Raw genomic sequence first — 57,671 nt, 5'->3', positions numbered from 1 at the left:
TATTGAGATAGAGGTGTTTTGGAAGTGCGTGATACACCTACAAGGACGATATCTGCTCGTAAAATACCACGGGGATCCCGCCCATCATCATATTTTACCGCAAATTCAATGGCTTCGACTCGCTTGAAATAATCATCATCAAGCTTTCTAACGAGACCAGGTTCATTAAGCGGCCCTTTTGGCGCTCTTTTCTGAAGGATGTCCATGAGCGGCCCTAAAATGTCATAAGCAGACAGATTTTCTTTTTCGACCTGTGCTTTCATGTAAGCTCTAATAGTTGGCTTAACAAGGGTATAGGCAATGATTGCTCCATCTAATTTTGCCAGTGAAATTACTTCATCCACGTTTTGTTCATCTTCAATATACGGAATCCGTTTTATGGAAAAAGCAGATCCCGAGAACTGGCTTGCAGCTGCTTTAGTAACCAATTCCGCTGTTTCCCCCACTGAATCCGATACAACATATATAATAGAACCGTTCATATTCTCCGTCATTCCTTTTGCAAGCCCCCTAATAGCCTTCATCAGCTAAAGCTACGAATGCTTTTGTTATATTGGTTTTTGTAATTCTTCCGATTACTTCATAGCCTTTTTCTGTTTCTTTGACGACCGGTAATGAGTCGATTTGTTTATCAATCAATTTTTTGGCAACATCAATCAATAAGTCTTCTTTTGAACACATTGTAATATTGGGCATCCTAGTCATAATAATATTGACTGGAATGGAGTTAAGTTCTTGCTTACCTATACTTGCACGCAACAAGTCTTTCCTTGATAAGACACCAACTAGCAGAGCATGCTTATCGACAACAAACATGGTACCGACATCTTCTAAAAACATCATGACGATTGCATCATATACGGAAATGCCTTCATCAACAACCACAGGGATCGATTGATAGTCTCGTACATAAAGATGGTTCAAACTATCTGTCAAAAGCTGTGTTCCTGACCTGCCTGTATAAAAATACCCGACACGCGGCCTCGCATCAAGAAAGCCTGCCATCGTTAAGATAGCAAGATCCGGACGAAGTGTCGCTCTTGTAAGGCTCAGTCTATCGGCAATATGTTCACCTGTAATCGGTCCATTCTCTTTAACAATTTGTAAAATATGCTCCTGACGCTTATTCAATTGGATTATAATCACCACCCCACTGCTTTCGCAGAGAAAAGTAACAAAAGTTATTCATCTAACAATTATATACTATATTATTTAATAAAAGCAGGTTTGTCCTATTTATTGACCATTTAATATTTTAAGAAATCGGAAACCTTTATATAAAGTGTCTCCGATTTCGATGAATCCTTTCAATTATGAAAGGATAATTTTATTCATTGCCGCAAAGCCTGAAACTAAATCGCTAATTTCTTTCATTAGGGATAAGCGGTTATTACGGATTGCTTCATCATCTGCCATGACCATTGTATTCTCGAAATATGATTCTATTTCCGATTGAAGCGAGATAAGATGTTCAAAACGCTCTTTCTCTTTTTTAGTTTCAGCATATCGCAATGCTACTGTTTGATATTTTTCATAAAGCGCTTTTTCCTGCTCATTTTCAAAAGCATTCGGGTCAACTGTCACTTTATGGTCACACTTTACAGCAATATTCATAACACGACTTAATGCTTCGAGGCTTTCTTTAAAGCCTGCTTCATCTTTTTTCGCGTCCAATACATGAGCACGTTCTACTAAAGAGTGTATAAACCCAATCTCGTCGATCAGAACGGCATCAATTAAATCATAACGAATCTGCTGTTCTTGAAGTAAATGTTTTACCCGCGCTTTAAAGAAGGTAAACATGTCTGCTTTTACTTCCTCTAAATCGCGTTTTAGAAGACCTTTTGATTCAAGTCCTTTAAGTCCTAGAGTAATAAGCTCTTCTAAAGAGATATTCCATTTTTTCTCCGCTAAAATTTGAACAACACCGCTTGCCTGTCTTCTCAATGCGTATGGATCCTGGGAGCCAGTTGGAATGACGCCAATAGCAAAGAATGATGCGAGAGTATCAATTTTTTCGGCTATACTTACAACTGCTCCAATAACAGAAGGCGGCACATTGTCATCCGCATGTCTTGGCATGTAGTGTTCATTGATTGCAGCCGCTACTTCTTTTGCTTCTCCTTTTAGGAGCGCATACTTCTCACCCATATACCCTTGCAATTCGGGGAATTCATAAACCATATGACTTACTAAATCAAATTTAGCAATTTCAGCAGCACGAAGCGCCAGATCCTTTTCTGCCTTTAAATTCAAAGCATCTGCCAGAACGCCTGTCACCGCTGTTACACGGGCTGTTTTCTCAGCTAAGGTACCTATTTCTTCATGATAAACGATGCTGTCGAGTTTTTTCAAAGCATCTGCTATCTCTTTTTTCTGATCTTCTTTAAAGAAGAATGCCGCATCCGATAAACGCGCACGCAACACTTTTTCATTTCCTTTAGATACCTTTTCTAGATGACGGTCATCTCCATTACGAACGGTTACAAAGAATGCAAGTAACTTGCCGCCTTGATCTTTAACTGGGAAATAACGTTGGTGCTCCTTCATTGAAGTGATCAAAACTTCAGCTGGAAGTTCAAGGAATTCTTCTTCAAAATGGCCAAATAACACCGTTGGGTACTCTACCAAATTATTGACTTCTTCAAGCAGATCTTCATCAACTGGGATGATCCAGCCTTTTTCCTGCTCAAGACTTTTAATCTGTTCTAAAATAACACTACGACGTTTTTCTGGATTAGCCATGACAAACTGGTCTCTTAACGTTGCTTCGTACTGTTCAGGATCCTCTATCCTTGCAGCTTCTCCTAAGAAGCGATGTCCCTTTGTTTCACGGCCAGTTTCAACATCAGCTATGGAAAATGGCACTACTTCGTTGCCGAATAATGCAATCAGCCATTTAATCGGACGGACAAAACGAAGGTCTTGGTTGGCCCAACGCATATTTTTCGGGAACGTCATCCCGCTGATAATTTCCTGCAACTCAGATAAAAGCTGGGAAGTCGGTTGTCCTTTAATGAATTTATTTACATGGGCATATTCAATACCCTTAAGTTCTTTAAAATAAATATCCTCAGCGGTCATCCCTTGGCCTCTAACAAACCCTAATGCTGCTTTAGACCAGTTTCCTTCACTGTCCAAAGCAATTTTTTTAGCTGGTCCTTTTGCTTCTTCTTCGATATCTTTTTGTGATTCTGAAACGTCTTTTACCAATATGGCCAAACGTCTTGGTGTGGAAAAAGCTTCAACCGCTCCGAATTCAATTGCTTTTTCCTTAAGCCATTTCTGTACTTTATCTGACAACTGTTTCATAGACGCTGTCACAAAACGAGCCGGCATCTCTTCCAATCCAATTTCCAATAACAAATCACGCTTGCTCATTTGTATTCTCTCCTTTCACTTTTAGAATCGGGAAGCCTAATTTTTCCCGCTCTTCATAGAAGGTTTTGGCAACCTTACGTGCTAAGTTACGGCAGCGGGCTATATATCCCGTTCTTTCCGTTACTGAAATCGCACCTTTTGCATCCAAAAGATTAAATGTATGTGAACATTTTAAAACATAATCATAGGCAGGATGTACAAGCCCTTCTTCCATTTGGCGATGTGCTTCCTTTTCATACATTGTGAAAAGTTGAAATAACATATCAAGGTCGGATGTTTCAAACGTATATTTTGAATGCTCGTATTCCGGCTGTCCAAAAATATCTCGTACTGTAAATCCTTCTGTCCATTCTAGATCAAACACATTTTCTTTTTCCTGAATGTAGGAAGCAAGACGCTCGATTCCATATGTAATTTCCACGGAAACCGGCTTACACTCAAGACCGCCTACCTGTTGGAAATACGTAAATTGTGTAATTTCCATTCCATCAAGCCAAACTTCCCAGCCAAGACCAGCACAACCTAATGATGGGTTTTCCCAGTTATCTTCTACAAAGCGAATATCATGCTCAAGCGGGTTAATACCTAATGCGCGCAATGAATCCAAATACAGCTCTTGGATATTGTCTGGTGATGGCTTCATGATTACTTGGAATTGATGATGTTGATAGAGACGGTTAGGATTCTCTCCATAACGACCGTCTGCTGGACGGCGGGATGGCTCCACATAAGCAACACTCCACGGTTCAGGTCCAATTGCTCTAAGGAAAGTATAAGGGCTCATCGTTCCTGCCCCCTTCTCGACATCATAAGCATTCATTAATATGCAGCCTTGTTCAGACCAATGCTTTTGTAAAGTTAAAATCATATTTTGAATATTCATCGTACACCTCCAGATTATTTAAAACGCCTCTTTATGAAATTAGGGACGGGAACTCCTATACCAGTAATTTTGAATCGTTTATCGGCCACGCATGCATTTCACCAATTAATTCAAGTGTTTTACCGGTCCATTCATTGTTATTCTTTCGCATTTTTGCAAACAAAAAACTCCCGTCTCTATGCGAAATGCATAGGGACGAGAGTTTACCCGCGGTTCCACCCTAATTGCCGTTAATAAACCGGCCTCTTTTCAAAGCTACATGCTCCGGAACGCCTTCCCTGTAAATCCATACCCCGGCTTTCACCATCCCGGGTTCGCTTTTTATGGAGAATGACAGATACTCTTTTCCATCAACGCAATCTTCTTATTTTAATGATTAGAATTTTATACAATCAAGCCTGGAATGTCAATAGGTCAAATCTTAAAACATATCTTTCATCGTATCAATCTGTTTTAAGAACTTTTTTGATTTTAAATGGAGGCCTGAATACTCTTCATAATAAGCATCAATGATTTTCTGCAGTTCTTTTTTCGTTTCAGGCTTAACCGAAATGTTTCCGAGCCTTGATAAATCCAAATAATAAAATATTCGCAGCAATTTAACGGCTGCGGGTGAAATTTTATAGTGATATGGGTCTTTTCCCAGACAGCGGTGACAAATAAAACCACCTTCCCGTAGCGAGAAGGAGAATTCTCCTTCTGTTTCACCACAAACAGCACATTGATTTAGTACTGGGTTAATCCCGTTGACGGGCAGCATCTTCATTTCGAAAATAAATTTCAAAACCTCCGCGTCATATTCTTCGTTTATGTAATGCAAGGTTTGCGAGAGTAATTCAAACAGATATGGATTTGGTTTCTTATCATCTACGCTTTTATCAACCAATTCAACAATGTATGAAGCATATGCAGTGGCAAAAAGGTCCTCCCTTATAAAACGAAGGGAGTCGACCATTTCTCCTTGTTGAAGACTTCCGAGTCCGCTTGATGTAGAAACAAGGAAATACCCGGAGCAAAAAAGTTGGGTGACGGCAGCAAGCCTGCTATTAGGTTTACTGGCTCCTCTAGCCATAACTCCAATTTTCCCTAGCTCACGGGTATAAATAGTAATAATTTTGTTGTTTTCTCCATATGCAGTCCGTCTTATGACAATGCCTTCACATTTTTGGAGCATACCAAGACACCACCCATGCTTGCCAAGACTATCTTATGAAACAGGAAAATCAATATCTGCTAGCTCATCACTCAATACTAAGGGTCTTTCCTGTCTTTCGACTTCTATCTCCTTAAACAGCAAATAGGTGTCCACATTACCTGTTTCACTAAATAACTCCCAGGTAAAATCCAACATATAAAGCCCACCTTTCATTTTTAACTAGCAATATAAATATCCGACCATATGATTAGCTTGACCTTTTTCCACACTTTCATGAAGCGTAAATTTTGCTAATTAATACTCACTTTCATTGAAACCATAATCGCGAAGTTGGCTCGCTTTGTTACGCCAATCCTTCTGTACCTTCACCCATAGTTCCAGGAATACTTTCGAGCCTAATAAATTCTCGATATCAACCCTCGCACGGCTACCGACTTCTTTCAACATTTTCCCTTGCTTACCAATAACAATACCTTTTTGTGAATCACGTTCTACCACAATCGTAGCCATAACATTAATTGTATCACTGTTATCCATTTTTTTTATTGAATCGATAACAACAGCCACTGAATGGGGAATCTCCTCCCTAGTCAGGTGCAGAACTTTTTCGCGGACCAATTCAGAAATAATAAAACGCTCCGGATGATCAGTTACTTGGTCAGCTGGATAAAACTGTGGACCTTCAGGAAGATGCTCCTTGATTTGCTCAAGCAGTGTATCGACATTATTGCCTTCAAGCGCTGAGATTGGAACCACGGCCGCGAACGGATAAAGCTTTTGATATTTCTCAATAATTGGGAGTAAATCATCAGGGTGCATAGCATCAATTTTGTTGACTACAAGGAAAACAGGTGTTTTTACGGTTTGTAGTTTTTCAATGATAAACTCATCACCACGTCCGTATCCTTCTGTCGCATTAATCATGAAGAGAATCAAATCGACCTCTTTCAATGTATTTGTTGCTACCTTCATCATAAAGTCCCCAAGCTTATGCTTCGGTTTATGAATCCCCGGTGTATCAATGAATATCATTTGTGAATCGTTTTGTGTAAGTACACCTTGAACCTTGTTTCTCGTTGTTTGCGGTTTATCACTCATAATGGCAATTTTTTGACCAATAACCCGGTTCAAAAATGTACTCTTGCCAACATTAGGTCGTCCTATAATCGAAATAAAACCTGATTTGTAACCTTTTACTTGTGTTTCGTCAAATAGTTTATTCATTTAAATCCTCCGGTGAAAAAGCTCCTGGAAGCAATTCCTGTACTGTTAGTTCTTTAATATCCCCGTTTAAGTTGGTTAAAACAACCAACATATCTTGTTCACATAGTTCTGAAATAACCTGCCTGCACGCTCCGCATGGGGAAACAGGACGATCAGTATCTGCCACGACTGCTAGTTTTGTGAACTTCTTATCATTATGAGCATAGGCACTGAATAAAGCGGTTCTTTCTGCGCAATTGCACATACTATATGCAGCATTTTCTATATTGCACCCATGATAAACCTTACCATCGGCAGTTAATAAAGCAGCCCCTACTTTGAACTTTGAATAAGGTACATAAGCCTTTTCCCTTGCTTTTTTAGCTTCCTCAATCAATTCATTCGTATTCAATTCACATCTTCCTTTCAAATTGGATACCATTTCAACCACCTATAGTCCAAACTTCGGCAAAAAGATAATCAATCCAACTATTATAGAAAATATAGCATATATGAATACAGCTCCGGCTGCAATATCTTTTGCCTGCTTAGCAAGGGGATGGATTTGGTCTGTTACCAGGTCTACAACTCTTTCAATCGCTGAATTAACGAGCTCTAATGTAATCGTACCAGCAATGGCAGCCAAAATGAACAGCCATTCCATCCCATTCAATGAAAAATACCAACCAAAGAATACGACGATTACTGTTAATACGAAATGAATCTTTATATTACGTTCTGTTCGAACTGCTTCCAAAATCCCCTGACAGGCAAAAGAGAAGCTTTTTATTAAAGGATACTTTTTTTTACCCTTCTCTTGAAAGTCCATATTCTTCCAAGATCTCCTTTTGTTTAGTAAACATCACTTTTTCATCTTCTTCAGTCATGTGATCAAAGCCTAGTAAATGAAGAAAACCATGAAGAGCTAAAAACCCAAGTTCACGGTCAAAAGAATGTCCGTATTCTTCTGCCTGCTCCTTAGTACGCTCAATGGAAATAATAATATCACCCAGCATACGAGGCATTTCGGCCCCGATAATTTCTACTTCATCTTCACCCATCTCTTCCAGTGCAAAAGAAATGACATCGGTAGCTGCATCTTTATGGCGATATTCTTTATTGATTTCCTGAATTCTTCTATTATCTACAAAAGTGACAGACAGTTCCGTATCTTCTTCAATATTTTCTTTTTTAGCCGCAAATTGCAGAATACTTTCAACAAGGTTCTGAGCTTTTTCCGTAACTTCGTTCGTTTCATCCATTAAATCGATTGCTAAAATCATTCTTTCACCTTCTGTCCTAATTTATCCGGCTCCGGATATTCAATCCTGGAGTGGAAGATACCATTAAGCGATTCACATAAGGAATGCTTCACGATACTTAATTCTCTCATAGTAATGTCACATTCATCAAATTGACCGTCTTGAATTCTGTCCTGAATAATAAAACTTACCAGCTCTTCAATCTTCTCAGGTGTAGGGTGCTGCATCGATCTCACCGCGGCCTCTACACTATCAGCAATACCTATGACAGCGACTTCCTTCATTTTCGCTCTCGGGCCTGGGTAACGGTAACAGGCTTCAACTGTCGTATCATCCTGCTTCTTCGCCTTATGATAGAAAAATTTCAATAAAGTAGTCCCGTGATGCTGCTCCGCAATATCAACAATCTCTTTCGGGAATTTATGACTGCGCAACATCTCACCACCATCAACAGCATGGGCAATGATGATATCCCTACTCGTTTCCGGCTGCAGTCGATCATGCGGGTTTTCCTCATTCATCTGATTCTCGATGAAAAAATGCGGACGTTTCGTCTTGCCTATATCATGATAATAACTGCCGACCCTTGCAAGCAATCCATTTGATCCAATAGCTTCACAAGCTGATTCCGCTAAATTGGCCACCATTACACTGTGATGGTAGGTTCCTGGTGCTTCAATTAAAATTTTTCGTAGTAAAGGGTGGTTTGGATTTGAAAGTTCGATTAGCTTCATCGATGATAAGATCCCGAAACCTGCCTCAAAAAACGGTAACAGGCCCATTGTCAAAACAGCTGAACCCACTCCCGATCCTATTGCTGCAGCAGCATAGTACAAATACTCCATTTTAGTATAATGCCCGTCCATTATAAAGATAAGCGAAAATACAAATGCCATATTGATTAAAGACATCAGAAGTCCTGCAATCAGAACTTTTGATTTGAAATTGGGGCGCGATAATATAATGATTGCCGCCAAACCCCCGAAAATAATATAAAGTCCCATAGAGAAATCTAGATTTCCAGGTGTATCACCATTAAATATAATCGTACCATACGAACCTAATAAAATAATCATTGCTACAGCTAGCTTATCATTCAATAAAATCTTAATAAGCATAGCCGCCATGGCACCTGGGAAAATGTATTCTAAATTCGAATTTTTAAGATCTGCGAAAACACTGACAGTTTTCATAGTTGCCATCGAAAGGATAAAGACAAGACTGAAGATCAATAACTGATTGTACTTGTTATCCCTTTTGGAAATTGAAATGTAAAAAAAGTAATAAAAAGCTCCAAAAGTTAAAAGGATAAATAGCAGTAGCCCAATATAAGGATAAATGGTAGACTCTGTACTTAAAAAACCTGCCAGTTCAAGTTGCCTGTACACATCCCGGTCTACTAACTGATTTTCTTCAACAATAATCTGCCCCTGAAGAATTCTAATAGGCTCTACGCTTTCGACTGCTTTCCTACGTTGCTCCTCGGTTTTATCCTTATCGAAAAACACATTTTGGATGATTGCCGTGCGTGCAAGGGAATTAGAGGCTTTTTTCATATCGCTATTAATGCTCATATACCCTAATTCTTCTACAACCTTTTTCTTGGCATTTTCGACATCACTGGCCGCAATTCGTGAGCTCATCACATTATTAACAGCCGTGATTGTTGAGTCTTTTGCAATTTCCAGCTCATCTTCATTCGCCTGCACTAAAGCAAGGAAAACAGAATCCTCAATATTTCTATTGACTTCATCTGTCAATTTTTCTTTTAAAATGGAAACCTTCTGAGCATCAGTTTTTATTGGTTCCTTTTTATCTTCCTTTCCTTCCTCTTTTTTATCTCTTTCAGGATCTGTTTCTTTATTCACCTCAATCGCCGAATCAAAAATGGATGAAATCAGATCGACTTTATTTTTGGCGTATTCTTTTTTTAATGTATAGACATCCGCCACTTGTTTTGAAATCTCTTCTTTTTCTTGTTCGGTCTTATATGTATCTTCTACAGTCTTTGTTGAACGAATAGTTTGTTCTGCCGGCTTAAAAAGCTCTACCTGGACTTTTTCCGGTTTGACATTGGAAAACATTAATCCATACGTAAACAAACCAAGTATCAGAAACAACAGTACTTGAAAAAAACGATGGACCAATAGCCCCTTTATTTTAGTAAAAAATTTCTGGATACGATTCAAGGAAGGTCCTCCTATAAAAAAGTGATGTAATATTCTAGATATGTAAAATCATAACAGTTTTCTTGTTAATTTTCACCCTGGTTATGATAAATGTAAAGCTTCTTCCGTTCTATTTCTACTTTTTGCTAATAAAGACACACAATCTACACACAGCACGAAAAATCCGCCGAGTGGAATTGGCGGATTTTTTTCTTATTCCTTTGCCTGCTCGTAAGCAGTAATGATTTTGGCTACAAGTGGATGTCTTACAACATCACTTTGTTCAAAATAAACAAATGAAAGACCTTTAACATTTTTCAAGATTTCTTCAACCCGAACCAAACCAGACTTCATTCCTTTGGGAAGGTCAATCTGTGTACGGTCTCCCGTAATGACCATCTTTGAACCGAATCCAAGCCGAGTTAAGAACATCTTCATTTGGGCTTCAGTCGTATTTTGTGCCTCATCCAAGATGACAAATGCATCTTCAAGCGTACGTCCCCTCATGTAGGCAAGAGGAGCAATTTCAATCGTTCCACGTTCTATCATCCTTTGGGTCTGTTCCATCCCCAGAAGGTCATGTAGGGCGTCATATAACGGCCGTAGGTACGGATCTACTTTTTCCTTCAGATCTCCTGGCAGGAAACCTAGGCTTTCACCCGCTTCAACAGCCGGTCGAGTCAGGATAATTCTTTTAACATGGCCATTTTTTAATGCATTAATCGCCATCACTACAGCAAGGTAGGTCTTCCCGGTTCCAGCAGGCCCAATTCCAAATACTAAGTCTTGCTTCTTTATAGCTTGAATATAGTATCTCTGACCGATTGTTTTGACTTTAATGGATTTCCCTTTAGCTGTTTTAGCGATTTCCTCTTCATATAATTCACCGAAATATTCCAAGGTCCCTTTTCTAGCCAATTCAATTGCATATAGAACATCCCTGGAACTGATTGTAATTCCTTTTCTAATTACTGTTAATAGTGCTTTCAATATTTCCTGACCCATTGTTACCCGCTCGATTTCTCCAGCAACACTGATTGCCTCACCTCGGGTAATAACTGAAATTCCAAGCTCTTCTTCAAGCACTTTTACATTTGAATCCCCATTGCCCAATAAAGCAATTGCTTCATTAGGTGATTCTATTTCTAACTTAATTACTTTCACATCATCTGCCATTCGTTAGTCTCCTTGAATGATTGGCTGTCCAATCGCTATATCTTCAATAACTTGGTAATGTATAGATAATTTAACTTTACCATTCTCTATGCTTTCGTGCAAAATTTTTTCTCCCACGATTTCATCTTCCTCATCGAGCAGCTTTTGCAAATCGGCTCGGGCCATTTTTTTACCTTCCTTTATCGCTTCTTCCTTCGTATAACTTCGGACAATATCATCCTTGCTCCTTAAGGTCACAACTTTATAGGAAATAGGCAGTTCCCATTGAAGAAAGTGAAACGGCCTCACAGTCGTTTCTTTTTCCTGTTTTTCATATCCCTGATCTTTGAAACCCCAGATTGGCAAAGAAAAGCCACTCATTTTTATATAGTGCTTACTCGTTTCATTTCCGTTTAAAACAGAAAATTTAGTTTTCAATGGAACCTTCACTTCCGCTTTATACCAGGTTTTCCCTTTTATTACTCCCTGAGCTGATACAATTTCCGGCTTGTCTTCTTTCCCAATCACACCTGAAACAAGAAGCTGCCCTTTGCCGACATAATCATTTACGTTTACTATAGATTGTCCTTTTTTTACGAACAAATCAGTGATTATTGCTTTTTTCGAAGCTACCAAATTCTGTGGAGACGTTTTCTCGATTTCTTTCGGTTGCCGTTTTTCAACAACTCTAAAATGGTAAGTTGTTCCCTTCAGCTCAACTCCCACCCACGTTAATGCACCAATCCGATCAGATAATTTACGCTGGATTGTATCCACATCATCAACAAAAAATTGCACCTTACCAATTTTCAAGCCCATCTTGTCCAACTCTTTTCGGATGGCATGCTCGGTTGCCGGCTTTGCACCTTGCACATCAATGCCCCAAACCATATTGGAAAGTACAAAAATACAAAGCAGGAAGGCAATTAGACCAGCCAAAAACCCGCTATTTTTCATAACTCTCTTCAATAGGAACGGAACGCCTTTTCCCTGCATGAACTTTACTTTGCAGTCACTTTTACGCATAACCTGACGGAGCTTTGGAATATCTCTAAAATCCATATGAAAAATTAGAGATTCACTTCCAACACGCTTCACATCCCAGATATGAAGCCCTCTCCTTGTCAGCATGTTAATCAACCGTTCCGCACCTCTGCCATAAGCCTTCACTTTAACATAGCCTGTATAGTAGTTTGTCCATCGGTTTTTCATGGAGACCTCCCGGGATCATTCATTGATAAAATATACCTTGTCAATCTTGCCTTCGAGCATGATTTCTTCCGGCAAAATCGTCTTAATGACAAAGGCTGTTCCCTTTATTAGCAGCTGACCATTTTTCAGCATCAATCGTACTTCACTGTCAGTAAAAGCTAATAAGCCACGATGATTTTCAATATAAATATGTAATTGTCCGATCATAGTAATTCGCGGCAGGTCCATCATGACATCTTGCGGAAGGTCCATTGTTTTGGTCATAAGCTGTTTCATTTTTTTTCCCCAATTACGAGCCATAAAAAAGAACCCCCTTTCATCTCAATGTATGAAATGAAAGAGAGTTCTAGCACAAAATTATAAAGGAACAAAAGTCTATTTTTTTATTGCATCAAATACATAATGCACACAGGTCCCCTATCGAGTTATCTCCTTGACCTCTGAAGACTTCGCTTCGCCCTTGGCGGTCCCAGCACTTCTGACATGATGATGCCATCAATCAGCTGTTTTTTGCCAAAAGACGGTCCTTTGCGATAGACCGGACTGTTATTATCAGATATCGCTGATGTAATTTGATCCGCCTTCGCTTTTTGATATAAACGCTCTTGATCGTACTTCTGCTGCAGACGCCTAAGCTCCGCAATCCTTTTGTTAGCTTCAGTTTTCGTCTCATCGATTACTTCAGCAGCCTGTGCTGCCTGCTGTTCGACTTTCCTTACGGGAGCAGGTGCAGGCCTTTGCTGTTGATTACCTTGTGCCATTTCACCTTGAAGCTCCCGGATGACCTCCTGCCATTTCTTTTTCGGAGGCGTGTTTGGATCACCACTTTGCTGAGGCTGCTTTTTCTTTCCTAACATGGACGTTAAAATACCGATCAAGACAATGATAAGGAATGGGTTCTTGAGAAAGAAATCAATAAAATCTCCCATTTAAAGACCTCCCTTTCCTGATCTAATTATTATTATTGTTATTGTTATTGTTATTATTATTATTGTTAATGTTGTTATCTTTTGGATTGTCAGATATTTTACTGATGGAATCACGCATATCCGTATCAGCCGTGATATTTTGGATATTCATATAATCCATCACTCCAAGGTTTCCACTTTTTAGTGCATCTGCCATAGCCAACGGAACTTCTGCTTCGGATTGGACAACCTTCGCTCGCATTTCCTGAACGCGGGCAACCATTTCCTGTTCAAGCGCAACAGCCATGGCACGTCGTTCTTCTGCTTTTGCCTGGGCAATTTTCTTATCCGCTTCGGCTTGGTCTGTTTGCAAGATCGCCCCGATGTTTTTCCCGATATCCACTTCAGCGATATCAATGGAGAGAATTTCAAATGCTGTTCCTGAATCCAACCCTTTTGATAAAACTGTTCTTGAAATCAAATCTGGATGTTCCAGTACATCCGTGTGCATTTTCGAAGCACCAATTGTCGATACGATCCCTTCCCCTACACGGGCAATGATCGTCTCTTCACCGGCACCACCGACTAGACGTTCAATATTGGCACGAACCGTGATCCTTGCCTTCGCTTTTACTTCAATCCCATTCATTGCTACACCAGAGATGAACGGAGTTTCGATCACTTTCGGGTTAACGCTCATTTGAACAGCTTGCAGTACATCACGACCAGCAAGATCAATAGCCGCACCTCTTTCGAAAGGTAACACGATATTCGCACGTTCCGCAGCAATTAATGCATTCACGACGCGATCGACATTACCGCCTGCAAGGTAATGGCTCTCCAATTGATTCGTTGAAACATTGATTCCAGCCTTATGGGCCTTAATAAGTGGATTGACAACTCTGCTTGGTATAACGCGGCGAAGCCTCATCCCAACTAATGTAAAAATACTGATTTTGACTCCTGCCGCTAAGGCGGAAATCCATAACATTACTGGTACGAATGTGAAAAATACTGCCAATACGATGATAGCAGCAATCACTGCCAGTACAATAAAAATCGTTCCTGAACTTATCACTTAATGATTCATCCTTCCTGTATCTTTAATTTGATTCCGGAATTTCCCGGACGACAACCCTAGATCCTTCAACTTTAACAATTATGATTGCCGAACCTTTGGAAACAAAACTTCCTTCAGTCACGACATCAACTCTTTCATCATTAATCAAAGCTGTTCCTGAAGGCCTTAAATCTGTAAGAGCCTTCCCTTCAACACCTAATAAATCAACTCGATTCGGATTGCTCACATACCCTTGTTCCGTTTTTGTTGCATCGGTTAATATCATTTTCCTGAAAAATTTCATCTGTTTTCCAAACACCTTTACAAGTAGGATGAATACCAAAATGGATACGGTAATCGCAATTAGCAAGGAAATCGTCATATGAACAGGATCACCTGAAGCGAGGAATAAACTTCCCACAATCGAGGTAAACCCAAGCAGCCCGATAATCCCCCCTGGGACAAAAAATTCTACTAGTACAAGAATGATTCCAATAATGAACAATGCTAACGATTCGTACCCGGTGATACCTGCGACAAGATGGCCATAAAAGAACAACACAAGACTGGAAATCCCTATAACACCCGGAATTCCAAAACCAGGTGAAAACAATTCAATCACAATCCCGATTCCTGCTATTGTTAATAAAATAGGAATGACAATTGGATTGGTCAAAAAGCGGGCAAGTTTCTCAGGAAAGCTTTCTTCGATAGATCGAATATCGGCATCCTCAACCCCAAGTATACTATACAGCTCTTCTATCCCAGAAACGGTACCTTCACTATAGCCAGACTTTTTAGCCTGTTCCGCTGTAAATGTCAGCAGCTTTCCGGTTTCTGCACCATATTCAGGAAGGTTGATGTCTTCATCCGCCATCGCCTGGGCAAAAATCGGGTCGCGTCCATTTTGTTCAGCAGCAGTCGTCATGGCAGCAAGCCAATAAGATTGCGCTTTCTTTCCTGCAGCGTTTCCTGATGAATCAATAACGGCTGCTGATCCCATTGTCGCACTCGGAACCATATAGATTTCATCGGCACTCAGAGAAATATAAGCGCCTGCAGAAAGAGCTCTGTTATTGACGTAGGCAACTGTCTTTATTGGTGAATCGGACACTAACTTAGCAATTTTCCCTGCCGCATCAACAGCACCACCAGGGGTATTCACCTCGAAAACGACAAGATCTGCATTAGCGGCTTCTGCAGTGGTCAACGCACGTTCTAAAAAAGCAGAGAGTCCCTTTTCCACCGTTTCTTCAATTGGAACATGGTAAACGATCTTCTCCTTTGCAGAAACAGCCGGCACCATCAGTGAAGACATGGTAAACAGCAATCCAAATAAGAGCAAAGAAATATAACGCCAAATTTTCAACGGAACGCCTCCTTTCCCGTACTTAACGCTGTAAGCGGCCTCCGATTTCCGAAGAATACTTACCAGATAAATTCAGCCCGTAACTAAAAATTGAATAAGAGGCCCCTGCAAATGAAGCTACCCTTTACTCTGTTCCTTAGTTATTACGTATGTATATGAAAAAGGTTTCAAAAAAAGCAAATAAATTTAAAAGTATCCATAATATCTCGCCATTTGTCCCAATAATATACGCATAAATATTGTAATCTAATCCTTTAATACACAAAAACCACAGGCAATTTGCCTGCGGTTAGGTTTCGAGTTTAAGATAGATGTTGTTGTACTAAGTTGTTTACTAGAGAACCATCTGCTTTACCTTTAACTTTAGGCATTAAAGCTCCCATAACTCTCCCCATATCTGCTTTGGACGTTGCATTGACTTCTTCAATTGTTTGTTTAACAATTTTAGAAATCTCTTCTTCTGAAAGTTGCTCAGGCATATATGCCTCTACGTATACTAGTTCGGTGCGGACTTTATCCACGAGATCGGAACGACCTGCGTTTTCAAACTCCTGGAGGGAGTCTTTGCGTTGTTTTAATTCGCGAGAGAGCACTGTCAATTCTTCATCATCTGTTAAATCTTGTCTCAGCTTTAGAGCTTCGTTTTGAATAGAAGCTTTCAGCATCCGAATAACAGATAGTTTGTCCTTTTCCTTGTTCTTCATCGCTTGTTTCATATCATTATTTAAACGCTCGAGAAGACTCATCTTTCCACCCTCTCTTAGAATTTACGTTTTCTTGCAGCTTCAGACTTTTTCTTACGTTTTACGCTTGGTTTTTCATAAAATTCACGCTTCCTAGCTTCCTGAAGCGATCCTGCTTTAGATACAGTACGTTTGAAACGACGAAGAGCATCTTCAAGCGATTCGTTTTTACGAACGACGGTTTTAGACATCTCTTTCCCTCCCTCCGAAAACAACACACTAACTCAAGTTGTCAACATGTTATACATGTACTAAACAATTATAATATATCATCTTTAACAGGTCAACCAATAAAATCAAACTTATTTCGAATATTATCATGTTTATGTCATAATTTTTCACTAAACAATCATTCTAGAGCAAAGAAATCCTTTTTATAGCATGTCTACCCCCTTTTGACCATAAGCTGATTAAGGGGTGAGAGTCATGTATGAGCTAATTTTATTTCTATTATTCATTGCGATATTTTTAGCCGGTATGGCTGTTTTACGTATCGGATTGTTCAATATGTCCGGTGCTGCATTAAAAACTTTCCTCTCAAAGGTAACAGATAGACCCTGGAAAGGTTTTTTTGCCGGTACCATTTTTACAGGAATTCTCCAGAGCAGCTCAGCGGTCATGGTTATGACGGTCGGCCTCGTTTCTGCTGGAAGTTTAACTTTCCCACAAACAATCGGTATTATTCTAGGAACAAATATCGGTTCTACCTTCACAGCAGAATTTATGACCATTTCCTTGGATCGTTGGATAATTCCTGGTGTCATCAGTGGTGCTATTCTTTGTTTAATGCCAAAAGTATTATCGAAAAGCGCTGGGATGTCCCTGATCGGTATCTCAGCTATCTTCGCAGCGATGAGTGGCTTTAAAATGCTTTCGAAACCTATTGCAGTCTATCCATCAGTTCAGACTCTAATCAGCAACATAGAGGATCATATGAGTATTGCTCTATTGGCTGGTATCTTGTTAACGGCAATGATTCACTCTAGCTCCGCGACTATAGGAATAGCAATGAGCTTTTTAATGAGCGGGGAGTTATCCGTCGCTTCCGCCATTATCATGATGCTCGGCTCTAATATAGGCACTTGTATCACTGGCTACTTGGCCAGCATCGGTTCTGGTAGACAAGCTGCTTTTACAGCTTATGCACATATTTGGTTAAATGTAATCGGAGTTGCAGCTTTTCTCCCTCTTGTGGACGTCCTAGAACGAACAGCTGCTTTTTTCACCGATGATAAGGGTACACAACTCGCGCATGCTAGTGTTATTTTCAATATCGTGACTTCCTTGATCGTTTTACCATTTGCACGTCAATTTTCCAACTTTATTTTATTGATCCATCGTCCGCATATAAAAAAATAAGCCGCACTCTTAAGAATGCGGCTTGTAAATTAATAATCAGAGTCAGCTGTTAAGCCCTTTAAGATGGAGACACCTGCACTCGCTCCAATTCTTGTTGCACCCGCTTCAATCACTTTCTGAGCATCACTCGTGTTACGAACTCCGCCTGAAGCTTTAACGCCGATATCTGGTCCTACTGTTTTTCTCATAAGCGCAACATCTTCAACTGTTGCACCGCCAGTTGAAAAACCAGTTGAGGTTTTAACAAAATCCGTTCCCGCTTTTACGGCAAGTTCGCAAGCACGGACTTTTTCTTCCTCAGTAAGTAAAGAGGTTTCAATAATTACTTTTGAAAGAGCTTTACCTGTCGATGCCGCTACCACAGCTCGAATATCCCGCTCTACCAATTCATTATCCTTGTCCTTTAATGCGCCGATATTGATCACCATATCAACTTCGTGTGCGCCATTGCTGATGGCGTCTTTTGTTTCAAAAGCTTTAGTTTCTGGTGTAGTGGCACCTAAAGGGAAACCAATTACCGTACAAACTTTTACTTCTGAGCCTTCTAAAAGCTCACTTGCATACTTCACCCAAGTCGGGTTTACGCATACTGAAGCAAAATTATACTCTCTCGCTTCTTCACATAATACCTTTATTTGCTCTTTCGTTGCATCTGCTTTTAATAAAGTGTGGTCAATTAAACCTGCTACATTTTGTGACATTTATATTCCTCCTTAAAAACATTTTAAAACTAGTTGTACGTACCTCTCATCATACCATAGTTCTTCCATTTTGACGATATATATAGTCTTTACCCTAATGTACTAAGAAAACACGTTAAACAAAGGATAAAAAAAAAGACAGCGAAAAAATCGCTGTCTTATATATTAGCTACTTGCTGCAACGGAATATCTTTCACAACCGTCACGAACTGTCCTTCACTATGTGGATAGCCAGACTTTGTAATTTTCACTTTTACAATGTCACCAACCATTTCCTCTGTAGCCGGGAAGACTATTTTCATGTAATTATCCGAGTAGCCTTCATAAAGACCATTTTCCAACTTAGTCTCAGGAATGACTTCAAGCACTTCTCCCTCAAATCGAGAAGCGTACTCTTTTGCCAACTGATCCGATAATGAAATCAGACGGTGAACGCGTTCGTTTTTCACATCTTCATCCACTTGGTCTTCCATACGTGCGGCAGGAGTCCCTGTCCGTTTTGAATACGGGAAGACATGAAGTTCGGAGAATTTATATTTTTCTATAAAATTATACGTCTCCAAAAATTCTTCTTCGGTTTCACCCGGGAAGCCTACGATTACATCAGATGTAACAGCAAGGCCTGGCAGTGCAACTTTTAATTTTTCAATTCGATCACCGAAGAAAGCCATTGTATATTTACGTCTCATCCGTTTTAAAACCGTATCAGAACCCGATTGGATAGGGATATGCAAATGACGAACTACCTTTTTCGAATTCGTCAGTACTTCAATGATTTCATCTGTAATTTGACTGGCTTCAATGGAAGAAATACGGATCCTCTTTAGCCCATCAATTTTTTCCAAGTCACGTAGTAGCATCGCCAAATTATAATCCTTCAAGTCATCTCCGTAACCACCGGTATGAATGCCCGTCAAGACGAGCTCTTTATATCCTGCCTCGACAAGCTGCTCAGCTTGATGAATGACTTCCTTTGGATCACGGGAACGCATTAAACCACGAGCCCATGGGATGATACAGAAAGTACAGAAATTATTGCAACCTTCCTGAATCTTTAGTGAGGCACGAGTACGATCAGTAAATGCCGGTACATCCAATTCTTCGTAGACACGATTTTTCATAATATTCCCAACCGCATTGATTGGTTCACGTTCTACCTTGAACTGCTCGATGTATTCAAGCAATTTAACCCTGTCCTGTGTTCCAACAACAATATCTACACCTGGAATTGCCATGATCTCTGCAGGAGATGTCTGTGCGTAACAACCCGTTACTGCTATAACAGCATTCGGATTTTTACGGATTGCACGACGGATGACCTGACGGCTCTTCTTATCGCCAGTATTCGTTACCGTGCAAGTGTTGATGACGTATACATCTGATGTATTTTCAAATTCAACACGATCATATCCCTCTGTCTTAAATAATTGCCAAATAGCTTCTGTTTCATAATGATTTACTTTACAACCTAATGTATGGAAAGCGACCGTTGCCATTTTTCATCACCTCAAAAGTTCTACATGATAAGAAACAGCGGAAAGTGCATATAAAGGTGCTGTTTCAGTTCTTAATATTCTAGGTCCAAGACCACAAGCTACAAATCCGGCAGCCGACAATTTTTCGATTTCCTTCTCTGCCATGCCCCCTTCAGGACCAAACACGAATAAAATCGATTGTCCGGCAGTGATATCTTTCAAAACAGAAGCAAGTACAGACGTTTCTCCACGCTTTGCTTCTTCTTCAAAAGCAATTAATCTATGATCGAAACCAGAAGCATATCCAGCTAGCTGATCTGCCGTCATCGGTTCCTTGATGGCAGGGATAACTGTGCGGTGGGACTGTTCGGCCGCTTCCTTTGAAATCTTCTGGAGTCGTTCCAATTTCTTACCAACCTTTTTGTGGTCCCATTTTACCACCGAACGAGCAGCAATAAAAGGGATAAATTCAACAGCACCTAATTCCGTCCCCTTTTGAACGATATATTCTAACTTATCCCCTTTAGGCAGACCGCTCGCTATCGTAACTCTTACCGGAAGTTCCTTTTCTTCATTCTTCCATTCAATAATGGTTCCTATAACAGCGTCATTTGTTATTTCAGAAATTTCCGTGACCGCAGTCATTCCGTTGCCCTTTACGGTGATGATTTGCTCCCCAGGTTCCATTCTCATTACCCTGGAAATATGGTGAAAATCATCGCCTGATATCGTCACTGTTTTACCATTAAAGTCTTCCTCGTTAAGAAAATACCGTTGCACACTGCCACCTACTTCGTCTAGTCTAAAAAAACTCACAGGCTAGCAGTCAGAGGCTTATTTTCCGATTGCGCGCCATGCAAAAACTCAAGCTAAAAAAAGGTACTCTGACTATCCAAATATACGATAATCAGAGTAACTTTTCATTTAATCATTTCTTTTCGCGATGATTGCTACCCAATCTTCCATCAAAATGGTTTCCTCAACTGTGAATCCGGAAGCTATAATTGCATCCTTCACATCCTGTTTCTTTGGCTGGATAATCCCAGAAGCTATAAAATACCCACCAGGTTTAACTACTTTTGCTACATCATCTGTAAAGAGCATAATGACTTCAGCTAATATATTAGCTACAACGACATCTGCTTGTTCGTTTACGCCGTCCAACAAGTTACCTTGAGAAACAGAAACTCTGTCTTGAACGTTGTTAAGTTCTACATTTTGCTTAGCAGACTGTACAGCTACGTCATCCAAATCAAGCGACTGAACTTGTTTCGCCTCTAATAATGCCGCTGCAATACTTAAAACACCGGAACCCGTTCCTACATCAACAACTAAGTCACCCGGCTGAACTGTACGTTCAAGTGCTTGGATACACATAACCGTTGTCGGGTGGGTACCTGTTCCAAAAGCCATACCAGGATCAAGTTCAATGATTAATTCATCACTGCTTACAGGAGTGTAATCTTCCCATGTAGGAACAATAGTAAAACGTTCAGAAATCTTGACCGGATTATAATATTTTTTCCAAGCCGTTGCCCATTCTTCTTCATTCACTTCACTAATTGAAACAACATTCTTCCCAAGATCGATATCAAAAAGAAGGAGATTATTAATTGATTCCTTAATAGCATCAACAGTTTCGCCAAGGAAGCTGTTAACCGGCAAATATGCCTTAATCAACACACCTTCATCCGGATAATCAGCTGGGTTTAGGTGGTAGATTTCGCCAAAAACATTTTCACGTTCTTTGACTAATTCAAGGGGATCCTCAATGACAACACCGCTTGCACCTGCCTCATGAAGAATATTTGAAACAGGTTCAACCGCTTCATTTGTTGTATGGATTGCAAATTCAGACCACTTCATAATCTACCAGCTCCCAATTTCTTTACTTGTCTTCACCTATCTTTAAAAGCACGCTTTACCTTTGAGAAAAAGCCATCTTCTTGTTCATCTATACCTGATTGTCCGCTGATATCGTTGAACTCACGAAGAAGGTCCTTTTGTTTTTCACTTAATTTTTTAGGTGTAACCACTAATACGACCACATGCTGATCTCCTTGGCCATATCCTCTTACATTCGGAACCCCTTTTCCTTTTAAACGGAAACGCGTGCTTGTTTGTGTTCCTGCAGGTATCTTCAACTTAACTTTACCATGCAAGGTCGGAACTTCAATTTCATCTCCTAATGCTGCCTGAGCAAAAGTAACCGGCATTTCACAATAAATATCATCGCCATCTCTTTCAAAGAATTCGTGGCTACGAACATGGAAGACTACATAAAGGTCTCCAGCTGGACCACCATTGATTCCAGGCTCGCCTTGACCGGATACACGCAGTTGCTGGCCATCATCGATTCCGGCTGGCACCTTGACTTGGATTTTTTTGCGTTTTTGAACTTTACCGTCTCCGCCGCAAGTTGAACATTTATTAGGAATGATTTTTCCTGTTCCTTGACAATGGTGACATGCTCTCCGGTTCACAATACGTCCGAATGCCGTGTTTTGTTCAACATTTAATTGACCTGTTCCATGACAGTGTGAACAGTTCTCCACTTTTGTGCCAGGCTTAGCACCCGATCCTTTACAAGTATCACAATTCTCTTCACGCGGAATTTCAATTTCAGTATCTTTTCCGAATGCAGCCTCTTCGAAAGAAAGCGTCATCGTATACTGTAAATCAGCCCCTTGGCGCGGTGCATTAGGATCTCTTCTACGTCCGCCTCCACCAAAGAAACTACTGAAAATATCTTCAAAACCACCGAAACCGCCAAAGTCCTGGCCACCGAAGCCCTGATTTGGATCTGTATGTCCAAATTGGTCATAATGAGCCTTTTTCTGCTCGTCGCTTAATACCTCGTAAGCTTCCTTAATTTCCTTGAATTTATCCGCAGCATCTTCCGCTTTATTAATATCAGGATGATATTGTTTGGAGAGCTTTCGATACGCTTTTTTGATTTCATCCTTCGAAGCACTCTTCGAAAGGCCTAACACCTCATAATAATCACGTTTACTCATATCTAAAATCCACTCCCGATTCGATTCACATAAAGGTAATATTATCACTGAACGAAGATAATAATCAACTAGAAAAGTACAAACGGCTTGAACACTTTTTCGTAAAAGAAGACATCTGCCTCAAATTTGCACCTATTTTTCTCCATAGTCTTATGATTCCCCACTAGCGATTGTAAGAATAAAAGAATACCAGCTGCCATTACTTCCGGACTTTGATTTCACCCATTGTAAAAAAGCCAAAGCCAAGATAACCTGACTTTGACTTTTCTACAATTACAGGCAGAAATCCCTGCCCAATATATCAGCGTCCCAACAGGGTCACTTTTTTATTTTTTCTCTTCTTCGTTTACTTCTGTATATTCTGCATCAACTACATTATCGTCTTTTGCACCAGCTTCGCCAGCACCCTCTTGGCCTGCTTGCTGAGCTTTTGCAGCTTCTTCATAAAGCTTCATTGTCAAAGCTTGAACGATTTCGTTAAGTGCATCTTTTTTCACACGGATTTCTTCAAGCTCATTTTTCTCGATTGCTGCTTTCAGTTCATCCTTCGCTTCGTTTGCTTTTGTTACTTCCGCTTCGTCTACTTTACCTTCTAGATCTTTAAGCGTTTTTTCCGTTTGGAAGACTAGTTGATCTGCTTCGTTACGAAGTTCAACTTCTTCTTTACGTTGTTTATCACTATCAGCATTTTCTTCTGCTTCACGTACCATGCGGTCGATTTCTTCATCAGAAAGTCCTGAAGATGATTTGATTGTGATTGCTTGTTCTTTGTTTGTGCCAAGATCTTTTGCACGAACGTTTACAATACCATTTTTATCAATGTCGAAAGTTACTTCGACTTGTGGAATTCCGCGCGGTGCCGGTGGAATGTCACTCAATTGGAAACGACCAAGCGTTTTGTTGTCTGCTGACATCGGACGTTCACCTTGAAGAACATGGATATCTACAGCTGTTTGATTATCAGCCGCTGTTGAGAATACTTGTGATTTACTTGTTGGAATTGTTGTATTACGGTCGATTAATTTCGTGAACACGCCGCCCATTGTTTCAATTCCAAGTGAAAGTGGAGTTACGTCTAAAAGAACAACGTCTTTAACATCCCCTGTTAATACGCCACCTTGAATCGCAGCACCCATAGCTACTACTTCATCAGGGTTAACACCTTTGCTTGGTTCTTGACCGATTTCCTTTTTGATTGCTTCAACAACCGCAGGAATACGCGTAGATCCACCAACAAGGATGACTTTATCGATTTCAGATGCTGAAAGACCTGCATCTTTCATCGCTTGACGAGTAGGTCCCATTGTACGTTCCACAAGACTTGAAGAAAGTTCATCGAATTTAGCTCTAGTCATTGTTACGTCTAAGTGAAGCGGGCCAGCATCTCCAGCTGTGATGAATGGCAATGAAATTTGTGTAGAAGTTACACCTGAAAGATCTTTTTTCGCTTTTTCAGCTGCATCTTTCAAACGTTGAACTGCCATTTTGTCTTTAGAAAGATCGATTCCATTTTCTTTCTTGAATGCTTCTACTAGGTAATCAATGATGACTTGGTCGAAATCATCTCCACCTAGACGGTTGTCACCAGCAGTGGATTTAACTTCGAATACGCCATCGCCAAGTTCCATGACTGATACGTCAAATGTACCGCCACCAAGGTCGAATACAAGAATTGTTTGGTCTTCATCTGTTTTATCTAAACCGTATGCAAGTGCTGCAGCTGTCGGTTCGTTAATAATACGTTCTACTTCAAGTCCAGCAATTTGACCAGCATCTTTCGTTGCTTGACGTTCTGCATCATTGAAGTAAGCAGGTACAGTGATAACCGCTTTTGTAACTTTTTCACCAAGATACTCTTCAGCATATGATTTTAAGTATTGAAGGATGATTGCAGAAACTTCCTGCGGTGAGTATTCTTTTCCTTCAATTACTTCTTTATGATTAGTACCCATATGACGTTTAATAGAAATGATCGTGTTTGGGTTTGTAATTGCTTGGCGTTTTGCCACTTCCCCTACTTGTCTTTCACCATTTTTGAATGCCACTACGGATGGAGTTGTACGGTTTCCTTCTGGATTCGGGATAACTTTTGGTTCCCCGCCTTCAAGTACAGATACACAAGAGTTTGTTGTACCTAAGTCAATACCAATAATCTTGCTCATAGTTTCACTACCTCCCAATTATTTGTATGTAATTTCTATTATTCGTTTACTTTTACCATTGCAGGACGAAGCACTCTGTCTTTAAGAACATATCCTTTTTGGAACTCCTCGACAACGATGTTAGAACCAAAGTTATCATCTTGAACTTGCATGACCGCTTGATGTAAACGCGGATCAAATTCTTCACCAACCGAACTAATTGGTTCGATGCCTTCTTTAGTCAATGCATCAATAATCGCTTTGTAGACCATTTCCATCCCTTGAAGCAGGGATTTTGTCTGTTCATTATCAGCTTCGATTTTTGTCGCTCTTTCAAAATTATCAAGAGCCTCGACTAAATCACCAGCAATACTTTGAACTCTATATTTTTGAGCCGCTTCCATATCAAGCTTGGCACGGCGTCTTGAATTATCAAAATCGGCCTGCAGACGAAGATAACGGTTATCCATTTCTTCGATTTTAGCCTGTAGCTCAGCAATCTTTTCATGAGCCAATTGAAGTTCATCTTTCTCAACCGGAGTTTCCTCCTGATTTTGTTCCGCTGGATTTTCCTCTTCAGCAAATACAGCTTCTGCAGCGCTTTCCTCGATTGTTTCATTTTCTAATGTTTGTTCTTCGTTTTTATTTTCTGTCACAATCTCACCTCCCTAAAAGGGTTATACAATTTATGCTTAAGTAATAAGTCAGGCTGGGGAATTTACATCCCCGCCACCTTAACAATATTACCTTTGCTCCTATTTTTGATACAGTTTAGTCATCAGAGTCGTTAAATCTTTCGAGAAAAACGAAAGCAGACTGATTACTCTCGAATATTCCATTCTCGTTGGACCTAGTATCGCTAATGTGCCCACTTGTTCATGTCCGATTGAGTAGGTTGCGGTAATTAAGCTGCAGTCATCAAGTACCGTATTTTGATTTTCACGGCCAATCTTGACGTGAATGCCCGCTGGATTTTGAGTAATAAGATCATAAAACCCTTGTTCCTGCTCAATCATCGATAAAAGTGTACTTACCTTTGCAATGTCATGGAACTCCGGCTGCCTTAGCATATTCGTTTTCCCGCCGAAAAATATTTTTTCAGGCTTTGTATCCGTCAAGGTATCCGCTAGAACAGAAACAATCGATCCATAATTATGAATGTGGTGGCTTAATAGAGCAGCCACCTCCTTATAGATCTTATCTTTTAAATCAACAAGCGGAACATCGACTAAACGGGCATTTAAAATGTTCACCATCTTTTCAATTTCATTTATATCAAAAGAAGGGGGCAAGGAAATCATTCGATTTTCCACATGACCTGTATCAGTAATAATGATTGCAATTGCAGCATCCGGACTCAATGGTACGATCTGAATTTTTTTCAACTTATGTTCATTGACTTTTGGACCTAGTACAATTGCCGTATAATTCGTCAGTTCAGAAAGAATTTTTGCTGATTTTTGAACAATCTTTTCTAGCTCATAGATTCGCTCAACAAAAACAGATTTTAACAATTTCATTTCATTCTTTTTCGGAGCTTGAGGAGAAAGCAAATGATCCACATAATATCTATACCCTTTTTCAGAAGGTATTCTACCAGAAGATGTATGAGTTTTTTCTAAAAAACCCAATTCTTCAAGATCAGACATTTCGTTACGGATTGTGGCAGAGCTGAACGTAATTTCATCTTTCTTCGACAAGCTTCGCGACCCGACTGGCTGGGCAGAATGGATAAAATCCTCGATTATCACTTGCAGAATCAATAATTGACGATCAGTTAGCATGTATGATCACCTCTGTTAGCACTCTGTCTCTTTGAGTGCTAATATACTAATAAATTATCAAATGAAGCTTATGATGTCAACAATGAAAACCGCTAATTCATTGATAAAATAACAAGAGATTTCCATCACTCGGAATCAGCAACGCCTAAAAACGATTGGAACACTTCATTACCAAGCAATTTCCCCTGCTCAGTCAATCGGACAAACCCACCTTCAATCGTAAGCAGACCCTTTGCCGATTCTTCTTCGAGCGATTTCCCGAAAATTTCCGTCATTTCAACAGAAAATTTATTCTTGAAGTTTTCCAATGAAACTCCTTCTGTTTTTCTAAGTCCTAAAAACATCTCCTCTTCCATCTTTTCATGGAGTGGTACAGGATGTTCTTCCAAAACAGGTAACTCGTTCACCGTCAATGGCGTAATGTATTTTTTCACTGGCCCATGATTGGCCACTCTTTTTCCCCCAGTATAGCCATGTGCTCCCGCACCAATCCCATAATATTCTACATTATCCCAATATGTTAAATTGTGTCGGCTTTCAAATCCAGGACGAGCAAAATTACTGATTTCATATTGATGCAGACCATGTTTCTCCATCTCTTCCATCAGCCGTTCATACATGGAAGCCTCAAGCTCCTGAGGCGGAAGATTTAATTTCCCTCTTCTCATTTGATTATAGAAAACCGTCTTAGGCTCAACAATTAATGAGTAACTGGAATAATGAGGAAGCTGTAGTGCAAGGGCCTTATCTAGCGTATCCTTGAAGTCTTCCATCGTTTGACCTGGCAATCCATAAATCAAGTCGATACTTATATTTGTAAAGCCAACCTCTTGAGCCAAATGAATCGTTTCATATACTTCAGATGCCCGATGTGTCCGACCAATTCGCTTTAATAATTCATCATTGAAGCTTTGCACCCCAAAGCTAAGCCTATTCACACCGGAATGAAATAGTATTTCAAGCTTTTCTTTTGAAAGATCCCCAGGATTAGCCTCGAATGTATATTCAGCCTTCTTTGAATCAAAAGGAAGGGTTTCATTGATTGCTTCACATAAGAATGCAAGTTGTTTTTCATCAAGAGAGGTTGGTGTCCCTCCGCCGACGAAAACCGTGTCCAATCCTGTTGTTGGATACTTTGCAAGTTGCATTTCCATTTCTCTTTTCATCATCCGTAAATATTCGTCGACTGGCTGCCCCTGCAAAAACACTTTATTAAAATCACAATAGTGACAAATATGTTCACAAAACGGTATGTGGAGGTAGGCACTTTTAATCATTGTGTTCACAACCTTTAATCGATTGAGTCGATAGAAAAAGAGGCTAGATCTTCTCTACCCTCTTTTTTCTATCTATCATTTATTTTTTTGGAGTCGTATCATCCATTTTCAAAACAGCCATGAAAGCTTCCTGCGGTACTTCAACAGAACCTACCTGTTTCATCCGCTTTTTACCTTCTTTTTGTTTTTCAAGCAATTTACGTTTACGGGAAATATCGCCACCGTAACATTTAGCGAGTACGTTTTTACGCATTGCACTAATAGAAGAACGAGCCACGATTTTTTGTCCAATAGCTGCTTGAATTGGAACTTCAAACTGTTGTCTTGGAATCAATTTCTTCAATTTCTCAACAATAACTTTACCACGCTCATAAGCGAAGTCCTTATGAACGATGAAACTTAAAGCATCGACCGTCTCAGCATTCAGTAAAATATCCATCTTCACAAGCTTGGACGGTTTGTAGCCGATTAATTCATAATCAAATGAAGCATAGCCCCTTGTATTTGATTTCAATTGATCAAAGAAATCATATACGATTTCCGACAATGGTATTTCATAGTGAATACTTACACGTGTCTCATCGATATATTCCATATCAATGAAGTTCCCGCGTTTATTCTGACAGATTTCCATGATTGTGCCTACAAATTCTGTTGGTGCCATCATTGTTGCTTTTACATATGGCTCCTCAACACGTTCAATCTTTTGGGCATCCGGCATGTTAGATGGGTTATCAACCTTCAAAACCGTTCCATCAGTTTGAACGACATCGTAAATAACACTTGGCGCAGTAGTAATTAGATCAATTTTGAATTCACGTTCAATACGCTCTTGGATGATTTCCATATGAAGAAGTCCTAGGAAACCGCAACGGAAACCAAAGCCTAATGCTTGAGATGATTCCGCCTCAAACTGCAGCGCTGAATCATTCAATTCCAATTTCTCTAATGCATCCCGTAGATCATTGAATTTCGATGCGTCAATCGGATACAAACCGCAATATACCATCGGATTCATTTTCCGATAACCTGGCAGCGGCTCTGTCGCACTATTCACAGCACTAGTAATCGTATCACCAACTGTCGTATCACCAACGTTTTTAATAGCTGCTGTAAGGAAACCAACATCACCTACGTTTAGTTCATCAAGCAGTTGTGTTTTTGGATTAAAGACACCCAATTCCGTGACATCAAATTCTTTGCCTGTGGACATCATTTTAATTTTGTCGCCCACTTTAATAGACCCTTCAACAACCCGGATATAGGCAACTACACCCCGATATGCATCAAATAGCGAGTCGAAAATAAGCGCCTTAAACGGTGCTTCAGGATCTCCTTGTGGTGCCGGTACTAATTCAACGACCTGCTCCAAAATCTCCTCGATTCCGATACCGGCTTTAGCTGAAGCCAAAACTGCATCAGAAGCATCCAACCCGATTACTTCCTCAATTTCATTACGAACACGTTCTGGATCAGCACTCGGCAAGTCAATTTTATTGATGACCGGGATGATTTCCAAATTGTTATCCAATGCTAAATATACGTTTGCAAGCGTCTGGGCCTCAATACCCTGCGCCGCATCGACAACAAGGACTGCACCTTCACACGCAGCAAGGCTTCGCGAAACCTCATACGTAAAATCGACGTGCCCTGGTGTATCAATAAGATGGAAAATGTATTCTTCGCCATCTTTCGCATTATATTTTAATTGAATTGCATTCAATTTAATCGTAATTCCACGCTCACGCTCTAAATCCATGGAATCTAACAGCTGACTCTTCATTTCACGTTGAGTCATAGCGTTCGTTTTTTCTATGATACGATCCGCCAATGTAGATTTACCATGATCAATATGAGCGATGATGGAAAAGTTACGAATCTTGGATTGTCTTTTTAATTTTTCTTCTCTATTCATAACGTTCACTCCCACTAGTCGACACAATACACTATTTTTTATTATATCAATAGAAAATGCAAGATTCAACAGAATAGTTACAAAAGAAGCATCATTGTAGTGCCAGGGATAAAAAAAGGCTGCATTCCGAATTCTCGGATGCAGCCTTTCGACAGAGTTATTCGACTTTTCTTGCGCAAGCTTAAATCATATTTATAAGCGCTTGAAAGGCCGCTGATATCGTTTCGCCGAGAGTCTTGCCAAGAGATGAGAAAAAGTTGAAAGCCTTCATTTCTTCAAGCTTTTCTTTTTTCGTCTCTAAATCATGACTTGTTACTTTTTCACCAAGGATATCCGCCTCCATCTCCCCTTGGTCCGATTGGTTGATAATAAATGCACTATTCAAAGAGGGGTCTTCATATCCCTTCATTTTTTTCATGCCGTCATTCGCCTGCTGCATTCCAATAAGGACGCCTAAAAATAATACGAGTATAATCCCCGTGCATTTTAACCAAAATCGAACCATGTTAGAGAACTCCTCTCAAATTACTTCGCTTCTGATTCTCCAGTTGTTTTATCCACCGCTTTAGCATCCCAATAAAATTCACTGAATACATCGGTAAATGCATCAACGGTTAAATACATTTCTTCAAACGTATTATCAACACCGCCAACTTCAATGAGCATGGCATTGCCTGACAAATCCTGATTGTATACTCCATTATGACCCGCTCCGCCTTGTTTCATAACCCCTCGTGAAATGCCAGGGTATTTTTTTTCCAGAGCTTTATGAAGTTTATTGGCAAGCGCTGCATTTTTCTCAAAGTTCGGGTTATTTCCCCCAATGACGAAGGCAATCTTGGCATAATCTTTACCGTTAATGTTAATGGTCGTATGTTTTTTTCGTTTTGAATCACGATGGATATCAATCATATATTCTAGATCTTTGTTGGTAGCCAATGCCGTTTGAACGGATTTACGAGACTCTTGATAGGATTTGTTGTAATTCAATCCCTTATTATTCAAATTGCCCATAATATCCGTATTATCAAGCGATGAGCCTATCCCGTTATCAGCCAAGTCCTCCACCATTCGTGCCCCGAGTTTTGTAATATTGATTTTAGAGTGATAGGCGAGATTAGGATTTGTAACCCCTTTTAAATAAGGGAGATATGACTCCCGATTATGGCTATGATAAATTTCAACAACTTTTCGCCCATTGGTTGTCTGATTTGGCTGATTAGCCACTCCTTTTTCAGGTTCTTCGATCTCATCCAGATTTTGCAGGGACGCATCCCTTTCTTCGTTCAGGACATCTACCGGCGGCGAAGATTCATACGGCATATTCGTATAATTGGTTCCTTCACCAGCAACAAGGATTTCATTATCAAAAATCGAGAAGCCTGGAAGTTCCCGACCAAGCAAGCTTCGCGGATCCTCCATAGAAATATTAGTCGAGATTTTTATCAATTGATTTGTGATCACCGATTCTTGTTTACCTTCAGGCAGGGCATTAAAAAAGTAATGATTTTCATTAGCCAGCATCGAGAACAGCATTTTCCCTGAAAATTGGTTCGCTACGGTATGTACGGAATCCGAAGATATCCGATACTCCGGTCGCAGAGACGTCATGACCCCGCTGACGGAAAAAACAAAAAGAAGCAAGGCGAGAATACCTAGAAAAGTTTTTACTATAGTTGAACCGTGAATAGCTGTTATGATCCCTGGGGAATTTCTTCTTTTCATCCTTCCACCCTCTCTATAGCTTGTCTATTAATACCTATGACTTTGCTAGAAAGGGTAGAACACCATTTTTGGGCACTAAAATGAACTAGCGGGTATAGTAGCCAGTATTTTCTTGATTAATTGACCCATGCAACGCTGCATTCAATCCATTGGCTATCAAATTGGCCATGTCCTCAATGAAAACATCGACTTCTTTTGGTGTAACCATTAAATTTTGACCGAGCGGTGAAAGCACTTCATAAATCAGTTTCCGCTTTTCTTCGTCCGGAAGGACACCAATCATGCCCAAGAAGGTTTTCCGTTCCTTTTCACCTGGCATATCCTCATCAGTCAACTTTTTACGTTTCCCAAAACTAAATCCTGCGGGGGCTAATGAACGTGATGGGCGGTCACCCTCATTCAGTTCCTTGCCAAAGTGCTTCAAAATATAATCAATCGAGTCGCTAGTAATTGATACAGCATCAACGACGGTAGGTATTCCAATTGCTATAACAGGAACCCCCAGTGTCTCCTGACTCAATTCCTTTCGTTTATTTCCAACACCTGACCCTGGATGAATGCCTGTATCAGTTATTTGAATCGTTGAATTTACCCGATCAATCGAACGGGCTGCCAAGGCATCAATGACGATGAGAAAATCAGGATTGCTTTTTTCAATGACTCCTTTGATAATGTCGCTCGTCTCGATTCCTGTAATCCCCATAACACCTGGAGAGATCGCACTTACCGGCCGATAACCTTCTTTAACAGACTCTGGTTGCAACTCGAACAAATGCCTTGTGACTACCAGGTTCTCGACCACGGCTGGCCCCAAAGCGTCCGGGGTCACATTCCAATTACCGAGGCCGACGACTAAACAACTGCTTTCTTTCGTGATATTATTTCTTTTTAAGAAGTAGGCTAGCTCTTCAGCAAACACCTTCTCCACTCGTTGCTGTGTGTCCGTATCCTGTTGGCGGATACCCTGAACTTCAATGGTTAAATAGCTCCCCTGTTTTTTACCAATCTCTTTTTCTCCCTCAGCCGTGACCTCGACTAAGGAAATTTTCAGATCATCCACTTCTTTTTCCTTTATTATGACCCCTTCGATATGGGAAACATCAACTTCTTCAACAACACCCTTATTTTCAAGAGCAATATCTTTTGCTTCAATCGCCAAATCTGTCCGAATTCCGAACTTACTAAGGTCCAAATGATTTTCCATAGCGGCCTCCTGATGTTTGATTTGTATCTAACTCTAGTAATTTCCATAGTCTCTCTTAAACATTCTGTCGTTTTAGCTTTTTTATTATTCATTTTTTTGGTACAATGAAATATGACGAGATGAATTTATTTACTGAAATTATAATTCCTTTTCGATTCTCAATCTGAAGTATTGCATATTCATGAGCAGTCTGATAGAATATCACTTGTGCTATTTGATATGGATTTGAAAAGTCGAGTTCATATAATCTCGATTTCTTTGTAGGAGGTGAACGGAATGCCAAACATTAAATCTGCTATTAAACGTGTGAAAATCAACGACAAAAAACGCGTTCATAACATTACTGTTAGATCAACTATGCGTACTACAGTGAAAAACGCTGAAGTTGCATTAGCTGGTGAAAACGTTGAAGCTGCTAAAGAAGCTCTTTTAACAGCTGCTGTAAAATTAGACAAAGCTGCATCTAAAGGATTAATCCATAAAAATGCGGCAGCCCGTAAAAAATCTCGTTTAGCGAAAAGACTTAACGCTCTTAACGCATAATGACAAAAATTAAACGATCCTTATGGATCGTTTTTTTTTACGCACCAAAAAGGTGACAGGAATTTCTGTCACCTTTTATTGTTATCTAATTTTCAAAAGCAGCAACTCAAGTGTGATCGCCTTATCGGCTTGACCCGATTTCATCTTATAATCCGCTTCAGCTAAATCGTTCATTATACTCAACAACTCGCGTTCCTGGAATTTCCCCGTTTTTTCTAGGGCTAGCTTTACTCGGTATGGATGCACCTTCAATTGCCCTGCAATTTTTTGCTGACTATACCCTTGACGCGAAAGCTCCTTCACTTGATACATAAGTCGGATCTGTCCGGCCATTACACTCAAGATTTTAATCGGCTCTTCATTCTGCCGAAGAAGATCGTGAAAAATCGTCATAGCACTTTCCATTTTTCGCTGCAAAACATGATCAACAAGTGTGAAGATATTCTGTTCTAGAGATTTAGCGACTAACTTTTCAACAACCTCAATGGTAATTCGTTTGTCAGCTTCTACATAAAGTGCCATTTTATCAAGTTCATTTGTCAACATCATCAGATTCGTTCCTGCAAGTTCGAGCAAAAGTTCTGTGGCTTGTTCATCTATTTGGACAGAATAAGCTGCAACGCGCTCCTTAACCCATGCCTTTAATTCATGATCGCCAAGCTTTTTCGCTTCAACGAGAACCGCATTACGCTTCAGTTCTTTGGTAATCTTTTTCCGTTCGTCCAGTTTTTCATAAGGAGCTGTCAGAACAACAATAGAATAAGGAACTGGGTCAGCCAAATACGCTTCCAGTCTTTTTACATTATGTTCAACTTTCGATTTCGTTTTTTCAGCTGTCAAAAAAAATGGATTTTGCATGAAGACAAGGCGTTTTTCCCCGATAAAAGGAAGAGTTTCAACGTCCTCAAGCGCTGTTTCAATCGGCGTCTCTTCTAAATCAAATTGAGAAAAGTTAAAATCCATTTCATCTTCGTGAAGGACATGCTCAATCAAAAGCTGCTTTGTTTCATTAATTAAATAAGCTTCTGTTCCATATAACAAATATACAGGCGCGAATTGCCCTTTTTTAATACTTTTCCATACGTCTAATACCAATAGAATCCGCCTCTTTTTTATGTATTCTTCTCTAATGGTATAGGTGGATGAACCATTTGACAAGCTATAAAGGGAACTAGCCCTCTAAAGGACTAATTCCGGATCTATATGAACACTTTCAAGAAAGGCCCGGGTAAACTCCCTTGAAAGCGGGTAAAGTATTCATGTAGAACAAAAAAGTGAACTTTTCTTTTTCGCTTGCTTTGTTTGTACCTTTATTTTGACCTCAAAATTTCAAACTATTTGTGACAACTCTTGTCAGTAAAGGAAATGAAGAAATGTGGCCTGTAGATTTTTTTTTGGTAATGTTTTATACTATTAGCAGAAATAGGAGGGGTAAACAATGAACGAATTCGAAAAGAATGTTCAATCAAAGACTGATGACGTCGCTGATTCCGCTATGGGATTCATCGGTTCTTTTGTATTTTTCGCTGCCATGTTCACCATTGCTGTCGTCATTAAAGCAGTCGGATCCTGATTTCATTTTTCAAAATGCACTTATTTTTCCCTGAAGGAGGCTGCTGATGCAGTCTCTTTCTTTTTGATTTCTACATACTATGGAATAGTCTTCCGAAAGGTTCCTTCACTTTTGTAATACTTGTAAATAATAGAACCATCTTCATCCGTCCTAAACAAATAAATATTATATTCTTTCAAGGCCTCAATAACTTGTTCATGTGGGTGACCGTACCTATTCTCTTTTCCAACTGAAATAAGCGCTGCTTTTGGCTGCAATTGTTCGAGAAAAGGCTTCGAGGAAGAAGTCTTACTGCCGTGATGACCGACCTTCAAAATATGAGCCCGCAACTGAGGGTAAGTATCCATCAATTCTTTTTCCCCCTCTTCCCCCATATCTCCGGTAAATACCCAGGACAATCCCCCTAACTCTGTATATAAAACAATGGATGAATCATTCTTATTTTCTTCTTTTTTATGTGGATCTAGAACGAAAAACTCAGCTTCCCCAACTTTCCAATGTTCGCCCCTTTGTACGACTGTCACTTTTACCCTCTTATCTCTTGCAATGGAAACAAAGTCTTTATCTCGATAATCGTCCTCACTCCAACCTCCAATAACTATCTCCTTAACTTTGAAATTTTCAATGAGGTCTTTTGCACTTCCTATATGATCAGCATCGGCATGCGTTAAAATCAGCTTGTCCAAATGGTGAATACCCTTACTTTTCAGCAGCGGGATAATGATATCATCAGCCGTATTATAAGTCTTTCGCTTTTTTTTCCACATTTCCATAGGAAACGTAATTTGTCCCCCCGTATCAATCAAGTAATTTCCCCGGTTAAACGGAAGAGTAATTAAAATTGAATCACCCTGTCCAACATCAATTACCTGTACTTCACCAAATGGAGATAGCTTTTGTAGATTGTATTGAAAAAGTAATAGTAAAATCATTATTCCACACCAGATTTTACATTTACTAAAAGATTTCTCCCAAGTCAGGAACAGTCCTAAAACTGCAACAACAAGCAACAACATCATAATGAAAAGTGGTTTTCCAAACGGAATGGAGGCAAGAGGAAGATTCGATGCAGCATCGGCGACCCTATTACTGAGCAGGAAGGTGAAGTTTAATAACGAAATAAGGGGTTGACCTAAAACAGGAAGTAACAGATGGATAAAGAGGGTGATTAGTGAAAAAGGCAGCAAAATGATGGAATAAAGAGGCACATACAGTACATTTAGAAACACACCAAGGAAAGATACTTCATAAAAGTGAAAAAGTAAAATCGGAAGGGCTGCCAATTGGCTGATTGAGCTGACAATGAAAAGTTGTAGTGTCTTTTGTGGGTACTGCAAAAAGATTTTCGAAGACATAATGATTGAAAAGGTGACAGCGAAAGAAAGCTGAAACCCAATATTATAGAGCATAAGTGGCTGAAAAAATAGCAGGGTCATATAGACCGCACCGATTGTGGCACCTGCTGAAATTCGTTTCTTGAAAAGCATGAGCAAAAAGAATACCATAGCCATCAAACATGATCTCATCACTGACGGGCTTGCTCCTGAAAGTATCATGTAAATCGGAAGAAAGATAAGGATGGCAATCATCATTCTCTCGCGAGTAACTCCGAAGCGGATACCAAGATAAAACAACATCCCCGTTAAAAAACTGACATGAAGTCCCGAAATCGCCAGTAAATGTACAAGACCTAGACGCTGATAGTTAGTAAGATCCCCTTCATCGATATCCGTCTGATCACCGAAAATAAGGGCTGTGACAAATCCACTCGATTCTTCTGGGAAGTGTTTTTTTATATACGAAATTCCTTTCATCCGCAAATTTCGAATTGAAACGACAATCGAGTTTCCAACCTTTTTGCATTTCGAAAAAGAAATAGAACTCGCTTTAAATATCCAATGAGTGTTTTGCTGGAGGAGATAACGTTGATAATCGAAGCTATTTTCATTACGGTGTTTGTCAGGAACCTGCAGATTTCCCTCGGCCGGACAAGATAAACCGATGCGAAGATACTGATCAAGCTTTTCCTTTTCTTGTTCGGAGGCTATTTTATATCGAAGCATCAGCCGTTCTCCTTGTTCACTGATGATGAAACCTTTTAATAGATTTCCATCTATTTTCGGTTGGTCTGTAAATGTAATAACAAAATGACTTTCCGTTCCCTGATAAGAAGAGATGTTTCGATGTTCGGAGGCAGTAGCGGACCCTAAAAAAATCCCCATAATCACCACATGAAGTATAAGGGTCTTCCCTTCACCCGCACTCGAATAATAAATAAAACAGAGGAAAATAAGGAAAACGATTAAAAGTCTTACACTAAAAAATGAATGGGCCGAAACGCCAAACGTGGCCGAAACGGCTAAAAAGAGAAGTTGTCTTGCCATGCCAACCCCCTGTCTAATTATTTGTTAAATAACAGTTTTGCCTCCTTTTCTAGCTCCAGCACAGCTTCTTTCTCTAAACCGGATTGTTCTAGTTGACCTAGCAACGAACGTACAAAGTCCTGTTTTTCTTTTCCGTATACATCGATGGCTCCTCTTGCTTCAACCTTTTCCGTTTTGACCCCAGCCTGCTCAAACAATTCAATTGCATATGGATGGTTTTTATAATCCTCTGCATAATAAACAGCTTTGATTCCAGCTTGAATGAGTGATTTACAGCATTGCAGGCATGGAAAATGCGTAACATATATTTCCGCCTCTGCCGTCGGCACACCGAATTTGGCACACTGTAAAAGTGCATTCATTTCAGCATGTATCGTTCTAATACAATGATTATCTATTACATAACAACCATCATCAATACAGTGCGTTCCCCCGGCAATCGAACCATTGTAGCCTCCCGCAATAATCCGGTTATCCCTAACGATTGTTGCGCCTACAGTTAGTCGTGTACATGTGCTTCTTAAAGCTAATAAATGGCTTTGAGCCATGAAATATTGATCCCAGCTAATCCTGTTCATGTTGTGGTCCCCTTTTACTTAATAAAATTGATTTTCTTCAATTTTACCTTCTTCCTGTCCATTTGTGTAGAGAATTCAATCAATCATTTTACGGAAATAGAATCCTTTAATTTTTCAAATGTTTTATCACCGATCCCTGATACATTCTTCAATTCATCTATCTGCTTGAATTTCCCTATCGTATCTCTGTATTCAAGGATGGCCGTTGCTTTTGATGCGCCAATCCCAGACAGGGTTTCTAAATCCTCCTTTGTGGCTGTGTTCAAGTTAACCTGGCCCCTTGAACTCTCAGATGCCCCTCCAGTAGCCGCAGTTCCGCTCGAGGCGGCTGATGCATTTCCGGGAAGTTCTATGCCTTCTTCACCTATTTTGGGTACGTAAATGACCATTTGGTCCTCAACAAGTTGGGCAAAATTCACTTTATCCTTATCGGCCTTGTCTGTGAAACTTCCCGCTTTCGAAATCAAATCAATCACCCTGTCACCTGCCTCCGCAGTAAATATACCAGGTGCCTGTACCGCTCCCTTAACATCGACTTTAATGATAAGAGGTTCTGCCTTCGTTTCAGTTGTCATTTCATCAATGCCATCGTTTGCTGATACTGCAAAGATATCTTCTGATTCAACCAGTTCCTTCCCAGGTTGAAAGAAAAAGTAAACTCCTATCGCCCCAGTAGCTACTGCAGCGGCAATCATCGCCATTTTCTTTTTTAATATTTTATCCACTTCTTAGCCTCCTTCTTTGAATTCGAACATTACATTGTCATAGGACAGATTAAAAATACATAGTGTTTTTAGGAGATTCGCTTTTAGTGAGAGGAGTTGAAAGTATTGAAGAAAATCGGTGTAATTGGAACAGGCAATATGGGAACGATTTTAATCGAAGCGTGGCTGGAGGCTAAAATACTAAATCCGGCTGATCTACTCATTACAAATAGAACGCTCTCCAAAGCATTGGTGCTGAAAGAAAAGCATCCCGGTATCGAGGTAGCGAAAAGCGCCGCCGAGATCGTCCAACAGGCAGACTTTATTTTTCTCTGCGTAAAACCATTACAAATTCACAGCCTTTTACAGGGCATCAAACACCATATAAAAAGAGAACAACTACTTATCTCCATTACAAGCCCGCTTTCAGTGGCACAGCTTGAATCAGAAGTGAATGCTCCATGCGCCCGTTTTATCCCAAGCATAACGAACCGTGTGGGATCAGGGGTATCGTTACTGAGCTTCAGCAAAGGGTGCAGCAAAGAGACACAGCAATCCTTATTTAATCTGGCATCTGCCATATCGGCACCGGTCATCATTGAAAATGATATCACCCGGGTAGCTTCCGACATTGTAAGCTGCGGACCTGCCTTCTTTAGCTTTTTAGCACAAGCTTTTATTGAAGCCGCCTGTCAAACAACGAAGATAGATAAAGAAACCGCAACGACTTTGACCGAGAACATGCTGATTGGGTTAGGTGAATTGCTTGGTAAGGGAGTTTACACATTACCGACCTTACAGGAAAAGGTTTGCGTAAAAGGTGGGATCACAGGGGAAGGAATTAAGGTTTTAGAAGCTGAAACCGGAGAAATGTTTCATCATCTGTTTCAAGCGACACACGAAAAATTCGCAGAAGATCTTCACGAGGTTGAAAAACAATTTGGCCATCCTTATTAATATTCGCATCCGAAATCTATTCTCCTTCTAAAAATATAAAAAAATAAAGGGTCAGGCATCCTTTCGCACAGTGATGTACGATAGGAGGCCTGACCCCTTGATTTATTTTCTGGCTACAAATAAGATTCTTTCGGTTTCTTTACCGACCGGTGCTTCTTCAAGGTCCGCCAGAAGTTCAGAAACTTCAAAACCTGCTTGTTGCAACCATTTTTTATATTGCTCAACCGGATAGGTACGCTGATAATGCAACTCATCAAAACGGTCGTACAAGCCACTATCATTGTCCCTCACGAAAAAACTTAAATCATGTTCAACACTGTATTCTTCTTCACCCGGGAAGCAATCCCAAATATAGGAGACCTCTTCATCATTGACGGCAAACGTATTATTGTGAAAGATTTCTTCCATCTTATAAATAGTATGAACATCAAACAAAAATAATCCGCCATCCTTCAGATGTTCATGCACCCTGGAGAACGTTTTTACAATATCCGCTTCCTCACGAAGATAGTTCAACGAATCACAAAAAATCGTGACACAGTCATATAGACCAAGCCCTTCGAGTTCTGCCATATTCTGCTGAAAAAAGGGAATCGATAACCCTAGCTTCGCCGCTTTTTCATTGGCAACCATCAACATTTCATCAGACAAATCTACACCAGAGACATCAAATCCATGCTGCGCCAGTTCTACTGTTATTTCCCCTGTGCCGCATGCTAAGTCCAGGACTTTCCTTCCACCAATTCCGTACTGTTCCAGCTTCGCCGTCAGGATCATCAGCCATTTTTCATATGGAGCGTCCTTCATCAATTCATCGTATACATAGGCAAAGCGTTCGTAAGTCATGGAGTCAATTCACTCTCTAGATCTTCAAAAGGTGCATCTCCCCATAAACGTTCAAGGTTATAATAGTTTCTTTCATCCTTATGGAAAATGTGGGCTACAACATCTCCAAGATCTACAAGTACCCATTTCGCTTCGTCAAAACCTTCAAGGCGTTTTACATTGATCCCTGATTCGTCTGCTTTGCTTTTCATTTCTCGAGCAATAGCTTGTACTTGTTTTTCAGAATTACCATGACAGATTAAAAAGTAATCCGCCACCAAAGAAATACCTTGCATATTTAGAGCAACGATATCCTCCGCTCTTTTATCGTCTGCCGCTTTTGCTGCAATTACAAGAAGTTCACGTTCAGTCATTACATCTTCTCCTTCAAATTCATGATTAAATCATTATATGTCTTAAATGTATCAGGGTAAATTGCCTGATTTCTTTTCATTAAAAATACAACTGTATTCCTTAAAGCTTGAATGACAGCACGATCCAAGTTTTCCTTTGCTGTCTGCCTTACTTCGTCGACTCCAGGAAAAGAACGCCCAGGCTCAATATAGTCAGCAAGATATACGACCTTATCCAAAAGGCTCATACCGACCCTGCCTGATGTGTGATAGGCAATCGCATCCAATATTTCACGGTCAGTGATCCCGGCTTCTTTTTCTACCAGATAAGCCCCTACAGGAGCATGCCACAGTTCCATATTGAATTCAAGTAAATCCGGCGCCATTTTTTCAGAGATTATTATTTGTTCCATTTCCTCTTTTGGACGAAATTTTGCATAATCGTGGAAAATAGCTGCCAGTTCCGCTTTTTTGACATCTGCACCATACAATTCGGCAAGTTCTATTGCTGACTCGACCACGCCCAACGTATGAATATACCTGCGCTCGGTTATTTGTTCTTTGACGAGCGCTAATGCTTTCTCACGATTCATATAAACCATTCCCTTTAATATACTTCACCACTGGATCTGCTATTAAATATTTCACGGTTTTTCCTGTTCGCAATTTCCTTCGTATCATAGAGGAAGAAATGAACATTTGTGGAACCTTCACCATCGTGATTGGATATTCTGTCTTTTCATTATAGCCGGGACGTTTCACTCCGACAAAATTGACTAGGTGCATAAGCTCGTCGATCCGGTGCCAATTAGGTAAATACTCAATCATATCTGCACCTATTATAAAATAAAATTCATTGCTTGGTTCGCGTTCTTTCAGCAATTTAATCGTATCATACGTATAGGATGTGCCTTTTCTTTCTATTTCAATATCCTCAATATAAAAAGATGGGTGTCCAGCTATGGCATTTTCCAACATAGCCAACCTGTCCATATCGGTTACTTCCTCCGTTTTTTCCTTGTGAGGAGGAACATGATTTGGCATGAATCTAATTTCATCTAACTCTAGAGCATCCAGCACTTCATTAGCTATAATTAAATGACCGATATGAGGAGGATTAAATGTACCGCCAAGAATTCCAATTTTTTTCATAGATAGGTTCCTTAAGGTAGTTTAAGTTGTTTGTTTTCTTTTGATTCTTTATATAACACAATTGTGTTACCGATAATTTGAACCAATTCTGCTCTTGCCCCTTTTGATAATGCAAGACCCACATCATTACGGTCTTCTTCACAGTTTTGCAATATGCTAACCTTGATTAGTTCGCGTACTTCTAGCGCCTCACCAATTTGTTTAATGAGATTATCATTAACACCGCCTTTTCCAACTTGAAAAATTGGATTTAGGTGATGGGCCTTTGATCGTAAAAATCTTTTCTGTTTACCTGTTAACATGTGTTACCTCCTAGTTTGTTCGAGACAATATCTGTCATTCTTGCTGTATTAGGCATGATGCCCGTCCATATCTCAAAAGCGAGCGCACCCTGGTAGACAAACATACCAACACCATTTTGCGTTTCCGCCCCTTTTTCCCTCGCTTCACGAAGCAATTTCGTTTGCAAAGGGTTATAGATGATGTCACTGACAAATGCACCAGCCTTCAACTGGTCCAACTTCAACGGAGAATGTTCAATGTGCGGACTCATTCCAGAAGAAGTTGTTTGGATGATTAAATCATATTGTGATAAGCCTTCTTCCGCTTCGGCAATCGTGAGCGCCTTTGATTCTTTATCATATGGGCAATCAGAAACAAGGTGGGCTGCTGTTTCCTTTGTCCGGTTTGCAATATCAACGTGCTTTACACCTTCTTTTACAAGAGTAAAATAAATCGCACGTGCAGCACCGCCCGCTCCGATCACTAACGTTTTTTTAGCCTTAATGTCACCTGATATTTCATCGCATAAAGATTTATAAAATCCTATTCCGTCTGTATTATACCCTATAAATCGTCCATTTTCGTTAATAACTGTATTAACCGCCCCAATTGCAAGGGCCAGTTCATCTACTTCATCAAGAAGTGGGATGACCGTAGTTTTATGAGGAATCGTGATGTTAAACCCTGCTACACCAAGGGCTTTCATACCCTGTACCGCTTCAATCAAGCTCTCTGGTTTTACATGAAAATGGTGATAAACCGCTTCTATATTTTCTTTTTCAAATGCATCATTATGAATGTCCGGAGACATCGAATGCGCAATTGGATCTCCTATTACCCCATATATCTTATTCATAGACAGACGACCCCTATATTTAGATTAAAGATTTTCGAACTATGACGTTCACACCTTTTGGAACGTGCGCAACGATCTTCGCACCTGGTTCATTGACAGTTACCCAGCCAAGGCCTGAAAACACAATATCCATTTTACCATCTTTTAAGGAGAATTCATGAGGAACAAGCTTCGGAAATTCTTCCATCTGTTCAGGACGCGGAGGCGTCAGCAATTCTCCTGCATGATTTTTATATAATTCATCCGCTTTTTCCAGTTTTGTCCGGTGGATATTTAATTCATTCGAAAGATAGCAAGTCAGCGAGCGTCTGCCACCCGAAACATAGTCCAACCGAGCCAAACCGCCGAAAAATAGCGTTTGCTCTTCATTCAGCTGATACACTCTCGGCTTGATTTCCTTCTTCGGCATAATCACCTTGAAATCACGTTTATCTACATAATGAGCCATTTGATGATGATTAATGATTCCTGGTGTATCGATCAAGGCCTGTCCATCATCTAGAGGAATTTCAATCATATCCAAAGTTGTGCCTGGAAAATGAGAAGTCGTGATGATATCCCCTTCACCACTCACCTCTTTAATAAGACGGTTGATGAAAGTCGATTTACCAACATTCGTACAGCCAACAACATAGACATCTTTATCCTGACGATACCGTTCAATCGCATCAGCAGCTTCAAGAATGTGCTTTCCTTTTTCGGCACTGACAAGGAGAACATCAACCGGATTCAATCCCAGTTCCTTCGAAGATTGTTTCATCCAATTAATCAATTTGTTCGGCTTTACTGATTTGGGCAGTAAGTCCACCTTATTACCAATTAAAAGAACATCATTTCTGCCTACAAAGCGATGAAGGCCTGGCAGCCAGCTTCCATTGAAATCAAAAATATCGACGATTTTGACGATTAATGAATCAGTTTCGCCTACTTTATTCAAGATTTTCAAGAAGTCATCGTCTGTTAAGGAAACATCCTGAACTTCGTTATAATGTTTCAGTTTAAAGCAGCGCTGACAAACAATGCTCTCTTTTTCAAGTGCTGATTTAGGCGCAAAGCCTAATTCCTTCGGATCTTCCGTCTGGACCTTAACGCCGCAGCCGATGCACACTAATTCTTGATGATTGTTCAATTGTGATCCTCCCATTCTATCATTCCTTTTCGTTTAAAAAACGCCATAATCTTTCTTTCAAAATAACGATTGATTTTCGTTCTGAATTCGTCAGTCTGTGCGACAGGGACCACTAGGATGGTATGAAACCCACCTCTATTTCCGCCCAATACATCCGTCAATAACTGATCGCCGATTACCACTGTTTCCTCTACCTTCAATCCCATCGCCTTACGGGCTTTATGGAAAGCTTTCGCCATCGGCTTTCTAGCCTGAAAAATAAATGGAATATGAAGCGGATCGGAAAAAGCACGTACCCGTTTTTCATTATTATTGGACACAATCGTCACTAAAATTCCATGGTCCCGCATATTGTCAAACCATTTGATTAAATCAGGGGTAGCGGTTGGCCTGTCCCATTCAACGAGTGTATTGTCTAAATCAGTAATAACTCCCTTAATCCCTCTTTTTTTCAAATCTTGAGGATCTATATTAAAAATGCTTTTAACATGTTCACTCGGCAAAAATAATTTAAGCATATTGACACCTCTATAGTTTTCATAAAATTTACCGTCTCCATCATATCGAATTTTTGGCTTACTTTCAAAAAAAATTAGGAACGAAGGGCTATCGGTAAAAAATCATCATAATGTAAGTTTTCTAATATGGAAAGGCATTTTTCGAAAAGACTAGAAAATCCAACTGTCTGAACAGACGAAAGAACTAATTATTACTAAAAGAATTCGACAAAAATTTCATTAACCTGACCTGTGGATAACTTTACTAACATTTTCCATACTGTTGTGTATCTATTCGTTCACCTTGTAAACAACTTAACCACAGGTTATCCACTTTCAACTGTGGATAACAGAACGATTGTTCTCTACGTTTATTTCTGATACAGTAGGGGTACATCATGGATGACCTACTAATATATGCAAGTAATTACAAAAATATTCCTCGCAATCCCTACTGGAGGTGAGCAGCCGTAAATGGCGTTCTGATGCAAAAACTATCTGATGATCTGTTGCTGGAATCCTATTTTAAAGCGCAATATTTAAAGTTAAGTACCGATTTCATCCGCCTCATAGAAACGGAAATTCATCGAAGATCTTTGACACATAAAATCCGATCAATATTTTAAAATGAAATACATAGGCTGACAAAACATGTCAGCCTTCTTATTTTTATTTGATGATTATTAAACGACTCTCATGTACCCAATCTTTTCACCGACACGGACATCAGCGGGAATAGATAAGTTTTCATCGAGTTGATAACTGTTTTTCTCAAAAAGCATCACGACTGTTGAACCAAAACTGAAATAAGAAAATTCCTGTCCTTTTTCTAAGTGATTCGATTCATCAGTAATAACGATGGAATTAATATACATGGCACCGACTTTCACCATTGCTAAACATCCCGCCTCATTTTGAAGCTCTGTTATTGTACGATAATTTTTCGATAATGGCTCTTTTCCATATTTCATTCCCCATTTATTAACAGGGTAAGATTTCTTTCCAAGCGTCCAACGTTTTACCACAGAACCCGAAATAGGCGCATGAATCCTATGATAATGACTCGGGCTTAAGTATAACACGAGATATTTACCACCTAGGTACTTTTCTAAAAAAAGCGCGTCCCCTAGCATTTCCTCTATCGAATATACTTTTCCCTTTACTACAATTTTTTTATCAGCTCGAATTTCCCCTGCATCCTCGAGCACACCATCTACAGGACATGCTACTGCAGAAGATTCCACCGTAATTGGCCTTGCCTCCCGCTTTAAGTGTCTTGTAAATAACTCATGCAGATTGTTGTACGTTTTTAGGTCCTTACCAAATTCTTGTTGATTAAGGTTAAAAGTTTTTACATAAAATAAAATCAACGGCTTACTCCAACGAGATTGGCTAAAATGCTTTAATATACCTGACGAATACCTTCCATTCGTCAGTTCAATAAGAATACGATAAAAAGATTGATACAAACAAAACCACTCCAAATTGTAAAATAATTCTAAAACCCCTTGCATAAATTGTGTTAAATAAAATATTATTATATAATAAATACTTATGTTTACTATATTTTGTTTTTATTTGTTTTATTTGAAAGGAGTGAAAAGATGTTTTTATTACACGCCCTAGATCAAACCATTAAAAAAGTGAAAGCCCAAACAGCAAATATACTTACTTTAATGAATTTATCCCTTGGTGGATTTGCAATAATTGCCGTGATGCACGGCCAATTGAATTTAAGCTTGCTTTTAATTTTCCTAGCTGCCCTTGCAGATCGCTTTGACGGTATGGTTGCCAGGAAGTTTAACATTGAATCGGAATTAGGTAAGCAACTTGATTCCATGTGCGATATTATTTCTTTCGGCGTTGCACCAGCTCTATTATTATACCAAGGAATTTTAATAGAATTCGGAGCTCCAGGCACACTATTTACGGTTTTTTACATCGGCTGTGGCGCATTTCGTCTAGCCCGTTTTAACATCAGTGAAAGCAATGGATATTTTACCGGCGTTCCGATTACCGTTGCAGGCTGTTTAGCCACCGTTAGTTATTTAGCCATTCCTTATCTCCACCCGGTCTTTTTCTTATCCCTCATGATTATATTATCATTACTTATGGTCAGTCCATTTAAACTGAAAAAAGTTTAAATGGGAAAGCGGATGTCCTAAACCGGACATCCGCTTTTTTGTTCTTATTTTAACTAGACCAAGTTTATGCTTTTTGAACTAGAGGATCGGTCAAACGGATGAACTCTTCGACATCCTCCATACAGGCAGTAACCGCTTCTTCCCAAAAATCACGGGTAGTTAAATCCACGCCTAAATGTTTCTCTGCCAAGTCCTCGACCTTCATGGAACCGGTGTCCTTTAGTAAAGCAATATATTTTTCTTCAAACCCAGAAGGTTCTTTAAGCGCATTCGCGTAAATGCCTAATGAGAACAAGAATCCGAATGTGTATGGGAAATTATAAAACGGTACACCTGTTATATAGAAATGAAGCTTTGAAGCCCAAAACGTTGGATTATACTCACTTAGCGCATCACCATAGGCTTCTTTTTGCGCTTCAACCATTAGTTCATTTAAGCGTTCGGCACTGACATATCCCTGTTTTCTCTCATCGTAAAATCTTGTCTCAAATAAGAAACGAGCATGGATATTCATCAACAATGACACAGAACGTTGAATTTTATCTTCTAAAAGAATCAGTTTTTCTTCCTCATTTGTCGCTTCTTTCACTGCTGCATCCGAAACGACCATCTCTGCAAACGTAGAGGCTGTTTCTGCCACGTTCATTGCATATGATCGATTCAATGGATGGATATCCCTCATCGCATATGAATGGAAAGCATGCCCCAATTCATGAGCCAATGTCGACACATTCGAAGGGGTGCCCGAATACGTCATAAAAATCCGGGATTGCTTATCCAAAGGGAAACTTGTGCAAAAACCGCCTGGCTTCTTTCCTGGTCTGTCTTCTGCTTCAATCCAGCTGTCTTCAAATGCTTTTTGAGTGAAGTTCGCTAACTGAGTTCCAAATTTAGAAAATTGCTGCACGATAAAATCTGCACCTTCTTGATAATTCATTACCTTTGACTCTGCTGTAACAGCGAGAGGAGCATCCAAATCAGCCCAACTTAATTTCTCCAAATCAAGTAATTCCGCCTTCCTATGTAAAAACTTCACTAGCGGCTCCTTATTTTCAGCAATTACGGTCCACATGCTCTCGAGGGTTTCTTTCTTCATCCTGCCGATTTCTAGCGGCTCCTTCAAAATATCATCCCAGCCTCTTTTTTCATTCACACTGAGACGAAAGCCTGCTAAATGATTCAAAGTCCGGGCAAAAAGATCACTTTTTTCATCCCAAGCCTGTTCCCAAGCAGTAAACAATTCATTCCGGACGTTTTTATCCGGATCAGAAAATTTATTAGCCGCCTGACCAACAGAAAGTGCTTCACCCTTAAAAGGGATGGTCATCGAGCCCACAATTGTATCATACATTTGGCTCCAGCCTTCAAACCCGTCCATGGATAGCTGGGTGATTAGTGACTCTTCCTTAACAGACAGCCTTTCCTTCGCTCTTTCTCTACGTTCATTCAATACATATTTCAGTTCATTCAACGGTTCTTTATTGAGGATACTCTGAAAAAACACCTCATCAAGCTCCACTAGCTTTTCATCCAGTTTACTTACCACCATTTTTAGTGACGCCACACTCTTCAATTGTTTTATTCGCAGTTGACCTGCCTTTTTATCCTGTGCATTTTGAGCTTCCAGGCATCCTATAAAGGCGCTAGCCTGTCTCGATTTCATATTTAAATTTTTAAAAAGATCAAATGCCTGGATCAAACTGATTTCATCATTTTCTTCTGAATTTATCTTACTTACAAGACGATCAAATTCTTGAACCTCTTGATTGATTTCATCTAAAAAAAGCAGGAATTCCTTAGAAGAGCTTCCTCCTTTAAAAAAGATATCCAAATCCCATGTTAAAGAATATTCCATTTTCTGTTTGCCCCCTTTTATCAATAAACCTATTATAGAGGTTTTACCTATATTTTTCTAACTAAAAAGAATTTTCAGTAATTTTTCGAAACATTTTTCTATATCCATAATTAAAAGCATGTTATGATGTTTATATCCTTAGGAAAGGGGAAGGTTTACATGAAACTATTTATCCAGCTGTCAGCCATTACCCTGCTTCTTTGGACACTACATATACCTCTTCAACATCACATACAGCCATTAAACCTTGAAGAACACACTGATGTTCATCACTGGGATAAGGCCGAGAAAAAGCTCCCGTTCATACCTTTCTTAGGTTCCTGGCAGGACGTTATCCTTTTTCTTACTTTCGAATTTTGCATTTTTAATTTTCTTTATTTTCACTCAAATCTTCGACGGAGATTTCTCAGTCCAGTCTTTTTCCAGGCGAATTACGTATCCACAAACTCTAAGATTTTATAAAAAAATAAAATCGAGGAGTGATGAACATGTGGTTCCGCCTAATAATGATTGGTGTCTTTTCTTTAACTGCTTCACGTCTGTTCCTTTCCCAAGGTATTGAGATTTATCATGCCTTTGCAGAACTATTCAGAAATAAATATTAAAACAAAAAGAGTGCGGGAAGTTTGACCCGCACTCTCAGTTTGTAGACAAAAGGGGTTCGGAATGTTTTAATTCCGGACCCCTTTTGAAATTCCCATTGAATTTTTCTCAAGATTAAGAGATTTGGCCTCTACGAGCCCACTTTATTAAGCCATTCTTGGACCTTGCCATGTCCAATTGGCTATCTTCTTTAAATTCATGGCAGCGAAAGTAAGCATCGCCTGCATCGACAATTTTTTAAGTCCCCTTAAAGTAGTCCAACGCATACCATGCTTTTCTTTTGCATCTGCGAATACACGCTCTATTATTTCTTTACGTTTCGTATATATAGGTTTTACATCCTTGTGATGACACAGATGATCTGCTTCTTCCATATAATTTTGCCAGATATGGCGTGTCACCACTTTTTGATGGTCTTTGCTTACTGTACACTGTGATAAAAATGAGCATGTCGCACAAGTGTGTTTGGGTGATTTGTACTCGCGATAGCCCTCTTTATTTGTTGTTGAGTACTTTAAAATCTCGCCCGATGGGCAGAGATAACAATTAAAATGTTCATCGTAAACATAGTCATGCTTCCGAAAGAACCCTTCTTTTGTTAGTGGAAAAATGGCCCCTCAATTTTACGAACCAAATGGTTCGCTGGCACCAGTTGATCCAAAGTAATCATTTCAAGTTGATCTCGCTGAATAGAATGATGTTTCGAAAGCATCGTCATTACCTCAAGTTTTAATACTCTTATATTAAAACAAAAAAGACTGTAGGCAAAAGTGGTTATTTCTAATTGTTAAAACAAAGTTGAGTGGAACGGAAGGTGCGAGACTCCTGCGGGAAAAGCGTGTCCAAGGGAGACCCCACAGGCGCAAAGGCGCCGAGGAGGCTCCCTGACCGCCCGCGGAAAGCGAGTGCCTGGAGTGGAAATCAACGTTCGAATTTTTACACCCCCTCAAAAAAACTGTAGACAAACTCGATTTTCATCGAGTTTGTCTACAGTCTGAGAGTGCGGGAAGTTTGACCCGCACTCTTTTTGTTTTTAAAAAATGATTTTTATCCTTTTGCTTTCTTTTCTTTCTCTTTTTCCGCTCGATAAAACTCATGGAACATCTTCATCAAGGCACGTTTTTCAATACGCGATACATAGCTACGGGAAATCCCAAGTTCTTTAGCAATTTCCCGCTGGGTTTTTTCCTTTTTTAAATCTAATCCGAACCTGCCAACAATGACTTCCTTTTCCCGTTCATCCAAAATATCAATATACTTTTTCACCTTTTCAATTTCCATATTGAGCTGAATCGTATCAATGACATCTTCTGATTCTGATTTCAACACATCAATTAAACTGATTTCGTTTCCTTCTTTATCCTGACCAATCGGGTCATGTAATGAAATATCCTTTTTCGTTTTTTTTGTTGCTCGTAAATGCATCAGGATCTCGTTCTCGATACAACGTGCTGCATATGTGGCCAGCTTCGTACCCTTTCCATCGGAATAACTTTCAATGGCCTTTATCAAGCCTATTGTCCCAATCGAAATCAGATCCTCTGTATCTTCGCCTGTATTCTCGAATTTCTTGACGATATGGGCAACAAGCCTGAGGTTATGCTCGATAAGAATGTTACGGGCATCACCATCACCCTCACCCATGAGCTTCAGGTATTTCTTTTCGTCCTGGGATGACAAGGGCTGGGGAAAAGCGTTGTTTTTTACATAGGAAACTAATAAGTAAAATTCTTTGATAATATAGCCTACAGCTGTAAGTATTCCGGGCATTGGTCTCATCCTCCCGTTTCTTTGGTTTCCCTATTCATAACTATGCAACAGTGGGCTTGTTCGTGTCTGTACCACTAAAAGAAATCATGAAAGTAAAAAAATGTCTAAAACAAGAATGGTTGAAATCCCAATCGGACAAATACAAAAATTCATATAATGATAGTGAATTTTTAGGGAGAGGGGGTTTTTACTATGGGATATAACTATGGACCATACGGATACAACTATGGTTATCCGGGTCCAGCACCTTATTATGGAGGAGGATGTTACGGGTTTGGGTATGGCCTATTTATTGTCCTCTTGATTTTATTGCTCATATTCGGCTTTTGGTGGCTGCCGGGATGTGGGTTTGGAGACGGTGGACTCGGTCCCTGCTGCTGTTAAAAGCATATAAAAAACTCGGCTGAAATGCCGAGTTTTCTACTTTACATTATTACTTCAAACTGTGAAGCGGCTGATCGGCATCGACGGAAACATTTACAGCGATTACAGTTCCGATGACAGTAGTAAAAATAAGGATCATTACCATTGAGAACATCAAGAATCACTCCCCATATCTAACTTATCTTCAATTTATCATGTTTCCGCTGCTCTTAACCGTTGCTTATTTGAACAATTTACATACAAACCATGGCAATACTGTGAAAGGTAAACAAATCCATTAGCCGGTATCCTTCTCATTCCAATAACAATACTTATCTCCTTTTATATAAACCAATTTAATCATATTTACCTCCACCTTTCCTAAAATTTATAAATCCTAACCGTACATATCAAGTCTTAGAAAAAAGGACGATGCTTCATTGCATTGTTTAAGTGCTCTTCACGAAGCTTGTTAATTCTCTCCTGTTGCAAACATTCTTCAGCAGTCATTTTTTTCATTTTTATTGTGATTGTAAAAAATAGCATATTCAGTGTCATAATATCACCTCCTTTAAGGGAGCGGCTTACCAAAAAAGGCATAAAAAGGCCGCAGAAAGTTACTTCCTCCTGCGGGATTTTTAAGAGAATATAAAAAGACCGCAGGATAAAAGACTTCTCCCTGCGGCCGCTATGTCTGAATGATTAATAAAGCCAAAATTGCTTTAGAAATATTCCGCTTGGCACAGGTCGAATAGTATGTGATTGTTATTTGAAACAGTCCAGCCAATCTGATTAGTGATAGATCCTTGTAGATACAATTTCATTTTCATCGACCTCCTTTGGAATATTTTTTATTACCTGGTAAGTATATCCACAAATGGCATTTTTGTAAACGGCTTTTGCCTATTTTTTTGAAAGTTCTTTCTTTTTTCCTATTTTTATTAGAAATTCACAGCTAAGGGAGGAAATTAGTATGAAAAAGCAGCCCTATCCTGTTATTGATTTTCTCTAGATGTTTGAAAAACAAAAAAGCCTGATTCTCCGTCAACATCTACGAAGAATCAGGCTTGCTTTTATTGTTTTAAAGAGTCATGGTCATCCATTTCTGCCAAGATCTTTTTATATTTATTAGATAATCTGAAAAATAGAATAGACATACCGAGGAACAAAATTGTGGCTCCCATATAGACATTCGTGGAAACCATCGTTTTTTCAACAGAAGGGAGTATGGTTCCTAAATAGAAGAACGATCCCACACATAGCAAGGTAATCGCAAATTGTTTAAAATCCGTCTTTTTTGAGCGTAGGACTGCAGCCGTTTGTTTTTTACGATTTTTCATGCCATTTCCACCTTCTTTCAAGCTAGTAAGTAATCGATATATCATTCTACCATATTTATTCCAAATGCTACGGTGTAAATAATGGCAGTTAGCTTTAAAGCGGTCCCTCTTCCGATTTACCCTTTTAGCGCTTGTTCCAAGTCTTCCAATAAGTCTTCAACGTCTTCCAGACCAACGGATATTCGAATCAACCCATCTGTTATCCCAAGCTCTGCACGGCGCTCGGCTGGAATCGAGGCATGTGTCATCCTGGCTGGAACCGAAATTAAGCTCTCCACTGCCCCTAGACTTTCAGCCAGCGTGAAGTATTTCACTTTATTCAAAACGGATTCGGCTTTTTCGGCACTGCCGACATCGAATGAAACCATGCCGCCGAAGCCACGCGATTGTTCTTTAGCAATATCATGGTTTGGATGGTCTTCAAGACCTGGGTAATAAATTTTCGAAACGGCTTTATGCCCGGATAAGAAACGAACGATTTGGGAGGTGTTTTTTTCATGTTCTTCCATCCTGATTCCAAGCGTTTTAATGCCGCGCATCAGCAGCCATGAATCTTGAGGCCCTAGCACGCCTCCTGTGGAGTTTTGGATGAAATGAAGGTCCTCGCCAAGTTTTTCATCATTCACCACGACAAGACCCGCTACAACATCGCTGTGCCCCCCTAAGTACTTCGTAGCGCTATGAAGCACGATATCAGCACCAAGTGTAAGTGGATTTTGCCAATATGGCGTACTGAAGGTATTATCCACAACAGTGAGGATACCGTTTTCTTTAGCGATTTTTGAAACCGCCTCTAGATCAGTGATCTTCAATAATGGATTCGTCGGGGTTTCAATGAACAGTGCCTTTGTATTGTCTTTGATCTCGTTTTGGATCGAATGTATGTCACTCGTATCGATGAACGTAGCTTCCACCCCGAAGCGGTTCAGCACTTTTGTCATCACTCGGAAAGAGCCTCCATAAACGTCATCCGTCAATAAAACGTGATCACCTTGACTCAGCAGCATCATAACCGCCGTTATCGCTGCCATTCCTGAACCAAAGGCGAATCCTCTTTTTCCTTCTTCAAGATCCTTGATCAATTCCTCAAGGGCATGGCGGGTTGGGTTGCCTGTACGTGAATATTCATATCCTCGATCTTTCCCCAGACCATCCTGTTTATAAGTGCTCACTTGATAAATCGGCACCGACACCGCTCCCGTTTTTTCATCACCAAAAATACCGCCATGGATCATTTGTGTTTTTTTCCTCATTTTCAAAGACCTCCCTGATAAATGTTTTTGCTTAAGTACCGTTCACTGGAATCCGGAAATATCACAACGATATTCGAACCCGGGGTAGCTTTAGCTGCTTCTTTCAATGCCGCTGCAAATGCCGAGCCAGAAGAACTTCCAACAAGAAGTCCTTCTTTAAGCGCCAATTCCTTCACCATATGGAACGCCTCATCGTCGCTTATCGTATGAATCTGATCAAAGTACGTTTCATCCATATAGCTTGGTAAAAATTCCATCCCGATCCCCTCTGTTTTATGGGGACCAGCTTTGCCTCCGTTTATAATAGATCCTTCCGGTTCGACAATGACCGTTTTGACCGCAGGATTTTTTTCTTTTAAATAACGCGATGTACCCATGAAAGTGCCCCCTGTTCCCGCACCGGCAACAAACACATCCACATTGCCAGCCAGCTGCTCCCAAATTTCAGGTCCCAATGTTTTATAATAGGCATCCGGATTGGATGGGTTGGAAAACTGCTCTGGACAATAGGATCCTGGAATTTCATCCAGCAGCGCCTTCGCTTTGCGGATTGCACCTAGCATTCCTTCCTCTGTCGGGGTCTGGACCACTTTTGCTCCAAGGGCACGCATCAGTTCCTGTTTCTCGGCGCTGAATTTCTCGGGTACACAAAATATTACATCAACACCACTGTTTATCGCAGCAAGGGCTAGGCCAATCCCCGTATTCCCTGCAGTCGGTTCAATGATGGTTCCGCCCTTTTTCACATTCCCTGACTGTAATGCTTGCGCCAAAAGTTCCTGGCCAAGCCGATCTTTCACGCTGCCGCCAGGGTTAAAGTATTCCAGCTTGGCAAAGATCCGGACTTGATCCGGAAGAGGGAAGTGGGTGATTTCCATTATCGGGGTCTCCCCAATCAATTCATGAATATTTTGATAGAACTTCATAATCGGACATCCTTTCATAGTTATCCTACCAATTTAGTGTGTTATATGCAAGAAATAATCAGCGGAAAAGATTCCCGCTGATCACTGGGCATTTATTTCATTTTTTCAACCATTTTTAAAATCAAAGCGGATGAATGAAGCGCCGCCGTTTCTAAGAACTTATCAAAGGATATATTCGACTCCTTGCCAGCGATATCTGAAAGGGAACGAATGATAACAAACGGTGTTTGGAATTGGTGTGCTACCTGAGCAATAGCTGCCGCTTCCATTTCCACCGCGTATAAATCTGTAAATTTCCCTCTGACGAATTCAACCCGAACAGGATCATTCATGAAAGAATCTCCCGTCACGATCAAACCTTTCGCCACTTGAATATCTTCAATTTCTTTCGCCGCTTCTTCTGCGATAGCAAAAAGCTTCTCGTCCGGGATAAATGCTGCTGGCAATTGCGGTACTTGACCGTATTCATAGCCAAAGATTGTCACGTCAACATCATGGTGGCGCACTTCTGTTGAAATGACCACATCCCCGACATTAAGCGCTGGATGATAACCTCCTGCAGATCCTGTATTAATGACCGCATCCGGTTTGAATTTTTCTAAAAGAATGGTTGTGGACATCGCAGCATTCACTTTACCGATTCCCGATTTAAGTAAAATGACCTCAATTCCGTTCAGTGTCCCTGTGTTGAATTCGGATCCGGCAATCGTAACCTGCTCCAAACCTTCCAATTTATCACGTAAAATCGTAACTTCTTCTTCCATTGCTCCGATTATGGCTACCTTCATTAGTAAAAACCTCTTCCTATAATTTTTCAGCCTCCATAATCCAGACAAATTGATTGCAGCGCTCAAAGTTCACTTTAAATCCATGTGTTTCAAGTGCTTTTTCTAAAAAAGGAATGGTCGTATAATATTCCGTTTGCAAATCGTTTGCCAAATTATGAAAGCCTGCATGCTTTGCATCTTGAATCGCTTGTTCATGCGCGTCTCTCGATTGATACATTGTATCCGCAAACACTATTTTACCACCTGTATTCAGTAACTTTCCATAGTTCGCTATAGCTTTTTCTTTTTCTTCATCGGTTAAATGGTGAAAAGCGTACGTACTCACAATCGAATCTACTTGTTTAGGCTCCGGAAAATCCATAAAATCACCATCGATAATTTCTGTTTTTCCCCTTAACTTGCTAACCGCTACTTCCCTCATTGCTGGTGACGGCTCAATTCCAGACACCATAAGACCTTTCTTCAGCAGCCTTGCCGTTAAATTCCCGGTCCCTACCCCAAACTCCAGCACATGACCGTGAGCCCGACTCGTGACGCTGTCTAATATGTTGTCATAATGTTTAAAAACCTCTTGATATTCAATATCGTGTCCACCGACGGTATCATCATACGATTTCGACCATTCCTCAAATAACTCTACAAATTCTCTGCCCATTTTAATCACCTTTTTATGATAAGATAATAAAACCTATAAGCATAATATGAAATGAATCTAAGAACAGTTCTTATTTTTTAGGCAAATCTATCATTCAAGTTCAGATTCAATTCATTTGGTGTTAAACTAACACTATTAAAACGTTGGAGGAATACAGAAATGAATTTTCAACTTGACTTAAACTTATTCGAAGATAAAATTGAATTTTTTGAAGCAGAAAGCATCAAGAACCTAGAAGAAAAAATCCAATCACAAATCGAAATCAATAAAGCGATCATGCTTCAAGTCCACTCCGTATCGCACCAAATGTATGTCAGTGAAGAGGGCAGAAGATTTTACAGTGCAGTCGTTCACTTTAAAGCCAAAAAGTAATCTTTATTATCAATGAAAAACCCCCGAAAAGAGGCATTCTTTTCGGGGGTTTTTCATTTTGAAGATATATTCATATAAACTCTGACTTTTATTTCTTATCGTTCGTCTTCAATTCTTCAACCTTTACGGGCTTCCAACCTGATCCGTCTACCCATTCAATATAAACGCGGAAGGTTTTAGGGTTGTCCCCTTCTGATACGGTACCGATTGCAGTGTTAGGTGATCCGCCGTTTTGAAGCCACCACAGTCTCATGTTACCTTGGTCAATACCTGCTCCATGAGCAATCGCTTTACTCATTTCATTCCAATCAACAGAGTTCTTTTGAAAGCTTGTTGTGTGTTCACCGGATTGCTCTGTACCAACTGGTTTCCAGCTCTCGCTCTTGTATGTTGTCGCGACATTGCCATCTCCGCTTCCTTCCACTTCGACAAGCTTAGCGTCCTCTGCTTTATCTGTGTCTGTATCTGGATTTGTGTCTGTTTCTGTATCTGGATTTGTGTTTGTGTCTGTGTCTTTATTTGCGTCTGTATCTGTGCCATCTTCAGTATTTTCTTCTGTACCTTCTTCAGTTGCTTTGCTATCTTCGTCTTCATCTTCCTTAGTCAAATCAGTATCTTCTTCTTTGCCAGCAGGTTTATCCACTTTCTTTTTCGCATCTTTTTCAACGGTC

Annotated in this window: 62 protein-coding genes, 1 pseudogene and 1 other annotated feature (2 of these 64 cut by a window edge); of the genes and pseudogenes, 8 read left to right on the top strand and 55 right to left on the bottom strand. The window is 39.9% G+C overall.

Going from position 1 to position 57,671, the window contains the following annotated elements; translation table 11 throughout:
• From JFU24_RS25060 to rpsU, 19 genes are all read right to left on the bottom strand, one after another.
• Positions 1-494: the 5' portion of a pyruvate, water dikinase regulatory protein gene (locus JFU24_RS25060; RefSeq protein WP_235566106.1), read on the bottom strand. Its footprint begins 328 nt before the window's first position; 494 of the gene's 822 nt are visible here — the first part of the coding sequence; it begins with the start codon at positions 492-494; the stop codon falls past the left edge of the window.
• A gap of 16 nt (positions 495-510) precedes the next feature.
• The gene (locus tag JFU24_RS25055; protein WP_056528664.1) at positions 511-1,149 is read right to left on the bottom strand and encodes a helix-turn-helix transcriptional regulator; all 639 of its coding nucleotides are present in this window, start codon (positions 1,147-1,149) and stop codon (positions 511-513) included.
• A 162-nt stretch (positions 1,150-1,311) separates the two neighbouring features.
• Complete coding sequence (gene glyS, locus JFU24_RS25050) at positions 1,312-3,381, bottom strand: glycine--tRNA ligase subunit beta (RefSeq protein WP_201185848.1); 2,070 nt, start codon at positions 3,379-3,381, stop codon at positions 1,312-1,314.
• Positions 3,368-4,264, bottom strand: coding sequence for a glycine--tRNA ligase subunit alpha (gene glyQ / locus JFU24_RS25045; protein ID WP_053346993.1), 897 nt, complete (start codon positions 4,262-4,264; stop codon positions 3,368-3,370). Before glyQ ends, glyS begins: the two co-directional genes overlap by 14 nt.
• Before the next feature lie 188 nt (positions 4,265-4,452).
• Positions 4,453-4,627, bottom strand: a binding site (T-box leader).
• 58 nt (positions 4,628-4,685) lie between these two features.
• Positions 4,686-5,438 (bottom strand): DNA repair protein RecO, encoded by a 753-nt coding sequence (gene recO / locus JFU24_RS25040; RefSeq protein WP_056528660.1) that lies wholly within the window; start codon positions 5,436-5,438, stop codon positions 4,686-4,688.
• A 33-nt stretch (positions 5,439-5,471) separates the two neighbouring features.
• Positions 5,472-5,615 (bottom strand): YqzL family protein, encoded by a 144-nt coding sequence (locus JFU24_RS25035; RefSeq protein ID WP_083450815.1) that lies wholly within the window; start codon positions 5,613-5,615, stop codon positions 5,472-5,474.
• Between the two features lie 99 nt (positions 5,616-5,714).
• Positions 5,715-6,644, bottom strand: a complete 930-nt coding sequence (era, locus tag JFU24_RS25030; protein WP_053346995.1) for a GTPase Era — start codon at positions 6,642-6,644, stop codon at positions 5,715-5,717.
• On the bottom strand, positions 6,637-7,065 hold the full coding sequence (locus JFU24_RS25025) for a cytidine deaminase (protein ID WP_397443371.1): 429 nt from the start codon (positions 7,063-7,065) through the stop codon (positions 6,637-6,639). The genes era and JFU24_RS25025 overlap by 8 nt, the downstream gene beginning before the upstream one ends.
• 9 nt (positions 7,066-7,074) lie before the next feature.
• The gene (locus tag JFU24_RS25020; RefSeq protein ID WP_098177895.1) at positions 7,075-7,452 is read right to left on the bottom strand and encodes a diacylglycerol kinase family protein; all 378 of its coding nucleotides are present in this window, start codon (positions 7,450-7,452) and stop codon (positions 7,075-7,077) included.
• Entirely contained in the window at positions 7,430-7,906 is a 477-nt protein-coding gene (ybeY, locus tag JFU24_RS25015; protein WP_201185850.1) for an rRNA maturation RNase YbeY, read from the bottom strand. Before ybeY ends, JFU24_RS25020 begins: the two co-directional genes overlap by 23 nt.
• A complete protein-coding gene (locus JFU24_RS25010) occupies positions 7,903-10,074 on the bottom strand; it encodes an HD family phosphohydrolase (RefSeq protein ID WP_201250664.1) in 2,172 nt (723 codons plus the stop codon). Before JFU24_RS25010 ends, ybeY begins: the two co-directional genes overlap by 4 nt.
• Before the next feature lie 192 nt (positions 10,075-10,266).
• Positions 10,267-11,229, bottom strand: coding sequence for a PhoH family protein (locus JFU24_RS25005; protein WP_057218726.1), 963 nt, complete (start codon positions 11,227-11,229; stop codon positions 10,267-10,269).
• 3 nt (positions 11,230-11,232) lie between these two features.
• Positions 11,233-12,420 (bottom strand): sporulation protein YqfD, encoded by a 1,188-nt coding sequence (yqfD, locus tag JFU24_RS25000; RefSeq protein WP_201250663.1) that lies wholly within the window; start codon positions 12,418-12,420, stop codon positions 11,233-11,235.
• Positions 12,421-12,435: 15 nt separating this feature from the next.
• The gene (yqfC, locus tag JFU24_RS24995; protein WP_053347001.1) at positions 12,436-12,720 is read right to left on the bottom strand and encodes a sporulation protein YqfC; all 285 of its coding nucleotides are present in this window, start codon (positions 12,718-12,720) and stop codon (positions 12,436-12,438) included.
• Between the two features lie 125 nt (positions 12,721-12,845).
• On the bottom strand, positions 12,846-13,349 hold the full coding sequence (locus tag JFU24_RS24990; RefSeq protein ID WP_201223631.1) for a hypothetical protein: 504 nt from the start codon (positions 13,347-13,349) through the stop codon (positions 12,846-12,848).
• Positions 13,350-13,371: 22 nt separating this feature from the next.
• Positions 13,372-14,388, bottom strand: coding sequence for a flotillin-like protein FloA (floA, locus tag JFU24_RS24985; RefSeq protein WP_397443437.1), 1,017 nt, complete (start codon positions 14,386-14,388; stop codon positions 13,372-13,374).
• A 43-nt stretch (positions 14,389-14,431) separates the two neighbouring features.
• The gene (locus JFU24_RS24980; protein ID WP_397443438.1) at positions 14,432-15,751 is read right to left on the bottom strand and encodes an NfeD family protein; all 1,320 of its coding nucleotides are present in this window, start codon (positions 15,749-15,751) and stop codon (positions 14,432-14,434) included.
• A gap of 308 nt (positions 15,752-16,059) precedes the next feature.
• A complete protein-coding gene (locus JFU24_RS24975) occupies positions 16,060-16,503 on the bottom strand; it encodes a GatB/YqeY domain-containing protein (protein WP_057218734.1) in 444 nt (147 codons plus the stop codon).
• A gap of 14 nt (positions 16,504-16,517) precedes the next feature.
• Complete coding sequence (rpsU, locus tag JFU24_RS24970) at positions 16,518-16,691, bottom strand: 30S ribosomal protein S21 (RefSeq protein ID WP_028391853.1); 174 nt, start codon at positions 16,689-16,691, stop codon at positions 16,518-16,520.
• A 235-nt stretch (positions 16,692-16,926) separates the two neighbouring features.
• Here rpsU and JFU24_RS24965 point away from each other — a divergent pair, with 235 nt between their 5' ends.
• The gene (locus JFU24_RS24965) at positions 16,927-17,859 is read left to right on the top strand and encodes a Na/Pi symporter (protein ID WP_201250662.1); all 933 of its coding nucleotides are present in this window, start codon (positions 16,927-16,929) and stop codon (positions 17,857-17,859) included.
• 29 nt (positions 17,860-17,888) lie between these two features.
• Here JFU24_RS24965 and deoC read toward each other — a convergent pair whose 3' ends face one another.
• The 13 genes from deoC to gpr all read right to left on the bottom strand — a co-directional run bounded on the left by deoC (position 17,889) and on the right by gpr (position 33,098).
• Complete coding sequence (gene deoC, locus JFU24_RS24960) at positions 17,889-18,560, bottom strand: deoxyribose-phosphate aldolase (protein WP_056528625.1); 672 nt, start codon at positions 18,558-18,560, stop codon at positions 17,889-17,891.
• A gap of 158 nt (positions 18,561-18,718) precedes the next feature.
• Positions 18,719-20,056: a tRNA (N(6)-L-threonylcarbamoyladenosine(37)-C(2))-methylthiotransferase MtaB gene (gene mtaB, locus JFU24_RS24955; RefSeq protein ID WP_053347008.1), complete on the bottom strand. Its 1,338-nt coding sequence runs from the start codon at positions 20,054-20,056 to the stop codon at positions 18,719-18,721.
• 6 nt (positions 20,057-20,062) lie between these two features.
• Entirely contained in the window at positions 20,063-20,815 is a 753-nt protein-coding gene (locus JFU24_RS24950; RefSeq protein WP_201187957.1) for a 16S rRNA (uracil(1498)-N(3))-methyltransferase, read from the bottom strand.
• A gap of 144 nt (positions 20,816-20,959) precedes the next feature.
• Complete coding sequence (gene prmA / locus JFU24_RS24945; RefSeq protein ID WP_201223629.1) at positions 20,960-21,901, bottom strand: 50S ribosomal protein L11 methyltransferase; 942 nt, start codon at positions 21,899-21,901, stop codon at positions 20,960-20,962.
• Positions 21,902-21,933: 32 nt separating this feature from the next.
• Positions 21,934-23,052: a molecular chaperone DnaJ gene (gene dnaJ / locus JFU24_RS24940; RefSeq protein WP_053347011.1), complete on the bottom strand. Its 1,119-nt coding sequence runs from the start codon at positions 23,050-23,052 to the stop codon at positions 21,934-21,936.
• Positions 23,053-23,378: 326 nt separating this feature from the next.
• A complete protein-coding gene (gene dnaK / locus JFU24_RS24935) occupies positions 23,379-25,214 on the bottom strand; it encodes a molecular chaperone DnaK (RefSeq protein ID WP_053347012.1) in 1,836 nt (611 codons plus the stop codon).
• 38 nt (positions 25,215-25,252) lie between these two features.
• Positions 25,253-25,849 (bottom strand): nucleotide exchange factor GrpE, encoded by a 597-nt coding sequence (gene grpE, locus JFU24_RS24930; RefSeq protein WP_201223628.1) that lies wholly within the window; start codon positions 25,847-25,849, stop codon positions 25,253-25,255.
• A gap of 99 nt (positions 25,850-25,948) precedes the next feature.
• Complete coding sequence (hrcA, locus tag JFU24_RS24925) at positions 25,949-26,977, bottom strand: heat-inducible transcriptional repressor HrcA (protein ID WP_201185863.1); 1,029 nt, start codon at positions 26,975-26,977, stop codon at positions 25,949-25,951.
• Between the two features lie 125 nt (positions 26,978-27,102).
• Positions 27,103-28,254: a radical SAM family heme chaperone HemW gene (gene hemW, locus JFU24_RS24920; RefSeq protein WP_057218741.1), complete on the bottom strand. Its 1,152-nt coding sequence runs from the start codon at positions 28,252-28,254 to the stop codon at positions 27,103-27,105.
• Positions 28,255-28,333: 79 nt separating this feature from the next.
• Positions 28,334-30,169: a translation elongation factor 4 gene (lepA, locus tag JFU24_RS24915; protein ID WP_056528610.1), complete on the bottom strand. Its 1,836-nt coding sequence runs from the start codon at positions 30,167-30,169 to the stop codon at positions 28,334-28,336.
• Between the two features lie 181 nt (positions 30,170-30,350).
• Entirely contained in the window at positions 30,351-30,674 is a 324-nt protein-coding gene (locus JFU24_RS24910; RefSeq protein ID WP_056528609.1) for a YqxA family protein, read from the bottom strand.
• Between the two features lie 20 nt (positions 30,675-30,694).
• A complete protein-coding gene (gene spoIIP, locus JFU24_RS24905) occupies positions 30,695-31,894 on the bottom strand; it encodes a stage II sporulation protein P (RefSeq protein WP_201185865.1) in 1,200 nt (399 codons plus the stop codon).
• An 85-nt stretch (positions 31,895-31,979) separates the two neighbouring features.
• Entirely contained in the window at positions 31,980-33,098 is a 1,119-nt protein-coding gene (gene gpr / locus JFU24_RS24900; RefSeq protein WP_201185868.1) for a GPR endopeptidase, read from the bottom strand.
• Positions 33,099-33,374: 276 nt separating this feature from the next.
• Between gpr and rpsT the strand changes: the two genes are divergently transcribed.
• Entirely contained in the window at positions 33,375-33,641 is a 267-nt protein-coding gene (gene rpsT / locus JFU24_RS24895; RefSeq protein ID WP_034308554.1) for a 30S ribosomal protein S20, read from the top strand.
• 81 nt (positions 33,642-33,722) lie between these two features.
• On the opposite strand, the gene holA is transcribed toward rpsT, so the two are convergent.
• The gene (gene holA, locus JFU24_RS24890) at positions 33,723-34,736 is read right to left on the bottom strand and encodes a DNA polymerase III subunit delta (protein WP_056528604.1); all 1,014 of its coding nucleotides are present in this window, start codon (positions 34,734-34,736) and stop codon (positions 33,723-33,725) included.
• A 343-nt stretch (positions 34,737-35,079) separates the two neighbouring features.
• Here holA and JFU24_RS24885 point away from each other — a divergent pair, with 343 nt between their 5' ends.
• Complete coding sequence (locus JFU24_RS24885) at positions 35,080-35,214, top strand: YqzM family protein (RefSeq protein WP_081108861.1); 135 nt, start codon at positions 35,080-35,082, stop codon at positions 35,212-35,214.
• 77 nt (positions 35,215-35,291) lie between these two features.
• Here the strand turns inward: JFU24_RS24885 and JFU24_RS24880 are convergent, their stop codons facing one another.
• From JFU24_RS24880 to JFU24_RS24870, 3 genes are all read right to left on the bottom strand, one after another.
• Positions 35,292-37,598 (bottom strand): DNA internalization-related competence protein ComEC/Rec2, encoded by a 2,307-nt coding sequence (locus JFU24_RS24880; RefSeq protein WP_201223626.1) that lies wholly within the window; start codon positions 37,596-37,598, stop codon positions 35,292-35,294.
• Between the two features lie 17 nt (positions 37,599-37,615).
• Positions 37,616-38,176, bottom strand: a complete 561-nt coding sequence (locus tag JFU24_RS24875; RefSeq protein WP_053347022.1) for a ComE operon protein 2 — start codon at positions 38,174-38,176, stop codon at positions 37,616-37,618.
• A gap of 83 nt (positions 38,177-38,259) precedes the next feature.
• Complete coding sequence (locus tag JFU24_RS24870; RefSeq protein ID WP_309557896.1) at positions 38,260-38,901, bottom strand: helix-hairpin-helix domain-containing protein; 642 nt, start codon at positions 38,899-38,901, stop codon at positions 38,260-38,262.
• A 105-nt stretch (positions 38,902-39,006) separates the two neighbouring features.
• Between JFU24_RS24870 and comER the strand changes: the two genes are divergently transcribed.
• Complete coding sequence (gene comER / locus JFU24_RS24865) at positions 39,007-39,837, top strand: late competence protein ComER (protein ID WP_223305467.1); 831 nt, start codon at positions 39,007-39,009, stop codon at positions 39,835-39,837.
• Between the two features lie 102 nt (positions 39,838-39,939).
• Here the strand turns inward: comER and JFU24_RS24860 are convergent, their stop codons facing one another.
• The 8 genes from JFU24_RS24860 to JFU24_RS24825 are packed head-to-tail and all read right to left on the bottom strand — an operon-like array spanning position 39,940 to position 44,952.
• Positions 39,940-40,683 carry a class I SAM-dependent DNA methyltransferase gene (locus tag JFU24_RS24860; RefSeq protein ID WP_201223624.1) on the bottom strand — a complete coding sequence of 248 codons (744 nt, stop codon included), beginning with the start codon at positions 40,681-40,683 and terminating at the stop codon, positions 39,940-39,942.
• Positions 40,680-41,036, bottom strand: coding sequence for a ribosome silencing factor (gene rsfS, locus JFU24_RS24855; RefSeq protein WP_057218744.1), 357 nt, complete (start codon positions 41,034-41,036; stop codon positions 40,680-40,682). Before rsfS ends, JFU24_RS24860 begins: the two co-directional genes overlap by 4 nt.
• Positions 41,036-41,608 (bottom strand): bis(5'-nucleosyl)-tetraphosphatase (symmetrical) YqeK, encoded by a 573-nt coding sequence (gene yqeK / locus JFU24_RS24850; protein ID WP_201250661.1) that lies wholly within the window; start codon positions 41,606-41,608, stop codon positions 41,036-41,038. The genes rsfS and yqeK overlap by 1 nt, the downstream gene beginning before the upstream one ends.
• Entirely contained in the window at positions 41,598-42,167 is a 570-nt protein-coding gene (locus tag JFU24_RS24845) for a nicotinate-nucleotide adenylyltransferase (RefSeq protein WP_053347026.1), read from the bottom strand. The genes yqeK and JFU24_RS24845 overlap by 11 nt, the downstream gene beginning before the upstream one ends.
• Positions 42,168-42,178: 11 nt before the next feature.
• Positions 42,179-42,469 carry a ribosome assembly RNA-binding protein YhbY gene (yhbY, locus tag JFU24_RS24840; protein ID WP_053347027.1) on the bottom strand — a complete coding sequence of 97 codons (291 nt, stop codon included), beginning with the start codon at positions 42,467-42,469 and terminating at the stop codon, positions 42,179-42,181.
• Positions 42,463-43,305: a shikimate dehydrogenase gene (gene aroE / locus JFU24_RS24835; protein WP_201185874.1), complete on the bottom strand. Its 843-nt coding sequence runs from the start codon at positions 43,303-43,305 to the stop codon at positions 42,463-42,465. The genes yhbY and aroE overlap by 7 nt, the downstream gene beginning before the upstream one ends.
• Before the next feature lie 19 nt (positions 43,306-43,324).
• Complete coding sequence (yqeH, locus tag JFU24_RS24830; RefSeq protein WP_376102761.1) at positions 43,325-44,434, bottom strand: ribosome biogenesis GTPase YqeH; 1,110 nt, start codon at positions 44,432-44,434, stop codon at positions 43,325-43,327.
• Complete coding sequence (locus JFU24_RS24825; RefSeq protein WP_201223622.1) at positions 44,431-44,952, bottom strand: YqeG family HAD IIIA-type phosphatase; 522 nt, start codon at positions 44,950-44,952, stop codon at positions 44,431-44,433. Before JFU24_RS24825 ends, yqeH begins: the two co-directional genes overlap by 4 nt.
• Before the next feature lie 464 nt (positions 44,953-45,416).
• Between JFU24_RS24825 and JFU24_RS24820 the strand changes: the two genes are divergently transcribed.
• Positions 45,417-45,557, top strand: coding sequence for a sporulation histidine kinase inhibitor Sda (locus JFU24_RS24820; protein ID WP_201185876.1), 141 nt, complete (start codon positions 45,417-45,419; stop codon positions 45,555-45,557).
• A 57-nt stretch (positions 45,558-45,614) separates the two neighbouring features.
• Here the strand turns inward: JFU24_RS24820 and JFU24_RS24815 are convergent, their stop codons facing one another.
• Positions 45,615-46,400: a phosphatidylserine decarboxylase gene (locus JFU24_RS24815; RefSeq protein ID WP_056528573.1), complete on the bottom strand. Its 786-nt coding sequence runs from the start codon at positions 46,398-46,400 to the stop codon at positions 45,615-45,617.
• A 135-nt stretch (positions 46,401-46,535) separates the two neighbouring features.
• Between JFU24_RS24815 and pssA the strand changes: the two genes are divergently transcribed.
• A complete protein-coding gene (gene pssA, locus JFU24_RS24810; RefSeq protein WP_056528566.1) occupies positions 46,536-47,075 on the top strand; it encodes a CDP-diacylglycerol--serine O-phosphatidyltransferase in 540 nt (179 codons plus the stop codon).
• 64 nt (positions 47,076-47,139) lie between these two features.
• Here pssA and JFU24_RS24805 read toward each other — a convergent pair whose 3' ends face one another.
• The 3 genes and pseudogenes from JFU24_RS24805 to sigK form a co-directional block, all read right to left on the bottom strand.
• Entirely contained in the window at positions 47,140-48,930 is a 1,791-nt protein-coding gene (locus JFU24_RS24805; RefSeq protein ID WP_201223620.1) for a M3 family oligoendopeptidase, read from the bottom strand.
• A 749-nt stretch (positions 48,931-49,679) separates the two neighbouring features.
• Positions 49,680-50,138: pseudogene (locus JFU24_RS24800) on the bottom strand (transposase); the annotation flags it as partial.
• 442 nt (positions 50,139-50,580) lie between these two features.
• Positions 50,581-51,303, bottom strand: a complete 723-nt coding sequence (gene sigK / locus JFU24_RS24795) for an RNA polymerase sporulation sigma factor SigK (protein WP_053347035.1) — start codon at positions 51,301-51,303, stop codon at positions 50,581-50,583.
• A gap of 192 nt (positions 51,304-51,495) precedes the next feature.
• Between sigK and JFU24_RS24790 the strand changes: the two genes are divergently transcribed.
• Complete coding sequence (locus tag JFU24_RS24790) at positions 51,496-51,687, top strand: hypothetical protein (RefSeq protein ID WP_201185880.1); 192 nt, start codon at positions 51,496-51,498, stop codon at positions 51,685-51,687.
• A gap of 396 nt (positions 51,688-52,083) precedes the next feature.
• Here JFU24_RS24790 and JFU24_RS24785 read toward each other — a convergent pair whose 3' ends face one another.
• From JFU24_RS24785 to JFU24_RS24760, 6 genes are all read right to left on the bottom strand, one after another.
• A complete protein-coding gene (locus JFU24_RS24785) occupies positions 52,084-52,224 on the bottom strand; it encodes a YrzI family small protein (RefSeq protein ID WP_201185881.1) in 141 nt (46 codons plus the stop codon).
• A gap of 515 nt (positions 52,225-52,739) precedes the next feature.
• On the bottom strand, positions 52,740-53,006 hold the full coding sequence (locus tag JFU24_RS24780) for a YrhC family protein (RefSeq protein ID WP_053347037.1): 267 nt from the start codon (positions 53,004-53,006) through the stop codon (positions 52,740-52,742).
• Positions 53,007-53,122: 116 nt separating this feature from the next.
• Positions 53,123-54,259, bottom strand: a complete 1,137-nt coding sequence (locus JFU24_RS24775; protein ID WP_201223618.1) for a bifunctional cystathionine gamma-lyase/homocysteine desulfhydrase — start codon at positions 54,257-54,259, stop codon at positions 53,123-53,125.
• A gap of 2 nt (positions 54,260-54,261) precedes the next feature.
• Positions 54,262-55,185 carry a PLP-dependent cysteine synthase family protein gene (locus JFU24_RS24770; RefSeq protein ID WP_056528561.1) on the bottom strand — a complete coding sequence of 308 codons (924 nt, stop codon included), beginning with the start codon at positions 55,183-55,185 and terminating at the stop codon, positions 54,262-54,264.
• Positions 55,186-55,277: 92 nt separating this feature from the next.
• Positions 55,278-55,973 (bottom strand): 5'-methylthioadenosine/S-adenosylhomocysteine nucleosidase, encoded by a 696-nt coding sequence (mtnN, locus tag JFU24_RS24765; protein ID WP_053347040.1) that lies wholly within the window; start codon positions 55,971-55,973, stop codon positions 55,278-55,280.
• A gap of 16 nt (positions 55,974-55,989) precedes the next feature.
• A complete protein-coding gene (locus JFU24_RS24760; RefSeq protein WP_201223616.1) occupies positions 55,990-56,628 on the bottom strand; it encodes a class I SAM-dependent methyltransferase in 639 nt (212 codons plus the stop codon).
• A 159-nt stretch (positions 56,629-56,787) separates the two neighbouring features.
• On the opposite strand from JFU24_RS24760, the gene JFU24_RS24755 reads away from it, so the two are divergent.
• Positions 56,788-57,000, top strand: a complete 213-nt coding sequence (locus JFU24_RS24755; protein WP_053347042.1) for a DUF2536 family protein — start codon at positions 56,788-56,790, stop codon at positions 56,998-57,000.
• Between the two features lie 88 nt (positions 57,001-57,088).
• Here the strand turns inward: JFU24_RS24755 and JFU24_RS24750 are convergent, their stop codons facing one another.
• Positions 57,089-57,671 carry the 3' portion of a YrrS family protein gene (locus JFU24_RS24750; protein ID WP_201250660.1) on the bottom strand. It continues 161 nt past the right edge of the window, so the window shows 583 of its 744 coding nt (coding positions 162-744); the start codon falls outside the window, past its right edge; its stop codon occupies positions 57,089-57,091.

The sequence above is a fragment of the Peribacillus sp. TH27 genome, assembly GCF_016650915.1.
GTDB lineage: Bacteria > Bacillota > Bacilli > Bacillales > DSM-1321 > Peribacillus > Peribacillus butanolivorans.
Note: the sequence above shows the minus strand (reverse complement) of the source record. Positions and strands in the feature narration are given on the sequence as shown.

Excerpts from the sequence above, each read along its gene's own strand:
- glyS (WP_201185848.1), bottom strand. The coding sequence starts at position 3,381 with ATGAGCAAGCGTGATTTGTTATTGGAAATTGGATTGGAAGAGATGCCG.
- glyQ (WP_053346993.1), bottom strand. The coding sequence starts at position 4,264 with ATGAATATTCAAAATATGATTTTAACTTTACAAAAGCATTGGTCTGAA.
- recO (WP_056528660.1), bottom strand. The coding sequence starts at position 5,438 with ATGCTCCAAAAATGTGAAGGCATTGTCATAAGACGGACTGCATATGGA.
- JFU24_RS25035 (WP_083450815.1), bottom strand. The coding sequence starts at position 5,615 with ATGTTGGATTTTACCTGGGAGTTATTTAGTGAAACAGGTAATGTGGAC.
- era (WP_053346995.1), bottom strand. The coding sequence starts at position 6,644 with ATGAATAAACTATTTGACGAAACACAAGTAAAAGGTTACAAATCAGGT.
- JFU24_RS25025 (WP_397443371.1), bottom strand. The coding sequence starts at position 7,065 with ATGGTATCCAATTTGAAAGGAAGATGTGAATTGAATACGAATGAATTG.
- JFU24_RS25020 (WP_098177895.1), bottom strand. The coding sequence starts at position 7,452 with ATGGACTTTCAAGAGAAGGGTAAAAAAAAGTATCCTTTAATAAAAAGC.
- ybeY (WP_201185850.1), bottom strand. The coding sequence starts at position 7,906 with ATGATTTTAGCAATCGATTTAATGGATGAAACGAACGAAGTTACGGAA.
- JFU24_RS25005 (WP_057218726.1), bottom strand. The coding sequence starts at position 11,229 with ATGGCAGATGATGTGAAAGTAATTAAGTTAGAAATAGAATCACCTAAT.
- yqfD (WP_201250663.1), bottom strand. The coding sequence starts at position 12,420 with ATGAAAAACCGATGGACAAACTACTATACAGGCTATGTTAAAGTGAAG.
- yqfC (WP_053347001.1), bottom strand. The coding sequence starts at position 12,720 with ATGGCTCGTAATTGGGGAAAAAAAATGAAACAGCTTATGACCAAAACA.
- JFU24_RS24990 (WP_201223631.1), bottom strand. The coding sequence starts at position 13,349 with ATGGGAGATTTTATTGATTTCTTTCTCAAGAACCCATTCCTTATCATT.
- JFU24_RS24975 (WP_057218734.1), bottom strand. The coding sequence starts at position 16,503 with ATGAGTCTTCTCGAGCGTTTAAATAATGATATGAAACAAGCGATGAAG.
- rpsU (WP_028391853.1), bottom strand. The coding sequence starts at position 16,691 with ATGTCTAAAACCGTCGTTCGTAAAAACGAATCGCTTGAAGATGCTCTT.
- JFU24_RS24965 (WP_201250662.1), top strand. The coding sequence starts at position 16,927 with ATGTATGAGCTAATTTTATTTCTATTATTCATTGCGATATTTTTAGCC.
- deoC (WP_056528625.1), bottom strand. The coding sequence starts at position 18,560 with ATGTCACAAAATGTAGCAGGTTTAATTGACCACACTTTATTAAAAGCA.
- mtaB (WP_053347008.1), bottom strand. The coding sequence starts at position 20,056 with ATGGCAACGGTCGCTTTCCATACATTAGGTTGTAAAGTAAATCATTAT.
- prmA (WP_201223629.1), bottom strand. The coding sequence starts at position 21,901 with ATGAAGTGGTCTGAATTTGCAATCCATACAACAAATGAAGCGGTTGAA.
- dnaJ (WP_053347011.1), bottom strand. The coding sequence starts at position 23,052 with ATGAGTAAACGTGATTATTATGAGGTGTTAGGCCTTTCGAAGAGTGCT.
- dnaK (WP_053347012.1), bottom strand. The coding sequence starts at position 25,214 with ATGAGCAAGATTATTGGTATTGACTTAGGTACAACAAACTCTTGTGTA.
- hrcA (WP_201185863.1), bottom strand. The coding sequence starts at position 26,977 with ATGCTAACTGATCGTCAATTATTGATTCTGCAAGTGATAATCGAGGAT.
- hemW (WP_057218741.1), bottom strand. The coding sequence starts at position 28,254 with ATGATTAAAAGTGCCTACCTCCACATACCGTTTTGTGAACATATTTGT.
- lepA (WP_056528610.1), bottom strand. The coding sequence starts at position 30,169 with ATGAATAGAGAAGAAAAATTAAAAAGACAATCCAAGATTCGTAACTTT.
- JFU24_RS24910 (WP_056528609.1), bottom strand. The coding sequence starts at position 30,674 with ATGGTTCGATTTTGGTTAAAATGCACGGGGATTATACTCGTATTATTT.
- spoIIP (WP_201185865.1), bottom strand. The coding sequence starts at position 31,894 with ATGAAAAGAAGAAATTCCCCAGGGATCATAACAGCTATTCACGGTTCA.
- gpr (WP_201185868.1), bottom strand. The coding sequence starts at position 33,098 with ATGGAAAATCATTTGGACCTTAGTAAGTTCGGAATTCGGACAGATTTG.
- rpsT (WP_034308554.1), top strand. The coding sequence starts at position 33,375 with ATGCCAAACATTAAATCTGCTATTAAACGTGTGAAAATCAACGACAAA.
- JFU24_RS24885 (WP_081108861.1), top strand. The coding sequence starts at position 35,080 with ATGAACGAATTCGAAAAGAATGTTCAATCAAAGACTGATGACGTCGCT.
- JFU24_RS24880 (WP_201223626.1), bottom strand. The coding sequence starts at position 37,598 with ATGGCAAGACAACTTCTCTTTTTAGCCGTTTCGGCCACGTTTGGCGTT.
- JFU24_RS24875 (WP_053347022.1), bottom strand. The coding sequence starts at position 38,176 with ATGAACAGGATTAGCTGGGATCAATATTTCATGGCTCAAAGCCATTTA.
- JFU24_RS24860 (WP_201223624.1), bottom strand. The coding sequence starts at position 40,683 with ATGACTTACGAACGCTTTGCCTATGTATACGATGAATTGATGAAGGAC.
- rsfS (WP_057218744.1), bottom strand. The coding sequence starts at position 41,036 with ATGACTGAACGTGAACTTCTTGTAATTGCAGCAAAAGCGGCAGACGAT.
- yqeK (WP_201250661.1), bottom strand. The coding sequence starts at position 41,608 with ATGAATCGTGAGAAAGCATTAGCGCTCGTCAAAGAACAAATAACCGAG.
- JFU24_RS24845 (WP_053347026.1), bottom strand. The coding sequence starts at position 42,167 with ATGAAAAAAATTGGAATTCTTGGCGGTACATTTAATCCTCCTCATATC.
- yhbY (WP_053347027.1), bottom strand. The coding sequence starts at position 42,469 with ATGTTAACAGGTAAACAGAAAAGATTTTTACGATCAAAGGCCCATCAC.
- aroE (WP_201185874.1), bottom strand. The coding sequence starts at position 43,305 with ATGAATAAGATATATGGGGTAATAGGAGATCCAATTGCGCATTCGATG.
- JFU24_RS24825 (WP_201223622.1), bottom strand. The coding sequence starts at position 44,952 with ATGCTTAAATTATTTTTGCCGAGTGAACATGTTAAAAGCATTTTTAAT.
- JFU24_RS24820 (WP_201185876.1), top strand. The coding sequence starts at position 45,417 with ATGCAAAAACTATCTGATGATCTGTTGCTGGAATCCTATTTTAAAGCG.
- pssA (WP_056528566.1), top strand. The coding sequence starts at position 46,536 with ATGTTTTTATTACACGCCCTAGATCAAACCATTAAAAAAGTGAAAGCC.
- JFU24_RS24805 (WP_201223620.1), bottom strand. The coding sequence starts at position 48,930 with ATGGAATATTCTTTAACATGGGATTTGGATATCTTTTTTAAAGGAGGA.
- sigK (WP_053347035.1), bottom strand. The coding sequence starts at position 51,303 with ATGCCCGGAATACTTACAGCTGTAGGCTATATTATCAAAGAATTTTAC.
- JFU24_RS24790 (WP_201185880.1), top strand. The coding sequence starts at position 51,496 with ATGGGATATAACTATGGACCATACGGATACAACTATGGTTATCCGGGT.
- JFU24_RS24785 (WP_201185881.1), bottom strand. The coding sequence starts at position 52,224 with ATGACACTGAATATGCTATTTTTTACAATCACAATAAAAATGAAAAAA.
- JFU24_RS24780 (WP_053347037.1), bottom strand. The coding sequence starts at position 53,006 with ATGAAAAATCGTAAAAAACAAACGGCTGCAGTCCTACGCTCAAAAAAG.
- JFU24_RS24775 (WP_201223618.1), bottom strand. The coding sequence starts at position 54,259 with ATGAGGAAAAAAACACAAATGATCCATGGCGGTATTTTTGGTGATGAA.
- JFU24_RS24770 (WP_056528561.1), bottom strand. The coding sequence starts at position 55,185 with ATGAAGTTCTATCAAAATATTCATGAATTGATTGGGGAGACCCCGATA.
- mtnN (WP_053347040.1), bottom strand. The coding sequence starts at position 55,973 with ATGAAGGTAGCCATAATCGGAGCAATGGAAGAAGAAGTTACGATTTTA.
- JFU24_RS24760 (WP_201223616.1), bottom strand. The coding sequence starts at position 56,628 with ATGGGCAGAGAATTTGTAGAGTTATTTGAGGAATGGTCGAAATCGTAT.
- JFU24_RS24755 (WP_053347042.1), top strand. The coding sequence starts at position 56,788 with ATGAATTTTCAACTTGACTTAAACTTATTCGAAGATAAAATTGAATTT.